The organism is Phenylobacterium sp. T106, from assembly GCF_057219735.1.
The window spans coordinates 57672-112179 of the sequence record NZ_JBXVWA010000011.1; the positions used below are offsets into that span (position 1 = coordinate 57672).

General features: G+C 72.3%; 41 protein-coding genes (1 of these 41 running past the window's edge). 11 read left to right on the plus strand and 30 right to left on the minus strand.

The window, feature by feature from the left end:
- From AC2D8W_RS19940 to AC2D8W_RS19955, 4 genes are all read right to left on the minus strand, one after another.
- On the minus strand, positions 1–299 hold the 5' portion of the coding sequence (locus AC2D8W_RS19940) for an EthD domain-containing protein (RefSeq protein ID WP_484672999.1). Its footprint begins 43 nt before the window's first position; 299 of the gene's 342 nt are visible here — the first part of the coding sequence; its start codon is at positions 297–299; its stop codon lies off the left edge, out of view.
- The gene (locus AC2D8W_RS19945; protein WP_484673000.1) at positions 296–1849 is read right to left on the minus strand and encodes a flavin-containing monooxygenase; all 1554 of its coding nucleotides are present in this window, start codon (positions 1847–1849) and stop codon (positions 296–298) included. Before AC2D8W_RS19945 ends, AC2D8W_RS19940 begins: the two co-directional genes overlap by 4 nt.
- A gap of 70 nt (positions 1850–1919) precedes the next feature.
- Positions 1920–2816 carry an SDR family NAD(P)-dependent oxidoreductase gene (locus tag AC2D8W_RS19950; RefSeq protein ID WP_484673001.1) on the minus strand — a complete coding sequence of 299 codons (897 nt, stop codon included), beginning with the start codon at positions 2814–2816 and terminating at the stop codon, positions 1920–1922.
- A 105-nt stretch (positions 2817–2921) separates the two neighbouring features.
- Positions 2922–3725, minus strand: a complete 804-nt coding sequence (locus AC2D8W_RS19955) for an SDR family NAD(P)-dependent oxidoreductase (RefSeq protein WP_484673002.1) — start codon at positions 3723–3725, stop codon at positions 2922–2924.
- 97 nt (positions 3726–3822) lie between these two features.
- On the opposite strand from AC2D8W_RS19955, the gene AC2D8W_RS19960 reads away from it, so the two are divergent.
- The 3 genes from AC2D8W_RS19960 (at position 3823) to AC2D8W_RS19970 (ending at position 8458) form a co-directional block, all read left to right on the plus strand.
- A complete protein-coding gene (locus AC2D8W_RS19960) occupies positions 3823–4836 on the plus strand; it encodes a helix-turn-helix domain-containing protein (RefSeq protein ID WP_484673003.1) in 1014 nt (337 codons plus the stop codon).
- Between the two features lie 134 nt (positions 4837–4970).
- A complete protein-coding gene (locus AC2D8W_RS19965) occupies positions 4971–7322 on the plus strand; it encodes a TonB-dependent receptor (protein WP_484673004.1) in 2352 nt (783 codons plus the stop codon).
- Entirely contained in the window at positions 7322–8458 is a 1137-nt protein-coding gene (locus AC2D8W_RS19970) for a serine hydrolase domain-containing protein (RefSeq protein ID WP_484673005.1), read from the plus strand. The genes AC2D8W_RS19965 and AC2D8W_RS19970 overlap by 1 nt, the downstream gene beginning before the upstream one ends.
- Here the strand turns inward: AC2D8W_RS19970 and AC2D8W_RS19975 are convergent.
- Complete coding sequence (locus AC2D8W_RS19975) at positions 8443–9183, minus strand: TetR/AcrR family transcriptional regulator (RefSeq protein WP_484673006.1); 741 nt, start codon at positions 9181–9183, stop codon at positions 8443–8445. The genes AC2D8W_RS19970 and AC2D8W_RS19975 overlap by 16 nt on opposite strands.
- Before the next feature lie 168 nt (positions 9184–9351).
- On the opposite strand from AC2D8W_RS19975, the gene AC2D8W_RS19980 reads away from it, so the two are divergent.
- The 3 genes from AC2D8W_RS19980 (at position 9352) to AC2D8W_RS19990 (ending at position 13395) form a co-directional block, all read left to right on the plus strand.
- Positions 9352–9660 carry a hypothetical protein gene (locus AC2D8W_RS19980; RefSeq protein ID WP_484673007.1) on the plus strand — a complete coding sequence of 103 codons (309 nt, stop codon included), beginning with the start codon at positions 9352–9354 and terminating at the stop codon, positions 9658–9660.
- A 173-nt stretch (positions 9661–9833) separates the two neighbouring features.
- Positions 9834–12422 (plus strand): ATP-dependent chaperone ClpB, encoded by a 2589-nt coding sequence (gene clpB, locus AC2D8W_RS19985; RefSeq protein WP_293483143.1) that lies wholly within the window; start codon positions 9834–9836, stop codon positions 12420–12422.
- Positions 12423–12621: 199 nt separating this feature from the next.
- A complete protein-coding gene (locus AC2D8W_RS19990; RefSeq protein WP_484673008.1) occupies positions 12622–13395 on the plus strand; it encodes a sulfite exporter TauE/SafE family protein in 774 nt (257 codons plus the stop codon).
- Positions 13396–13399: 4 nt separating this feature from the next.
- Here the strand turns inward: AC2D8W_RS19990 and AC2D8W_RS19995 are convergent, their stop codons facing one another.
- From AC2D8W_RS19995 to AC2D8W_RS20095, 21 genes are all read right to left on the minus strand, one after another.
- Positions 13400–13945, minus strand: a complete 546-nt coding sequence (locus tag AC2D8W_RS19995; RefSeq protein ID WP_484673009.1) for a hypothetical protein — start codon at positions 13943–13945, stop codon at positions 13400–13402.
- Positions 13946–14044: 99 nt separating this feature from the next.
- A complete protein-coding gene (locus AC2D8W_RS20000; protein WP_484673010.1) occupies positions 14045–14569 on the minus strand; it encodes a hypothetical protein in 525 nt (174 codons plus the stop codon).
- 14 nt (positions 14570–14583) lie between these two features.
- The gene (locus AC2D8W_RS20005) at positions 14584–17922 is read right to left on the minus strand and encodes a DUF6519 domain-containing protein (RefSeq protein WP_484673011.1); all 3339 of its coding nucleotides are present in this window, start codon (positions 17920–17922) and stop codon (positions 14584–14586) included.
- A gap of 15 nt (positions 17923–17937) precedes the next feature.
- On the minus strand, positions 17938–20106 hold the full coding sequence (locus AC2D8W_RS20010; protein WP_484673012.1) for a hypothetical protein: 2169 nt from the start codon (positions 20104–20106) through the stop codon (positions 17938–17940).
- A gap of 2 nt (positions 20107–20108) precedes the next feature.
- Positions 20109–22880, minus strand: a complete 2772-nt coding sequence (locus AC2D8W_RS20015; protein WP_484673013.1) for a baseplate J/gp47 family protein — start codon at positions 22878–22880, stop codon at positions 20109–20111.
- A complete protein-coding gene (locus AC2D8W_RS20020) occupies positions 22877–25405 on the minus strand; it encodes a putative baseplate assembly protein (RefSeq protein WP_484673014.1) in 2529 nt (842 codons plus the stop codon). The genes AC2D8W_RS20015 and AC2D8W_RS20020 overlap by 4 nt, the downstream gene beginning before the upstream one ends.
- The gene (locus AC2D8W_RS20025) at positions 25402–25764 is read right to left on the minus strand and encodes a GPW/gp25 family protein (RefSeq protein ID WP_484673015.1); all 363 of its coding nucleotides are present in this window, start codon (positions 25762–25764) and stop codon (positions 25402–25404) included. Before AC2D8W_RS20025 ends, AC2D8W_RS20020 begins: the two co-directional genes overlap by 4 nt.
- A 5-nt stretch (positions 25765–25769) precedes the next feature.
- Positions 25770–26090 (minus strand): hypothetical protein, encoded by a 321-nt coding sequence (locus AC2D8W_RS20030; protein ID WP_484673016.1) that lies wholly within the window; start codon positions 26088–26090, stop codon positions 25770–25772.
- 13 nt (positions 26091–26103) lie between these two features.
- Positions 26104–26619: a phage baseplate assembly protein V gene (locus AC2D8W_RS20035; RefSeq protein WP_484673017.1), complete on the minus strand. Its 516-nt coding sequence runs from the start codon at positions 26617–26619 to the stop codon at positions 26104–26106.
- Entirely contained in the window at positions 26616–27743 is a 1128-nt protein-coding gene (locus tag AC2D8W_RS20040) for a hypothetical protein (protein ID WP_484673018.1), read from the minus strand. Before AC2D8W_RS20040 ends, AC2D8W_RS20035 begins: the two co-directional genes overlap by 4 nt.
- Positions 27740–28102 (minus strand): hypothetical protein, encoded by a 363-nt coding sequence (locus AC2D8W_RS20045; protein WP_484673019.1) that lies wholly within the window; start codon positions 28100–28102, stop codon positions 27740–27742. The genes AC2D8W_RS20040 and AC2D8W_RS20045 overlap by 4 nt, the downstream gene beginning before the upstream one ends.
- Entirely contained in the window at positions 28099–28755 is a 657-nt protein-coding gene (locus AC2D8W_RS20050) for a hypothetical protein (RefSeq protein WP_484673020.1), read from the minus strand. Before AC2D8W_RS20050 ends, AC2D8W_RS20045 begins: the two co-directional genes overlap by 4 nt.
- Positions 28752–32288, minus strand: a complete 3537-nt coding sequence (locus AC2D8W_RS20055; protein ID WP_484673021.1) for an eCIS core domain-containing protein — start codon at positions 32286–32288, stop codon at positions 28752–28754. The genes AC2D8W_RS20050 and AC2D8W_RS20055 overlap by 4 nt, the downstream gene beginning before the upstream one ends.
- Entirely contained in the window at positions 32285–34177 is a 1893-nt protein-coding gene (locus AC2D8W_RS20060; RefSeq protein WP_484673022.1) for an eCIS core domain-containing protein, read from the minus strand. Before AC2D8W_RS20060 ends, AC2D8W_RS20055 begins: the two co-directional genes overlap by 4 nt.
- Positions 34174–34422 carry a hypothetical protein gene (locus AC2D8W_RS20065; RefSeq protein ID WP_484673023.1) on the minus strand — a complete coding sequence of 83 codons (249 nt, stop codon included), beginning with the start codon at positions 34420–34422 and terminating at the stop codon, positions 34174–34176. The genes AC2D8W_RS20060 and AC2D8W_RS20065 overlap by 4 nt, the downstream gene beginning before the upstream one ends.
- Positions 34419–36296: an ATP-binding protein gene (locus AC2D8W_RS20070; RefSeq protein ID WP_484673024.1), complete on the minus strand. Its 1878-nt coding sequence runs from the start codon at positions 36294–36296 to the stop codon at positions 34419–34421. The genes AC2D8W_RS20065 and AC2D8W_RS20070 overlap by 4 nt, the downstream gene beginning before the upstream one ends.
- Positions 36293–37630, minus strand: coding sequence for a Pvc16 family protein (locus tag AC2D8W_RS20075; protein WP_484673025.1), 1338 nt, complete (start codon positions 37628–37630; stop codon positions 36293–36295). The genes AC2D8W_RS20070 and AC2D8W_RS20075 overlap by 4 nt, the downstream gene beginning before the upstream one ends.
- Positions 37627–38358 (minus strand): hypothetical protein, encoded by a 732-nt coding sequence (locus tag AC2D8W_RS20080; protein WP_484673026.1) that lies wholly within the window; start codon positions 38356–38358, stop codon positions 37627–37629. Before AC2D8W_RS20080 ends, AC2D8W_RS20075 begins: the two co-directional genes overlap by 4 nt.
- Positions 38355–39086: a hypothetical protein gene (locus AC2D8W_RS20085; protein WP_484673027.1), complete on the minus strand. Its 732-nt coding sequence runs from the start codon at positions 39084–39086 to the stop codon at positions 38355–38357. The genes AC2D8W_RS20080 and AC2D8W_RS20085 overlap by 4 nt, the downstream gene beginning before the upstream one ends.
- Before the next feature lie 4 nt (positions 39087–39090).
- Positions 39091–39615: a phage tail protein gene (locus AC2D8W_RS20090; protein WP_484673028.1), complete on the minus strand. Its 525-nt coding sequence runs from the start codon at positions 39613–39615 to the stop codon at positions 39091–39093.
- Between the two features lie 15 nt (positions 39616–39630).
- Positions 39631–41958, minus strand: a complete 2328-nt coding sequence (locus AC2D8W_RS20095) for a phage tail sheath family protein (protein WP_484673029.1) — start codon at positions 41956–41958, stop codon at positions 39631–39633.
- 330 nt (positions 41959–42288) lie between these two features.
- Between AC2D8W_RS20095 and AC2D8W_RS20100 the strand changes: the two genes are divergently transcribed.
- A complete protein-coding gene (locus tag AC2D8W_RS20100; protein WP_484673030.1) occupies positions 42289–42465 on the plus strand; it encodes a YegP family protein in 177 nt (58 codons plus the stop codon).
- A gap of 424 nt (positions 42466–42889) precedes the next feature.
- Here AC2D8W_RS20100 and arfB read toward each other — a convergent pair whose 3' ends face one another.
- Entirely contained in the window at positions 42890–43315 is a 426-nt protein-coding gene (gene arfB, locus AC2D8W_RS20105) for an alternative ribosome rescue aminoacyl-tRNA hydrolase ArfB (protein ID WP_484673031.1), read from the minus strand.
- A 216-nt stretch (positions 43316–43531) separates the two neighbouring features.
- On the opposite strand from arfB, the gene AC2D8W_RS20110 reads away from it, so the two are divergent.
- Positions 43532–44035 carry a GNAT family N-acetyltransferase gene (locus AC2D8W_RS20110; RefSeq protein ID WP_484673032.1) on the plus strand — a complete coding sequence of 168 codons (504 nt, stop codon included), beginning with the start codon at positions 43532–43534 and terminating at the stop codon, positions 44033–44035.
- Positions 44036–44153: 118 nt separating this feature from the next.
- Complete coding sequence (gene ilvC / locus AC2D8W_RS20115; protein WP_293481649.1) at positions 44154–45173, plus strand: ketol-acid reductoisomerase; 1020 nt, start codon at positions 44154–44156, stop codon at positions 45171–45173.
- 544 nt (positions 45174–45717) lie between these two features.
- On the opposite strand, the gene AC2D8W_RS20120 is transcribed toward ilvC, so the two are convergent.
- The 3 genes from AC2D8W_RS20120 to AC2D8W_RS20130 form a co-directional block, all read right to left on the minus strand.
- On the minus strand, positions 45718–48177 hold the full coding sequence (locus AC2D8W_RS20120) for a TonB-dependent receptor (RefSeq protein ID WP_484673033.1): 2460 nt from the start codon (positions 48175–48177) through the stop codon (positions 45718–45720).
- Positions 48178–48824: 647 nt separating this feature from the next.
- A complete protein-coding gene (locus tag AC2D8W_RS20125) occupies positions 48825–50453 on the minus strand; it encodes an NAD(P)/FAD-dependent oxidoreductase (protein ID WP_484673034.1) in 1629 nt (542 codons plus the stop codon).
- A 333-nt stretch (positions 50454–50786) separates the two neighbouring features.
- Positions 50787–51845 (minus strand): phosphotransferase family protein, encoded by a 1059-nt coding sequence (locus tag AC2D8W_RS20130; protein WP_484673035.1) that lies wholly within the window; start codon positions 51843–51845, stop codon positions 50787–50789.
- 70 nt (positions 51846–51915) lie between these two features.
- Between AC2D8W_RS20130 and AC2D8W_RS20135 the strand changes: the two genes are divergently transcribed.
- Together AC2D8W_RS20135 and AC2D8W_RS20140 are read left to right on the plus strand one after the other, a co-directional pair.
- The gene (locus AC2D8W_RS20135; RefSeq protein ID WP_484673036.1) at positions 51916–53073 is read left to right on the plus strand and encodes an amidohydrolase family protein; all 1158 of its coding nucleotides are present in this window, start codon (positions 51916–51918) and stop codon (positions 53071–53073) included.
- A gap of 373 nt (positions 53074–53446) precedes the next feature.
- Complete coding sequence (locus AC2D8W_RS20140; RefSeq protein WP_293481655.1) at positions 53447–54241, plus strand: phytanoyl-CoA dioxygenase family protein; 795 nt, start codon at positions 53447–53449, stop codon at positions 54239–54241.
- Positions 54242–54508: the final 267 nt, after the last annotated feature.

Consider the following 54508-nt stretch of genomic DNA (forward strand, 5'->3'; position numbering starts at 1 on the left):
GAGGTGTCGAGGAAGCGGCCTTCGTCGGCGCGGATTTCGCGGGCGGCGCTGCGGCCCGCCGGGGTCAGGAGGCGGCGCTCCAGATCCTCACGCGACTCGAACTGCACGAGGGCCAGCCCGTCCCAGCGCTCCACATCGGCCGCATGCAGCTGGACGTAGCGCCGAATGCCGAGGTCGGCCGCCAGCCGGCGGACGAGGGGACCATGGACGTCCTGCCAGTGCGTGCGGAACGCGTCCGGATCCAGGTCGGCCCGACGCACCAACGTCAGGGTCATCACGGCTGAGGACGTGTCGATCATTCGGGGACGCTGGCGGCGCTCAGCCTCCGGCCGGCGGGGTCCGTGTAGCGGAACACCTCGTCGTCGAGGTCGACCGTCGGCAGGATGTCCTTCTCCCACATGTAGTCCTGGCTGTGGGCCCACTCCCGGGCGGCGCCGCTGCGGGGGAGAAGGTGCAGTCCGCGCATCAGGTAGCCCGGGTTGAAGACTTCGGCGTCGATCCAGGGCCGCAGCGGCATATCCCGCTCGCCTGGGCGCAGGGCCACGTCCACGCGGCCGGCGCCGATGGCGGCCATGTGGTTGAGCAGGCGGCAGACGAAGTCGCAGACGAGGTCCACCCGCAGGGTCCAGCTCGCGGCGCGGAAGTAGCCGAAGATCCAGGCCATGTTCGGCACGCCGGTGAACATCATTCCGCGCCAGGTGACCGTCTGCGCGAAGTCGAGCGGCTCGCCGTCGATCGCGAAGGCGATGTCGCCCAGGACCGAGATCTCGAAGCCCGTGGCTGTGACGATGATGTCGGCGTCGAGGCTCTTGCCGGAGGCCAGGCGCAGGCCCGTCTCCGTGAAGGCGTCGATCTCGTCGGTGACGACCGAGGCGAGCCCATCCCTCAGCGCCTGGAAGAGGTCTCCGTCCGGCGCCACGGCGATCCGTTGCTGCCAGGGCCGGTACTTGGGCGAGAAGTGCTCGTCCACGACCTCCTGGGGAAGGTAGGCGGCGATCGCCTTGAGGAGGTCGGCGCGGGCCCTTTCAGGGGTCTCCACCGCGCGGCGCAGGAAGCGATGCTGGTCCAGCACAATCTTCTTGCGGACGATGTCGTGGACGGTGGCCTCGTCCACGTCGAGCTCCCGCAGCGTTTCGGCCAGCGGGTGCTTGTTCTGGCCGGGCGCGAAATAGGTGGGCGAACGCTGCAGCATCGTCACGTGCGCGCAACGGCCGGCGAGGGCGGGCACCAGGGTCGCGGCCGTGGCGCCCGAGCCGATCACCACGATGCGCCGGCCGTCGGTCTCGATGTCGTCCGGCCACGTCTGGGGATGAACGATCGTCCCCTGGAAAGCGTCCATGCCGGGCCATTGCGGCGTGTAGCCCCGGGCGTGGCGATAGTAGCCCTGGCACATCCAGAGGAACCGGCAAGAGTACAGCTCAGGCGTTCCGTCCGGGCCGGCCGCCACGGACAATCGCCACAGCTGGGCGGCGCTGTCCCAGTCGGCGGCGATCACGCGGCGCTGGTACCGGATGTGGCGGCCGAGGTCGTTCTCCGAGATCGCCTCGCCCAGGTAGTCGAGGATCTGCTGCCGGCTGGCGATCGGATCGCCGCGCCAGGGCTTGAAGCGGAAGCCGAAGGTGAAGAGGTCGCTGTCGGAGCGGACCCCGGGATACCGGTGCCAGAGCCACGTGCCGCCGAAGCTCTCGAGCGCCTCGAGGACCAGGACGCTGCGATCCGGGCATTGCTGCGTCAGCTCATAGGCGGCGCCGATGCCGGAGATGCCGGCGCCGATCACCAGCACGTCCACATGCTCGGTTTGGGCAGCCGGGGCGGCGTCGGGGGAGGGGGAGGCGGCGTCTGGCGTCATGCGACGGTTTTCGGCGCACGCGCCCGCACGCGGGAGGGGCCCAGCGGACGCAGGCAGCGGACATTTCCGGTCAATCCAGCCGCCGCACCTCCCGCGGGCGGCCCGTCAGCCCATAGGTGATGCCGGCGTAGTCCGCCTTGGCCTTGGCGCCGGGGAGCGGATGGACGCGCAGCAGGCCGTTGGCCAGGTAGCCGCCATCGACGGCGAGCGCTTCCCCCGTGATGAAGGCGGCCTCGTCGCTGGCCAGGAAGGCGACCGCGTCGGCCACGTGCTCGGGCTCGCCCCGGTCCGGCCACGGCTGGATCTGGCGCACGACCCCTTCGGCGGCGTCCTCGCGGCCGTTGTGCATGAGCGGCGTGAAGATCACGCCCGGGCAGACCGCGTTCACCCGGATGCGGTGTTCGGCCAGCTCGTTGGCGGCGTTGCGGGTAAAGCTGATCACCGCCGCCTTGGCGGCGGAGTAGGGCGTCGGCAGCACGCCCCCGGCCACGCCCGCGATGGAGGCCGTGTTCACGATCACGCCGCCGCCGGTCCCGATCATTCGCCGGGCCGCATGCTTCACGCCCAGGAAGACACCCCGCGTCAGGACTGCGAAGGTGGCGTCCCAGTGGGCGACGTCAGTCTCCACGATCGGCCCGATCGCTCCGCCGATCCCGGCGTTGTTGAAGACCACGTCCAGCCGGCCGGTCAGCGCCTGACCTGCCTCCATCAGCGCTTCGACGTCGACCTCCTCCGCCACGTCGACACGTCGCCAGGTCACCCGTCCGCGGAAGCCCTCCGATTCCAGCCGGGCGACGGCCGCCTCGGCCGCCTCGGCGTTGTAGTCTCCGATCAGGACGTGCGCGCCCTCGGCCAGCAGGCGGCGCGCGGTCGCCAGGCCGATGCCGCTGGCCCCACCCGTGACGACGGCGCTGCGATCGGCGAAGCGGTCCCGTGGCGTGGTCGTGTGGGCGTTGGGGGACGACATGGGCGGACCTCTCGTGTCTCGAAGCGCCCAGGCTCACATCCTGCGCCTGCGCGCGCCAGGGGCGCGCCCGGTCACGCGCACCGGTCATTTTCCGCCACGGACCGCTCAGGCCCGACCGTCCGAGATCGACCAGCCGCCGTCGACCGGCATCGCGACGCCCGTGACGAAGGCGGCCTCGTCGCTCAGCAGCCACGCGACGGCGGCGGCCTGCTCGTCGACCGTGCCGAACCGGTTCATGAGCGTCCTCTGCGTGATCCGTCGGGTGGCGGCCTCATAGCCGGCCTGCCCCAGCTCGGCGCGCATCTGTTCGAAGATGGGGGTCTCCACCGGGCCCGGGCACAGGGCGTTCACCCGGATGTTATCGGCGGCGTAGTCCATGGCGGCGTGCTGGGTCAGGCTGATGATCGCCGCCTTCGTCATGCCGTAGAGCGCGTGGTTGCGGTTCGGCCGCAGGCCCGCCATCGACGCCACGTTCAGGATCGCGCCGCCGCCCCGGGCCGCCATCAGGGGGTGCGCCTTCGCGGTCGCGTACCAGACCGGCCGCAGGTTCACCGCCACCATCCGATCGAACTCGTCCGGCTCCAGGGTTTCGAAGCGCCGCATCGGGCCACCGATCCCCGCGTTGTTCAGCAGGCCGTCCAGCCCGCCATACGCCGCCTTCGCCGTATCGAGCGCAGCCTCCACCACCGCCAGGTCCGAGACGTCGCCGGCCCGGGTCTCGCAGCGGCGGCCGAGCGCGGCCACGGCCTTCGCCAGGTCCTCGAGTCCCGCCGCATCCAGGTCGATCGCCACGAGGTCGGCGCCTTCCGCCGCCAGCCGCAGGGCTGCGCCGCGCCCGATCCCGCTGGCGGCCCCGGTGATCAGCACCGCCTTGCCGGCGAACCGGCCCCCGGCCTCCATCCTGTCCATGTGCTTCCTTCCGCGGCGGCGCGGCTTGTCACGCCTGGCGTCGCTGTGTACGGTGTACACATTGCGATCGCAACGGCTTTCGAAGGCGGGAGGTCAAATGTCGGCGCAGGACGCCCAGGCGCTCACCCACGCGGATCCTGTGCCGGGCATGACGGTGCGGGATATCCGGCTTCTGCTGTCGGCCGACACCGACGCGGGATCCGACGCCTTTCTCGCGACGCATCTGGGACCGCGACCCGGCGACGACGTGATCGCTGCGGACGCGTGCTGGCGTCTTTTCTCCGAGCATGCGGCGCGCGTGGGCGACGAGACGCATAGGGTCTTCGCCGCGCCGCTTCGCCCTGGGGGCACAGCGCTGCTCGTCTCCCGGATGCTGCTCGCGGGCACGCTGGGCGAGGCCCTGCGCGCGTGCGCCGAGGCGCTGCCGATCATGATCCCCGACCTCAGCCTCACGGTCGCCGCGTCGCGTCGGGGCGTCTGCCTGCGCTGGCGCTGCGCCGGCCCGCCAAGCGCGGCGCGGCAGGTTTCGCTCGAAGCCACCGCCGTCGCCTACCATGCGATCTTCAGCTGGCTCGCCGGCGCGCCCATCCAGGCCCGACGGGTTCGGGCGCCCGGGGGCCGGGCTTCGAGCGGCTCGCCCCTGCTGCGCCTGCTGCGCGCGCCGGTGGCCCACGCGGGCGACGACCTGGAGATCGTCCTCCCGGCCGACATCCTCGCCGCGCCGGTGGCGCCGCGGCCGGTCGAGGCCTGGTACGAGGGCGCCTACCGGATGATCTGCGAGGCGCTGCTCCAGACGGGACGTTCCGAGGGCTTCGCCGACCTTGCGCGCTCGGCGGTGCTGAAGGGCGCCGACCAGCAGGCGCTCGCCGATCGTTGGGGCGTCTCCACGAAGACGGTGGCGCGGCGGCTCGAGCAGGAGGGCGCGTCCTTCCGCCGGATCCGCGATGCGGTGCGGCGCGAGAAGTCGGCCTCGCTCATCCATGCCGGCCTCACGCTGGAGGAGATCGGCGATCTCCTGGGGTACGAAGACCCGCGCAGCTTCCGTCGCGCGTTCCGCCGGTGGTTCGGCGTCAGTCCGTCAGCCTACCGCGCACGCCCAGCCGCCGCCTGATCCTGTCCGAAAGTGTCCGCTCGCTGTCGGGGCGTGCAGCCCTGGCGGGCGGGCGCGGCCGGATCGAACCTCTCCCCAACATCACCAGAGGACCCCCCGCGCGACGTCACGGAGGGGCTCGATAGGGGGAGACGATGAACCTGACACCACCACGGCGGACGATCGGCGGCTGGCGAGGCGCTCTCGCTGCGGGTGTGGCCCTCGCGCCGCTGGCCGTCCTGCCGGCGCAGGCCCAGACGACGGACGAGCCGGTGGCCCTGACCGAGATCGTCGTGACGGCGCAGAAGCGCGCCGAGACGGCCAACACGGTGCCGATGTCGATCACCGCGGTTTCGGGCGAGCAGTTGGCGGCTGCGGGCGTGACGCAGCCGCGCGATCTCGTGAAGATCGCGCCGTCCTTCAACTACACCGACAGCTACGTGGCCTCGCCGATCTACACGCTGCGCGGGGTCGGATTCAGCGACGTGAGCCTGGGCGGGCGCTCCACCGTCAGCATCTACCAGGACGAGGCGCCGATCCCGTTCGCCATCGAAACCCGGGGCGTGAACCTCGATCTGGAGCGGATCGAGGTCCTGAAGGGGCCGCAGGGGACGCTGTTCGGGCAGAATGCGACGGGCGGGGCCATCAACTACATCGCCGCCAAGCCCACCCGCCAGTTCGAGGCCGGGGCCGACGTCGGATATGGCCGGTTCGATGCGACGGAGCTGGGCGGCTTCGTCAGCGGGCCGCTGACCGAGACCCTCTCGGCGCGCCTCGCCGTGCAGAGCTCGCGGATGGACCCCTGGCAGACGAGCTACACGACCGTCGAACGAAACGGCCGGGTCGATCTCGTCAACGCCCGCCTGATCGTGGCCTGGACGCCGGGCGACGCGACCAAGGTCCTGTTGACGGTGGGCGGCTGGCGCGACCGCTCGGACGTGCAGGCGGGCCAACTGATCGGCTACAACCCCGCGATCCCCGCCGCGGCGCCCCTGGTGCCGGGCCTGTTGACCTATCCGCTGGCTCCGCCCCGGGCCCGCGCGGCCGACTTCACTCCGGGCCTGGACTATGCGCGCAGCAACCGCTTCTTTCAGTCCAACCTGCGCATCGACCAGGAACTGCCGCTCGGCCTCACGCTGACGTCGCTGACCAGCTACAGCCGCTTCCGCGAGCGGCAACTGCAGGACACGGACGGCACGACGCTGGCCAACCTCGACCTGCTCACGCGCGGCCACATCCAGTCGGTCTCGCAGGAGCTGCGGGTGGGCGGGCCGGCGGGCGAGCGCGTGACCTTCGTGGCAGGCGTGAACCTGGCGCGCGACACGGTCCTGGAAGACGGCCTGCTCACCAATCCGCAGAGCACGGTCGCCTTCACGTTCGTCCCGTTCGGACTGCCGCTGTTCACCAGCTTCCGCGACATCAACAATCAGCACTCGAGCAGCTGGGCCGCCTTCGTGAGCGGCGACGTGGCCCTGGCGGAGGGGCTCAAGGCCTACGGCGGGCTACGCTACACGCGTACGCTGATCCGCTACGACGGCTGCAGCGCCGACGCGGGCGACGGCGTCACGGCGCTGGACTTCGGCGCGTTGCTGAACGTGTTCCGGGCGGGCGCCGGGCTGCCGCCGAACCCGCCGATTCCGCGCGGCGGCTGCTACACGGCCGACGCGCAGTTCCGGCCCGGTCTGGTCCGCGACAAGCTGGACGAGGACAACGTCGCCTGGCGGGCGGGACTGGAGTGGACCCCGGCCGAGCGGACGCTGCTCTACGCCAACGTCTCCAAGGGCTACAAGGCCGGCAGCTTCCCGAGCCTCGGCGCCACGCTGGCGACCCAGCTGGGACCGGCGAAGCAGGAGTCCATCCTGGCCTACGAGGCCGGCTTCAAGGTGACGCTGCAGCAGCGGACGCTGCAGCTGAACGGGGCCGTGTTCCACTACGCCTACGACGACAAGCAGGTGCTGGGGAAGGTGCTGGACCCGGTGTTCGGCCCGCTGCTCAAGCTGGTGAACGTGCCGAAGTCGCGCCTGACGGGCGCCGAGCTCGAGGTGGCCTGGGCGCCGGTCCGAGGCCTGCGCGTGACCGGCGGGGGCTCGTGGATCGACAGCGAGATCCGGGGGCCGTTCCTCAACTTCGACCCGGCGGGCGCCCTTCGCGACTTCGGCGGCGAGTCGTTCCCGAACACGCCCAAGTGGCACCTCGTCGGCGACATCGACTACCGCTGGAACCTGAACGACGCGCTCCAGGGCTTCGTCGGGGCCAGCGCGACCCACCAGAGCGCGACCAACAGCCAGCTCGGCGAGCTGCCGATCCTGCGCGTGCGCGCCCATACCCTTGTGGACCTGCGGGCCGGCGTCGCGGCCGAGGACGGCGCCTGGAGGCTCACCGCCTGGGGCCGCAACGTCGGCGACGTCTACTACTGGACCTCGGCGAACAGGAACCTCGACACCACGGTGCGGTTCGCCGGCATGCCGGCCACCTACGGCGTCACGCTCAGCCTGAGGACCCGCTGATGTCCCGCGTCGAGATCCAGGGGCGCTGCGATCCGGCCTTCCAGGCCGTGGCCGACGCCTTCAGGCGAACGTTCGACCTTCCCGGGGAACTGGGCGGTTCGGTGAGCGTCGTGCGCGACGGCCGGCCGGTCGTCGACCTTTGGGCCGGCCATGCCGACGCTGGGCGCGCGCGTCCCTGGGCCGAGGACACGCTGGTGAACGTGTGGTCGACCACCAAGGGCGTCATGGCGCTCTGCATCGCCCGGCTCAACGACCAGGGGCTGCTGCGCAACGACCGGCCGGTCGCCGAGTACTGGCCCGAGTTTGCGGTTCACGGCAAAGGCGACGTGACCGTGGCCCAGCTCTTCTCCCACCAGGCCGGCGTGTGCGGTCCGGGCAGGCCGGTCAGCGAAGCCGAGCTGCTGGACACGGACGTCATGGCCGATCTGCTGGCGGCCGAGCCTCCGCACTGGCCGCCGGGCAGCCGGTCTGGCTACCACGCCCTCTCGATCGGACCGCTGGCGGACGGCCTCGTCCGCCGGGTCGCCGGCAAGACCGTCGGCGCGTACTTCCGCGACGAGATCGGCGGCCCCACCGGCGTGGACTTCCACATGGGCCTGCACCCCGGCGACAGCGCCCGTGTCGCCGAAATCGCCCATGACGGCAGGCCGCAGTCCGGCGGCGTCGAGACGTTCAACGCCTATCAGCGCCTGGCGCAGGTCAACATCCCGGTCGAGGCCCATCTTGCCAACCTGCCGGCCTGGCGCGCCCAGGGGACGCCCTCGGCGGCCGGCCAGGGGAACGCCCGCAGCATCGCCCGGCTGTACGGCGCGCTCGCCACCGGCCGCACGCTGGCGGGGCGCGAGCTGGTCAGCGCCGGGGCGCTTGGGGCCGCGACGACCCCGCAGATCGAGAACGAGGACCTGGTCCTGCGCTTTCCGATCCGCTGGGGCGTGGGCTTTGCGCTGAACCCCATGGGCGCCTATGGCCCGAACGCCGGAGCCTTCGGGCACCATGGATGGGGCGGCTCGTTCGGTTTCGCCGATCCGGCGGCGCGCCTCGGAGTCGGCTACGCCATGAACTTCATGCGCGAACCGGACGGCGCCCCGGATCCGCGGATGAGCAGCTTGGTGGAAGCGGTCTACGCCTGCGCCTGATCCGCGGCGAAGCGCGCCGCCAGGCCGGCGATGATCGTTTCGAGGCCGAACTCGAACTGCGCGTCGTCGAGCGGTCGGGCGAGCACCGCGGCGGCCTCTTCGCGGGTGGTCGCGGAGAGCCCGTCCACCTGCGCCAGGAAGCCTGAGATCTTGCGCATCCGGGCGACCGCTGGGCCCGGCGGCGTCGCGCCTCTCCGCCGCAGCGCCTGCGCCTCCAGGAGGGCGAAGCCGGTCGTGTAGCTGGAGAGGGTCCAATAGACCTGGGGCAGGAAGGGCGCCGGCACGCCCCCCGCCTGCAGCCGTTCGATGATGGCGGCGTTGACCCGCAGCGAAGTCTCGGAGCGCCTGAACTCGCGCCCGGCCACGTCGGCCAGCTCCGGGTGTCGCAGAAGGCTGGCGCGGACCCGGCGGCTGAGGTCTCGCGCTTCCTCGGGCCAGGGCCTCTGCGGGCCGGTCGGCGCATAGTCCGAGACGACCGCGTCCATGATCGCCTCGAGCAGTTCGGCCTTGCTGGCGAAGTGGCGGTAGACCGCCATGGTCGTCGCGCCGAGGGCCGCGCCGAGGTCGCGCATGCTGAGCGCGGCCAGCCCCCGCTCGTCGATCAGGGCGATGGCGACCTCCAGGATGCGGCCCCGCGACAGCTCGGGCCGCGGGCGTCGCCGAGGCGGTTCTGGAGGGACGGTGGCGGGGGTGGACGGCATGCAGGCCCGGAGGGTGCGCCGCATCGCCGGGTGCGGCAAGCCGATCACCCGCCGAGTTCCTGCCCGATGACGGTCTCGATGATGGGCCGCGACGGCTGCCGGCTCCCGGAAATGCTTGTTACCTCCCGATCGACGCCCATTCCGAGTAACGGTCCCTGTCTGCATGGCCGGTTGACCCGCCTAAATGAACGGATGAAGTTCGACGAACACAGGTTCGCGTCCGCCTCCGTTCACGGTGAGCATCTCGCGGCGGCGCGCGCCGCCCTGGACCTGTCCGTACAGCAGTTTGCCCAGCTCTGCGGTACGTCGCCGCTGACGTTGAAGCGGTGGGAAGACACCCGGGGGCCGATCCACGCGACGGTCACGGAGACGAACGACATCGTGCTCACGCTCTCGAAGGCAGGGATCGAACTGACCTCGGAGGGGGGGTGGGTCGGGATAAGATGCCGGTCGACGGATCCCGGCGCGCATCGCGCAATGTCTGCTGATGGCGCGCCCTGAATCCCTGCGACCTGGTCGAGGACGAAAGGGTGAGTGTCGGCCTGTTCCCCGGACGCGGTGACGGGGAGGGGCGGGGTCCCTTGTGTGGCGGTAATGCCACACTACATCGGGGTGGTCCGGAGGCTGCGCTTGATCAAGGCGGCGTCCGGCGTTCCGCCAGAGTTGGGGACACCATGAACATCGACATCTATTCCGACCGCGCCAAGCAGGCGATCCAGTCGGCGCAGAGCCTCGCGCTCGCCCGCCGCCACCAGCAGCTCGCCCCCGAGCACATCCTGAAGGTCCTGCTGGAAGAGCGGGACGGCCTGACCCGCGCGCTCGTGCAGAGCGCCGGCGGCCGCCCGGACGAGCTGGACAAGGCCGCCGAGGCCGCCATCGCCAAGCTGCCCCGCGTGGAGGGCGGCTCTGGCCAGCTGTACATGAAGCCCGAGACCGCGCGCGTGTTCGCCGAGGCCGAACAGGGCGCCAAGACCGCCGGCGACGCCTTCGTCACCACCGAGCGCCTGCTGATCGCGCTGGCCAAGGAAGGCGGCGAGGCGGCGAACGTGCTGAAGGCCGCCGGCGTCACGCCCAAGAGCCTGGAGGACGCGGCCGCGGCGGTCCGCAAGGGCCGCACGGCCGACAGCGCGTCGGCCGAGGAGGGCTACGACGCCCTGAAGCGCTACGCCCGCGACCTGACCCAGGTGGCCAAGGACGGCAAGCTCGACCCGGTGATCGGCCGCGACGAGGAGATCCGCCGCACCATCCAGGTCCTCTCGCGCCGCACCAAGAACAATCCCGTGCTGATCGGCGAGCCCGGCGTCGGCAAGACCGCCGTGGTCGAAGGCCTGGCCCAGCGCATCGTGAACGGCGACGTCCCCGAGGGCCTGAAGGACCGCAAGCTGCTGGCGCTCGACATGGGCGCGCTCATCGCGGGCGCGAAGTACCGCGGCGAGTTCGAGGAGCGGCTGAAGGCGGTGCTCAACGAGGTGACCGCGGCCGAGGGCTCGATCATCCTCTTCATCGACGAGATGCACACCCTGGTGGGCGCCGGGAAGTCGGACGGGGCGATGGACGCGTCCAACCTCCTGAAACCTGCGCTCGCCAGGGGCGAGCTGCACTGCGTGGGCGCCACCACGCTCGACGAGTACCGCAAGCACGTGGAGAAGGACGCCGCCCTGGCGCGGCGCTTCCAGCCCGTGATGGTGGACGAGCCCACGGTCGAGGACACCGTCTCGATCCTGCGCGGCCTGAAGGAGAAGTACGAGGTGCACCACCGCGTGCGCATCTCGGACTCGGCCATCGTGGCCGCGGCGACGCTGTCGAACCGCTACATCGCCGACCGCTTCCTGCCCGACAAGGCCATCGACCTCGTGGACGAGGCCGCCAGCCGCGTGCGCATGGCCGTCGACTCCAAGCCCGAGGAGCTGGACGAGATCGACCGGCGCGTCGTGCAGCTGAAGATCGAGCGCGAGGCCCTGGCCAAGGAGACGGACGCCGCCTCCAGGGCCCGGCTCGAGAAGCTCGAGGAGGAGCTGGACGATCTCGAGGGCCAGTCCGCCGAGATGACCGCGCGCTGGAAGGCCGAGAAGGAGAAAGTGAGCTCGGCCGCCCAGGCCCGCGAGGCCCTGGACCGGCTGCGCGCCGAGCTGTCGGCCGCCCAGCGCCGCGGCGACCTGCAGCGCGCCTCCGAGATCGCCTACGGCGAGATCCCCAAGCTGGAGAAGACGCTCGCCGAGGCCGAGGCCGCCGAGGACGACGCGGCCGAACAGATGACGCCCGACGTGGTCGACGCCGAGCAGATCGCCGCGGTGGTCAGCCGCTGGACCGGCGTGCCCGTCGAGAAGATGCTCGAGGGCGAGCGCGACAAGCTGCTGCGGATGGAGGACGGCCTGCGCCAGCGGGTCGTCGGCCAGGAGGAGGCGCTGGTCGCCGTCTCCGACGCCGTGCGGCGCGCCCGCGCGGGGCTGAAGGACCCGAACCGGCCGATCGGCTCGTTCCTGTTCCTGGGCCCCACGGGGGTCGGCAAGACCGAGCTCACCAAGGCGCTGGCCGAGTTCCTGTTCGACGACGAGTCCGCCGTGACCCGCCTCGACATGAGCGAGTACATGGAGAAGCACTCGGTGAGCCGGATGATCGGCGCGCCTCCCGGCTATGTCGGCTACGACGAGGGCGGGGCGCTGACCGAGAGCGTGCGGCGCCGGCCCTACCAGGTCGTGCTGTTCGACGAGGTCGAGAAGGCCCACCCGGACGTCTTCAACGTGCTGCTCCAGGTGCTGGACGACGGCCGCCTGACGGACGGCCAGGGCCGCACGGTCGACTTCCGCAACGTGCTGATCATCATGACCTCGAACCTCGGTTCGCAGTTCCTGGCCGAGCTGGCCGACGGCGAGGACGTGGAGAAGGCGCGGCCCGGCGTCATGGAGGTGGTCCGCCATCACTTCAGGCCCGAGTTCCTGAACCGGATCGACGAGATCATCCTCTTCAAGCGGCTGGGCCGCGGCGAGATGGACGACATCGTGCGCATCCAGCTCAAGCGCCTGGAGCGGCTGCTCGCCGACCGCCGCATGACCCTGGCGCTGGACAACGCGGCCCTGCACTGGCTGGGCGAGCGCGGCTACGACCCGGTCTACGGGGCCCGGCCGCTGAAGCGCGTGATCCAGAAGGACCTCATCGACCCGATCGCGCGCAAGCTGCTGGCGGGCGAGCTGGAGGACGGCGCGGTCATCGACGTCCACGCCGGCGACGAGGGCCTGCAGATCGCCCGCGCCAAGGTCCACTGACGCCTTCCCTTCCCGCCTTGCGGGAAGGGGGGACCGTCCGCCGAGCCCGCAGGGCGAAGAGCGCCCTTCCCACCGCTCGCTCTTCGGCGAGCGGTCCCCCTTCCCGTGCAGGGGAAGGGACAGGCGACCTTCAGCACCGCTGCGCCGCATATAAGTTTATCTCTATAGATGAGCTTGGAATTGGGGCTAGGCTCGCGTCATGCCCGATTTCCTCATCTTCGCCTTCGTGGGGTTCCTGGCCCAGATCGTGGACGGCGCCCTGGGCATGGCCTACGGCGTGATCTCGTCCACGGTGCTGCTGGCCTTCGGCGTGCCGCCGGCCAGCGCCTCGGCCAGCGTGCATGCGGCCGAGGTGTTCACCACCGCGGCGTCCGCCGGCTCGCATGCGGTGAACCGCAACGTGAACTGGAAGCTGTTCGCGCCGCTGGCCGCCGGCGGCTGCATCGGCGGGGCGGCCGGCGCCTTCGTGCTGACCTCGATCGACGGCGACGTGCTGAAGCCGTTCATCACCGCCTACCTGGCCCTGATGGGCGCCGTGATCCTCTACCGCGCCTGGCGCGCCCGCGAGCCGCGACCGTTCCCGCTGAAGTGGAGCGGCCCGCTGGGCGCGGGCGGGGGCTTCCTGGACGCCGTCGGCGGCGGCGGCTGGGGCCCGACGGTGACCACCGCCATGGTGGGGTCGGGCGCCGATCCGCGCCTGGCGATCGGCACGGCGAACACCGCGGAGTTCTTCGTCACCTCGACCATCTCGGCCGCCTTCCTGGCCGCGCTGCTCTCGGGCCACTGGGAAGAGGGCGGCCTGACCACCCACGCCGCGTCCGTCGCCGGGCTCATCGTGGGCGGCCTGCTGGCGGCCCCGCTGGCCGGCGTGGTGGTGCGGCGCGTGCCTGTGCGCGCGCTGACCTACGCGGTGGGCGTGATCGTCCTGTTGCTCGCCGGCTACCAGACGGCGCGCCAGCTCGGCTGGGTGTGAGCGCCTACAGCGCCAGCGGCGTCGTGCGGCCGCCGCGCAGCACCACCCGGCGCATCAGGGCCACCGTGCCGCCGTTCCCGGCCGCCGGCCGCGCCACGGTGATGGCGTACCAGACCCCGTCGGCCAGGCCGCCGAAGGCGAACTGGTCGGCGTCGTCGCAGGTGGTGCGCTTCACGTAGGGCCCGGCGTCTCCCGCGGGGGCGTTCGGCGTGCGGGCGCGAACCTCGTCGGCCGGCAGCGCGGCGCGGTCGCCCGAGCCGTAGAGGTAGGTCATCCGCCGCGCCGACCAGGGCGTTTCGGGCGTCAGCACCACCGTCGAACCCGCGCAGGTGTAGCGCAGGCCGCCGATCCGGTAGGTCACGCGCCCGGCGATCACGTTGCGGCCCGGCCGCTGGGACCAGGCGAAGTCGGCCGCATTGAAGGGCGGCGCGGGCCCGGCCGCCGGGCGCGGCGGCGCGGCGCCTCCGGGCGGGGGAGGGCCCAGCGTGGGCGCACAGGCCGAGACGAGGGCGGCGAGCCCGACGATGCCGATCAGGGGGGTCCGGAGCATGGCTGCACCTTATAGGGGATGGCGACCGGACATTTCCACTCGCATGGCCGCGCGGCCAAAGATTGGCGGCGCCTGGCGACGGATCGTGGCGCGCCCCTGCTAGCCCCGGCGAGCCGCCATGCGTTTGGTGTCGGCCTCGATGCGCTCCAGCGCGTCCAGCAGCAGTTCGGCGCGCCGGACCGCACGCTGGGTCTCGGCGGCGGAAGCCTCGGCCAGGGCGCCGAGGTCCTCGCGCAGCTTCGGGTGGGCGGCGGCGAAGGCCGTGGCGAAGGCGCGGTCCCTGACCAGCTTGCGCTGGGCCGCGGCGTCCGCGCTGGTTCCCTCCACGAGCTTCCGGGCCGCGGCGATCCGGGCTTCGCTGCGCAGGCCGGCCACCTCGGGCGGCAGGGTGATGCGCAGGCCGGCCCGCTCGACCTTGTCCGACGCGCGCAGGCCGGGCGCGTCCGGCACCAGCACCGTGGCCCCCGTCTTCAGCGCCCCCTCGGCCCGCAGGCCCGGATTGGCGCGAAGCAGGATCTCCTCGGCCCGCGCCTGCAGCTCAGGCTCGTTGCGGGTGTCGAACAGGGACTTGGCCAGGGAGGCGACGGTCCGCTGGCGGCCGACGGTGGCGATCTTGACGGGCATGGCGCGTGCTCTCCTCAGCCCAGGATATTCAACGGCGCCCAGGGCTGGCCGAGGCCCTGGTTGTTGAGTTCGATCTGGCCGAACGTGATGTTGCCGGTGACGGTGGCGGTCGGGTTGCGGCCGAACGCGCCGCAGGTCAGCCGCATCGCCGGCAGGTCGTTGTTCCAGCGCACGTGGTTGTTGGCCACCACGAGCCTCTGGGCCTGGATCGTCACGGGACTTTCGCCGGCCTCCGCCAGGCGCCGGCACTGGTTGCCCGAGAAGCTGCAGTCGGAGCCCTCGCCCAGGCGCACGAGCACGAGCGGCAGCTGGCTCCGGGGACGGGCGTCGATCGTCTGGTTCCCGCTCAGCCCCACCTGGGCCTCGCGCAGGCGGCCGAAGTCGGCGATCCGCCGGCGCGACACCGCCAGCATCCGTCCGTCCCCGGCGTCCACATAGGCGGGATAGGTGTTGACCGACGACGCGGTGGGCCCCCGCGCGGCGGGCGCCCCGGCGATCAGGCGGAAATCCTCGCCCGAGCGCGCGTCCAGGGCGATGGCGGTGAAGCTCGCGCCGTCCCCGTCGGCCGGGAGGCTGGCGCCGAAGACGCGGTTCGACGAGATGTCGGCCGTCACGATCGGCCCGATCAGCAGGATGCCGAACAGCTCGCCGCCGTTCACCGCGGGACCGATGTCCGAGACCGTGTTGTGCGAGACGTCCAGGGCGAGCGCGCCGCGCACCACGAGCCCCGCCGACCCGGCGTCCTGGAGATTCTCGCCCACCCGGCGGATGGTGTTGCCGATCACCTTGCCGTCGAGCACCGAGGCCAGGGCCACGCCGATCGCGCGGCGCTCGGGCGCGCCGTCGCCGACGCCCTCGACGATGTTGTTGTCGAACGCCAGCACGCCGATGCGGGCGTCGGGCAGCGTCTGCACGCCGCCGGAGCGGCAGTCGCGGATCACGTTCTGCTTGACGATCAGCGTCTGCTGCGCGGACTCGATGCTGATCCCGAAGCCCCGCACCCGGCCCATGCGGTTGCCGACGATCTGGGTGTCCGCCCGCGACCCGGGCGCGAAGCCCTCGACCAGGCGGATGCAGCAGGCGGTGGCGGGCGCGTCCGGGTTCTGCTGCAGGCCCACGATCTCGTTGTCGGCCACGTGCAGGTAGGGGACGCCGCCGACGATCCCGCTCGCCGAAGCCCCGGTGAAGATCGTGTTCTCCGTGATGGCGACGCCGCCGGCGCTCCAGGGCTCGGTGCGGCCGGCGTCGTCTTCCGGATCGAGATCGCCCGCGCCCGTGGCGACGACGCCGGCGTCGAACGCGGCGATGGCGTTGAGGACGATGCGGGTGACCGCGAGGTGCACCACCCGCTCGCGCAGGTCGACGCCGACCTGGCCGAAGAGCGTGTTGCCCGAGATCAGCGTCTCGTTGAGGCCGCAGTAGCCCAGTCCCTCCTGGCGTTCGGGATCGGCCAGCGCGCCGACGCCGATCGACGCCGCGATCAGGTTGTCGCCGATGTCGAGGCCGGCGTGGACGCCGTCCAGTGCGACGCCGAAGCCGCGCGCGCCCTCGGCGGTGGTCGAGAACAGGGTCGTGCGCTCGATGGCGGCGTTGTCGGTGTTGGTCAGGTGGATCGCGGCGCGCAGGCCGCCGCCGCCGACTTCAGGGGCGGAGACGAACACGGCGAGGTCCGAGATCGCGACCTGGTCGGACTCGATCACCTGGATCGCGCCACCGAGCCCGCCGTAGGCCAGCACGGTCGCGGCGCCCTGGCCGCGCAGGCGGACGTTGTCGCGATCCTGGATCAGGACGCGGTCGTCTCCCAGGATGTAGACCCCGGGGCTCAGGCACACCACACCGCCGGTGTCGGGGAGCTGGGCGATGGCCTGCTGTATGGTGAAGGCGCCCGAGTTGTGTTCCTCGACGCCGACGCAGACGGTGCACGCGCAGTCGTCGCCTCCGAATTCCGGCGGCCAGAAGACGCGGCAGTCCTGAACCGCGCCCGGGAAGGTCACCACGGCCAGGCGCGCGTAGTGGTGGTGGATCCCGGCCGGCGGGGCGCGCTCCAGGCGCTCGATCTGGGCCCCGGAGGTCCGGGCCGCGAAGCACCAGTGGTCCAGAGCCCTGGCCTCGCCGCCCGCGGGCTCGAAGTCGAACGCGACCGTGACGCCTGCCTCCAGCACCACGGCCTCGCCGGCCGGCGGCAGGGGGATGAGGCCGTCCGATCCCGCGGCGTCCAGGTCGACGAGCAGGTCGCCGTCCGCCGTGCGCACCTCGCCCGACTGATCCCAGCGGATCACCCGGCTGTGGCGGGCCAGGGCGGTGTCGGCGCCGCCGGCGGGGATCAGGTCGGCGCTGAGCGGGCTGTCGAGCCGCAGCTCGTTGGCGTCCTCGTCGACCTCCACCCGGCGCAGGTCCCCCGGCAGGCCCGCGAACTCCCGGCGGTCGTCGGTGATCTCCACCCAGTCGCCGGTTCGAAAGCGCAGGATGGAATCGCGCCCGATGCGGCGCACCTGCAGGCGGTCGGCGGCCGCGAACGCCTCGATGGTGGCGCCCACCGAGGCGTTGTCGCGCGACCACTTGAAGCGCGCCTCGCCCCGATCGCCGCCGGTGTGGATCTCGACCCGGTAGAGCTGGTTCTCGAGGCCGCGATAGCCGCCGCCGGGCGGCAGGAGGCAGGGTTCATCGGGGTCCTCGAACTCGATGGTGGCGGTCGTCAGGCGCGCAGCCGAGGGCGCGGTCAGGGCGTCCCAGGCGGCGAGGTCGGACGAGCAGGTGGTCCCGGCCCCGACGTCCGGCAGCACACGCACCTGCCAGACGGTCTGCAGGCGCGTCGCGGTGTCGATGCCGTTCAGCGCCGGCTCGAGCAGGCGCGGATCCTTCAGCGGCGTCACCTCGCGCTGCCATACGTCCAGGTAGACGACGTGCGGCCCGGCGCCGTCCGGAAGGGCGGGCGGGTCGGGCAGGTAGGGCTGCTGCGCATAGTCGATGAAGTCGCCGGCCGCCCGCGAGATCAGTTCGTCCAGCACGCCTTCGGCCTCGCCGGCCGGGTTCAGCCGCGCGCGGTCGAAGACGGCGGGGCTCGCCGCGTCGACGCGGCCGTGGTTCTCGGCCAGCAGGCCGTCCACGTACATGCGGCCGCGGCCGATGGTGAGCTGCGGGCCGGCCGCCGCGGCGATCTGGAAGCCCAGCGGCGTCTCGCGGGGGACCACGGCGCGCCCGACGATATCCACCGTCTCGGTCCGGAACCGCCGCTCGACGATCGAGACGAACTCGTTCCAGTCGGCGTCGAGGGTCGGGTGGCCCTGCTGCATCAGGACGCCGGCGAAGTGGCGCCGCGCGTCGAAGCTCTTGCGGCTGTAGTCGCCCGCCATGGGTTCGCCTCCCGCTCAGGTCTCGAAGAACGCCCCCGCCTCGAGGGAGAAGCGCAGGTACTCCTCCAGGCGGATGCGAAGGTTGGACTCGCGCTGCGGCGCGTAGACGAGGTGGAACCCGCCCATCTCGGACTCGTCGTCCGCGCCGGTGCGGATCTCGGCCGGGACGCCGGCGCGGAGCCGGGCGTAGGCGGGTCGTCCGTAGCGGCGCGACGTGAAGCTGGGGACTACGCGCCGCGCTTCCCGCTGGCTGATCGCGGCCCGCTGCGCGGCCGTAACGGGAGACCCCTGGCTCTGTTCGCGCGCCGCCACGCCCTGGTCGATGGCCAGCTGCGGCTGGCAGCGGAAGCGCCGGGGCGTGAGCGAGCCCTGCGGCACGTACGAGAAGCGCATGCAGCCCTGCTGGCGGCGCTGCGCGCGGACGGCCGGCGGATCGCCCGCGGCGGCGCGCGCCGCCAGCAGGCTGTTGGACACCAGGTCGAAGCGTGTCGCGGCCACCTGGCCGAAGACGGTGACCTGCAGCAGCGTCAGCGCCCCGCCGTAGCCGCCGCCGGGCGCGCCGTAGGCGGGCAGGCCGGGGCTGTCCAGCGGCTCGGCCGCCGCCGCGTCCACGAGGCTGTCCTCGATGTGGGCGGTGGCGTCGGGATGGACCTGCAGCGCGCCCGTGATGCAGGCCGACAGCGTGAGCTCGACCCCCGCGAGCCCGACCGTCAGCGACGCGGCGCCGGGCTGCACGGGATCGCCGGCCGCGTCCAGCGCGCGTCCGGGGACCAGGGTGCAGTGGCGCAGGGTCAGGGCGCGGAGGGCGTTGCCGGCGCCGTCCGGGACCACCACGCCGCCGACCGAGATCAACAGGCCGTTCAGGGTGACGGCGGCGTCGGCCTCGCCGCGCACCTCCAGGTCGGCCGGCAGGGCGAGGTGCGGGAAGCACTCGTCGGCGGCGCGGAGCTCGATCGCGGCGCCCGGCCCGGCCGAGATGACCAGCGCCTCCTCGTAGCGGCCGTTGTCGACGATCTCGACGATCCCGCCCGTGGCCGGAAGCGCGTCGAGCGCCGACTGCAGCGTCGGGTGGTCGGCGCTGGGCGTCCGCAGCAGCGGGTGGGCGGCGTCCGGCGTCGAGAACGTCTCGGCGCGGCCGTACTCGCCGCCGCCGATCTCGGCGCTGAAGCCCTGGTGGAAGGAGACGCTGAGCTCGCCCGTCCGGTCCGGCGGCAGCGCGACGCGGCCCAGCACGGGGTCGATGGCGATGCGGTCGCCGGGATTGGCCGGCACATGACGCCAGCCGCCGGCGTCGTCCGACAGGTCGCACGCCTCCACCTCGCCGGCGGGCACGAGCACGCCGTCCAGGAAGAGGGCGAGGCTCTGCAGGTCGCCCAGGCCGTCGGTGTCCGGGCCGTAGATCTGCGCGGGCCCCGGGCCGCCGTCTTCGGCCAGCAGGTCGGCGTGCAGCACGCGGCGGCTGATCGGGCCCGGAACGTTGAGCGACCCGGCCTTCTGGGTGATGCGGTCCTCGGCCCGCGGGGAGGTGAAGAGCGGCAGCGGCGCGCCCAGCGGGCTGAACAGGCGCCGGCGGTCGTCGAGGCGCGTGGCCGGCGCGGGGATCCGCCGGCCCCGCGCCTGGGCCTGCAGCCGCCAGAGGTGGACGCCCACGTTCGGCAGGCTCCAGCGGCCGTCGGCGCGCTCGATGGAGCGGACGTCGACCGTGCGGGTGAAGGGGTCGAACGCCGTGCCCAGCGCCTCCAGCCCCCGCCAGTCCCGCAGGTCCGGCGCGAAGTGATGGGTGGGGCGTATGTGGTTCATCCGCTGGGTGGTGGCGCACAGCAGGAAGTACTCGACCACGTGCGCGGGCCAGCCGGTCACGTCGCGGGCCAGCTGCTCCAGCACCGAGGCGGTCCCCAGGCGGCGGCGGTAGCCGATGGTGTTGGCGACCTCGGCCCGAGGGCTCGCGATGGCCGCGGTGCGGCCGTGCAGCGGCCGGTAGCCGATCAGGCCGCCGATGTAGGCCGCGACCCAGTCGGCGCAGGTCTCGATGAACTGGTCGTCGTAGAGCTGCTCGATGTTCTCCTCGATGACCGCTGCCTGCTCGGCGATCACGCCGATCAGCTCGCGCAGCGGATGACCCTCCTCGGCGTCGCGGATCCGGTAGATCGCGGGCAGGAGCGGATACAGGGTCTCGACGGACATCCTCATGACATCACCTGCAGGTCCAGCGGGCCGGGATCGAGCGTGAGGATCTCGGCGGCCAGAAGCTGCCCGCCGGGGGTGAGCTGCGCCGGCTGGGCCAGCAGCCGGTCGTGCAGGATGGGCAGCGCGCTGGGCGGCGTCGTGCGGTGCAGGCGGTCGATGTCGACGGCCGCCACGCCCGGGACTCCGTGGACGACCGCCGCCACCTCGCTCGATGCGACCAGGCGCGCGAACCCGCGCCGGTCGAAGCTGTAGCGGTCGCGAAGCGCCGCCTCGACGCCGGCCAGGACCTTGTCGGGCAGGTGGTCCTCGGCGACCAGCACCTTGAGGGCGGCCCTGAACGTCGCCGCCCGGTACGAGGCCACGGTGACGCGGACGAAGGGGTCGCCGAAGGTGCGGAGCGCCCGCACGAGGTTGTCGAACAGATCCCCCGTCGAGGCGTCGATCGCCGCGCCGCCCGGCCCCGCCACCGACACCAGGATGCGCCGTGACTCCCCGTCCCAGGCCCAGTCGGCCTTCGCCTTGGACACGCCGGCGAAGCCGCGGGCGAAGTCCTCGTAGTTGCGCAGCGACACCACGCGCCCCAGCGTCAGCGTGGTGATCGGCGCGTTCTCGCGGGCGCCGGCCTCGGTCTCGGGGTCCTCGCCGCCGGCGGCATCCAGCGGATTGAACACCTCGCGCAGGCCCAGCGGCCGGTCGAGGGCGGTGGTCAGGGCGCCGGCCTTCACCGAGCCGGCGCGGCCGATCCCCTTGCGATAGGTCGCGACGATGTTGTTGCGCCCGGACCGGGGACGGGCGCCGGCGAGCCCGTCGCCGAACTGCACGGTGACGGCGCCGTCGGCGGCCGTGCGCGTCTCGTACACGCGGGCCTGGCCGGGCTGGCCGTAGAGGGTCGCGGCCTCGGACCACAGCACGTCGTTCACCCTCAGCTCCAGCGACGAGGCCACGCCGCTCTCGGTGGGCGCCGAGACGTGGGTGAGCGGCGCCTGCTTCAGCGTGAAGGCCTGGAAGGGCCGTCCCGCGTCGCCATCGCCCAGGATCTCCTGCGTCGTCTCCCCGTGGGTGGCGGGCGCCACGTTGGCGTGGATCCGGGTGGTCGCGCGGTCGTAGGCGCGCGCCAGCGGGTCGGCCAGGTTCAGCTGCGAGTGGGTGGCGTCGGCCGCCGACACCGTGGCGACCACGGCGGTCTCGGCGGCGATCTCGGCCTCCGCCGCGGCCTCGACGAAGCGGAAGCCGGAGAGCGGCGCCGTCACCAGGCCCTCGAAGCCGCCGGGCGCGCGCAGGCGCCATTCGTACTGTGTCGAGCCGGGGCCGAGCCGGCGGGGCGCCGCCAGGAGGGTGACGCGCTCCCGCGCGGCCAGGGCGCGGGTCTCGCCGCCGGCCTCGAGGACCAGTCCCGGACCGGTGGCGAGCGCCTGGGCCAGGCGGCCGCGGACCACGACGGCGCGGGCGGGCGGCAGGTCGTCGGCCTGCCCGGCCAGTTCCAGGACGTCCCCCATCACCGGGTCGAGGATCGGCGCCTCGGCGAAGGCCAGCTCCTCTGTCCGGCCATAGGCCGACACCCGGCGATAGGCGTCCTCGAAGCGGCTGAGGTTCTCGTCGGTGTCGAGGGTGAGACGGGTCGCGCGCGCGCTGATCGCATAGGCGGCGACGCCGTCGTCGACGGCCTGCGCGATGCGGTAGAGCTCGGTGTAGCTGGGGCGGGTGAGGGCCACGAGCGTCCCCGGAACCCAGCCGTCCTGCACGCCGTCCAGCACCAGGGTGCGGCCGTTGATCGCGAACGGCCAGTCGTCGCCGTCCGCGAGGCGGTAGAGGGCGCGGGTGGCCCGCGCGAGCAGGTTCGGATGCGGCGCGTTCCAGCCGAACAGCGACGCCCGGGCGCGGAAGGCGAAGATGCGGTGGCCGCGCTGGGCGGCGAGGGCGGGCGGGTCGACCGAGCCCAGCGGATGGGTGAAGGCGATCCAGGTGCGGTCGGCGCCCGGGTCGGGCTCCACGGCGGTCAGCCGGCGGAAGTCCCAGCGCTCGGCCCCGCTGTCCTCCTCCAGCCGCTCGGCGCCGACGATCACGATGGCGTCGCCGACCTTCAGGTTGGCGCCGACCCCCGCCAGCCAGCACCCTGCGTCGCCGTTCCGGGGCGCGGTGAAGCGGGTCTGGCGCGGAACCAGCGCGTTCCAGGCGACGCGCGCGGCGATGGCGGCCGTGGTCTCGAAGGTCTGCGCCGTCTCGCCTGGGCCGGGGATGCTCTGGACGCGGCTGCGGGCGGGGATCTCCACCTCGACCGGCGGCGCGGTGGGGCTCGGGATGCGCCCACGGGCGGCGTTTCCCGCCTGGCCGGGCGGATCGTCGAGCAGGAAGACGAGGTCTGTGCCCGCGGCGACGCCGGGCCGCAGGCGATAGCCGATGAGCCGCCCGAGCTCCACGAACGAGAGGCGATCCGCGGCGGTGCCCAGGAACGCCTCGTTGGCGTTGCGTTCCTGGTAGAAGCTGAGCACGTCCAGGACGCAGGACCAGGCGTCGATCAGGGCGATGGAGAAGTCGTCGGTCTCGCGGCTGTGCAGCCGCCGCAGCGCCACGTTCTCCGCGGCCGAGAGCGACGAGAGCTGGCTGGCGCGGAAGTCGGCCCAGCGGCCGGCGCGGTAGGAGATCTGCGCCAGCCCCGGGCGGTTTTCGATGCCGGCGGGCGTGGCCGTGTCGACGCCTTCGCAGCACCCGCAGGGATCCTCCTCGACGACGCCGCGGTCGGTCAGTCCGGCGATCAGCGGGCCCAGGCTCATCGGCCGCCTCCCATCCGGATCTCGAGCTGCCCGTGTTCCGGGAAGCTGCGGTCGTTGGCGAGGCGGGCGATCTCCAGGCGGCCGATCGGCAGCACGCCCGAGGCGAGCGGCGCGGGGTCGGGAACGCCCTGGCGGCGGAACGTGAGCGGGGTCACGCTCTCGACGCCCTCGACGGCCTGGGCGCGCGCGATGATCGCCGACAGGTGGACGTCCTGGTCGAAGGTCAGGTTGTCCGGGTGGAAGAAGCCCAGCCCGCCGTCGGGCAAGGCGCCCGACCCCAGCGCCCGCAGAACGTCCTGCTTCACGTCGGCGCGGAAGAACGCGGCCTTGGCGCAGACCAGCAGCTTGATCTCGAGCGAGACATAGGCCGGCTCGTCGATCTCCAGGTCGTAGCCGGCCATCCGGAACGGCTCGAGGAAGGCGATCAGCTCCTCCTCGAACTCGGCGGTGACCGGCCGCCCCCCGAAGCGGTCGACGGTGACGAAGACGGTGTGGCCGTGTCCGTTCCAGCGGAAGGTCGCCGCGGCCCGCTGGACACCCGGGTGCCGAAGCGCGATGGCGGCGTAGTCCGCCGGCGTGACCGCCCGTTCCTGGACGCGGAAGGCCTGGGGCGCGGCGACCCGGACCTGCTCCACGCTTTCCGGCGCCCGGCCGCCGCGCGCCGCCAGGGGGTTGCGCACGCCCAGGACCTGTCCCAGCCCGGTGACCACATGGGCGATGGAGTCGGCGCCGACGTTGCCGGCGGGGCCGTTGCCGACGCGCAGCCTCGCCTGGAACGCCGTGCCCGCGGCGGGGCGCTTGCCCTGCCGGTCGTCGCCGAAGCGCAGGCGCGCCCGCCCGTCGGCTTCGACCTCCACGACGAAGTGCGCCTGGGTGGCGTCGCTGTTCAGCAGGTCGCCGCGCGCGATCCAGCGCTCGCCGCCGCCGCCGGGGAGGGCGCTGTCGAGCGAGATCTGCGGACGCGCCTCGGCGAGCGGCGGGACCAGGACCCGCGAGGCGGCCGCCAGCGGGTCGGGCGGATCGGCCGCCTGGGTGATCGGCCCCACAGGGACGACCGGCGCGAACCGGGGCGGGACGGCCGTTCGCTCAGCCGGGACGCAGCGTCCGGCGCGGGCGGCCAGGTGAAGATGCGGCTCGGGCACGGCGCCCAGGGCCAGGCCCTCGCGCGTGAGGCCGTGGTCGGCCAGCACGATGTTGCCCAGCACGCGGCTCACGGGTCCCACCACCTGCCCCCCGAAGTCACGGCCGGTGCGCGATGTGAGACAGACGGCGAAGGGCAGGGCGTCCTCCGCCGCCCAGCGGATCTCGGTGATCGGCGTCGGCGGATCGGTGATCGGATCCTCGAGGCCCGCGGCCACCTGCACCAGCCGCACCGCGCACCGCTTCTCCGGGTCGGCGTCGGCCGCGCGGCCCGTGTGCGGGCCCAGGATCTCCTCGAACACGAGCACGTCCCCTGGCGCGAGGTCCGGAAAGTCGCCGGCCAGGGTGGCGCGCGTGGCGCCCTTCGCCAGGCAGCACTCCCCTTCGCCCCAGTCATGGAAGAAGATCTCGTTGTGCGCAGCGAAGAGGCGCTTGTCCTCCAGCGGTTCGAACACCAGCGGCCGCTGCAGCAGCAGGCGCTCGAACAGCGGGTCGGCGGACGGCGGCGGAATCAGTGGCGGCGCGCCGGAGAGCCGGGTGAGGAACCGGGTCTCGCCGCGCTCGAGCAGCACATCGTCGGCGTCGACGCGCACCTGCACGAACGCGCGCGCGTTGGCGCCGTCGTGCATCGCATAGTCGACGAGCCGCGCATGCCGGCGGACCGACACGCGGCGGCGCGCTGTGCCCAGGTAGGCCTCGGTGGCCACCGCGTCCTGGGCGTACGACAGGCGGTCGCCCACGTAGGCCAGCACCTCCACCAGCGCCACGCCCAGGTCGGCCGCGCTGCGCTCGCGCCACTGCGGCAGGGTATGGGCCATGCGGTCCAGCATCAGCCGCCGGAAGCTGCGGTAGTCCTTGGCCAGGTAGTCGATCACCGGCGCCTCGACCTGCGGCGCGGCGCACGTCCCGTCCGGCGCGCAGTCGAAGTCGCTGGGGCATTCGACCTTGAACGAGAAGTCGACGCGCGCCAGCAGCGGGTCGGTGTCGGCGGGCGGCGCGATGGCGGCCGCCCCGGCCACCAGGTGCAGGGTGTAGGTCGAGAAGTCGCCGCTGGCGCTGGTGCGCAGCGCGATCACCTGGTCCGGCGCCGGCAGCGCCATCAGGTAGGCGCGCTCCGCGGCGGTGGTGACGGCGGGATCGGGCGCGTCGGCGCGCGTCGCCCATTCGATCCCGACGTCGCCGATCCGCTCCCCGCCGGTGATCTCGAAGTTCTCGCGCGCCAGCGCCGGAGCGCTCTTCACGAAGCGGACGAGCAGGGTGCGCTGGCGGGGCGACGCCAGGGGAACGGCCTCGAGGTCGAGCACCTCCAGGAAATCGATGCCGTTGAGCGTGGCGTGGGCGCGGACGGCCCGGCGGCGGCGCTCGTCGCAGCAGTGGTAGATCATGCGCCCACCTCGCGCTCGAAGGTGGCCGTTCCCGCCTTGCCGGTCGCCAGCACGACGTAGTCGATCTGGATCGCGAGGGTGGAGTCGAACGCCTCGGCCCTCACGCCCGAGACGGTCAGGCGATCGGCGAGCCACTGCTGCAGCGCGCCGCGGATCAGGAACTCGGCCGTCGCCGCGATCTCCGGCGAGTTGGCGGCGAACACCATCTGCATGACGCCCGAGCCGAAGTCGGGCCGGTTCACCCGCTCGCCCGCCTGGGTGAAGAGCAGCTGCTCGATCAGGTCGCGGACGTGGTCGTCGGGGTCGGTCTCGGCCGTCCGCTCGCGCGCATCGAAGTGGAAGGGGAAGTCGAGCTGCATGGCGGTCAGGTCCCCACCACGCGCGGCTGGACGACGGCGTTGATCGTAGGCGTGCCGGTGGGCGCGCAGACCGCCATGCTGTCCTGCAGCAGCACCGGCGCGCCGCCGGCCATCACGCGGGTGGCGGCGGTCACGAACTGCGCCGTGACGCAGGGGCCGTTGCCGCCCGGCGGAACGAAGGTGCAGCCGGCGACCACATAGGGGCTGGCGATCGTCACCACGGGCTGGCCGGACACCAGGACCCGCGGGAACGGCGACGTCGGCGTCGCCATCCCGGCATGCGAGCACAGCACGGTCGCCCCGAGGTGCATCACCGGTCCTGGCATGGCCGCGCCTCCCTCAGATGACGCTCAGGGCGCCGTTGTTGATGGTCACGGCGGGGCCGACCATGACGATCGAGGCGCCCTTGCCGTTCTGGATGTAGATGCCGGTGTCGTTGACGATCAGCGTGGCGCCAGTCGTGCTCTTGATGACGATGCCGCCCAGGGGGCCGGGCACGTCGTTGACGCTCACCCCGTTCTGCAGCGGCGTCTGGATCGTGATGCCCGGGATCACCGGCGGGACGGTGAGCGCCAGCGCCGGCACCTCGGCCGCCGAGCCGTAGAAGCAGCCGGTCCAGATGGGATAGTCCGGGTCGCCCTTCTCGAACTCGATCCAGACGCCCGAGCCGACGATGGGCACCGTGTAGACGCCGGTCTGGATCCCCGCGACCGGCAGGCAGGGCATGCACCAGCTGGTCAGGGCGATGCTGGAGACGTCCGGCACGATGGCCTGGATCCGCCCCATCATCATGGGGTCCAGGTTGTTGACCACGGTGCCGCGGTACTTGCCCCAGAATTTCGTGGAGGAGGTCATAAGGCCACGCTCTCGGCTGTGGGGAGCAGGCCGCTGCGGCTGAGCGAGAAGTCCTGCTTGAAGCCGCCCCGGTCGATGTTGCTGGTCACCCGCTCGACGAAGTGGACGCCGTCGAACGCGTAGCCGGCGCCGCGAACGCCCACCGTGCCGCCGGCCTTGAGCAGGCGGCCGTAGCGCAGCACGTCGAGCGAGCCCGAGCCCTGGACGGCCTGCGAGTGCCTCGCGGCGTGGGCGAAGCCGCGCACCAGGGCCCCGATCGGCGAGAGCTGGGCGGTGTCCTTCAGCAGCGTGATCTTCGGCGGCAGCGGCGGGACGAGCCCGAGCGGCGGCTGGAACGGGATCCGGCCCGGGATGGGGATCGGGATCGGCGCCTTGGTGAGCTGGTTCTGGATGAAGACGACCGGAAGCTCGGTCCCGTCCTTGTCGAACCGGAAGCTCAGGTTCTCGCAGTTGTCGGCGTGGCCGGAGTCCACGGTCAGGGCGGGCTGCGGCGCGCCCAGGCTGATCTGCGGACCCCAGTAGGCGAAGGAGGTCCCGGGCGCGGGGCCGGGCTCCATCTTGAAGATGTAGCCGGCCTCCTCCGCCAGCGCCTTCACGTACTCCAGGTCCGAGCCGGCGTGGCGCGGAATGCGGTCGGTGGGGATCGGCGGCTCGTCCAGCGACGGGATGACCTTCGGGATCACGCCCAGGAAGGCGTACTTGGCCAGGATCAGGGCCACGCGGGCCACGGGCGGCATGGCCGGATAGGGGAAGCCGTCGAACGGCAGGACGTCCATCGCGGCCGACAGGTCCTTGCCCTGGACCACCAGGGTGGCCTGCTGGCCGCCGGAGCCCGGGGAGATCTGGGTCTGGGTGGCGACGCCGTCGATCAGCGTCTCGGAACGGCCCGACAGGGTGGCGACCAGCAGCACGCGGAAGAGCGGAACGGCGCCGCCGCCGGACAGCATGAACAGGCTGATCAGGGGCGAGTTCTTCTCGATCCTGAAGCTGAGCTCGAAGCCGCTCTGGGCGTCGCCCGCCTCGGCCGTGACCTTCACGCCCTGCAGCGCGTCCAGCACGCCGCGCGGCGCCGGCAGCGGCACGCCCGGCCCCATCATCAGCGAGAGGTTGAGGCCCTTGATCACGAGCCCTCCTTCGGCGCGGGGACGTCGATGGGCAGGGTGACGCGCAGCCGCGTGTCTTCGGCCTCCAGCTCCTGCGGCCAGACGGCGCCGTTGACGTCGCAGAGCGCCCAGAACTGCTCGGGATCGCCGATCAGCCGGGCGGCCGCCTGGTCCAGCCGCTCGCCGGACGCCAGCCGGTGCACGGACAGGGTCGCGAACCGGGCGGGGTCGGGGCAGAAGCGCCGCGCGAGGAAGGCGATCTGCGCGCCGTCGGGCCCGGTCAGCGTCAGGACCGGCGTCCCATGGTAGCGGCTCTCGGGGGGGAAGTCGGTCCTGGGCAGGGCGCCCGCGCCGAACAGGGCTTCCAGCAGGTTGCTCATGGCAGGCTCCCGACGCCGAAGGAGGCGAGCGTGGCGGACGGCGCGCGCTGGGCGAGCTGCTCCTTCGCCGCCAGGTAGGCCATGAAGAGGCCGCCCCCGCGGTGCGCGAAGCCCAGGTCGTCCACCGAAAGCGAGCGCAGGCTCAGGCTGACGCGCGCGATGATCGGGTTCAGGTTCGGGTCGAACTGCTCCTCGGTGATCGATACCTGGGTGACCCGCACGGGCACGATCCGGTGGCGGCTCCAGATGAACAGCGCCAGCGGCGTCTCCAGGGGCGCGATCTCCAGCGTGCCGGCGGCGGCCAGCGAGTCCTGCCGGCGAAGCTGCGCGCTGGTCGGATAGACCAGCGTCTCCATCGCCGCGATCTGCGGGAACAGTCCGGCCGTGGCGGCCGCCGGGTTGGACTCCGGGAACTGCAGCTGGTCGGTGGCGTCGAGCACGGCCTCCAGCGTGAAGGTCTCGACGGCCGGCCCCTTGATCCGCAGCGCCTGGCTGCGATCGGCCTCGTCCCCCATGGCCTGCAGCTGCAGGCTGCGGGTCAGGTTCTCGGCGTTGTACTGCAGGCTGATGATCCGCACGATCGCGCCCGACTCCGGGTCGATCAGCACCAGGCCCGCCTTCACCAGCCTGGGGGACCGGGAGAAGCCGCTCACTTGGCATCCTCCGTCGGCTTGGTCGTGGCCGCGGGTGCGGCGTAGTAGGTTCCCGGCACGAGCTTGGTGACCGGCGCCACGAACTGCGGAACCCCCGCCACCTTGTGCGGCATGCGCACGGTCTTCGACAGCCGGTACCGGGCGCGCCGCTTGGCCACCCCCTTGATCGTCGCCTCTTCGAAGGACTCGACCGTGGCCGGAACGTCGGGCACCCGGGCCACCACCTTGCCGTCGACCTTGCCCACCATCGTGATGGTGACGCTCTGGCCGATCGCATGGCTGGGGTTCGCGTCGATGGCGCGATAGGTCGATCTCGCCACCGGCGAACCCTCGGGCGGCGCGTCGGTCTTGGCCTGGTCGTAGGGCGTGACGACCACGGGGCTTCCGCCGCCCGCGCCCTGGCCGTCGCCGTCGCCCGAGCCCTGGCCCGGCCCTTGGCCGCCGCCGCTCCCGCCGCCGCCGAGACCGCTCAGCTGCGCGATCGTCGCGTCGATGTCGACCACGCCGGCGGGCTTGCCGGCCTTCAGGTTGGCGATGGCGTCCTTCAGCTCTTCCTTGGTGACCTCGCCGTTCTCGACCTTCTCGAGCAGGCCGCCGAGGATCCTGACGTCCGCGATGGTCATCTCGCGGTTGTCCTTTAGGCCGGCCGCCTCGAGCAGCCGGATCATCTCCAGGATCTTCGCCTTGCCGTACCGGTCGAGGAGCTTGTTCATCTCCCGCTGCGCAGGCGTGATCGTCTTCTCGTCGCAATCCAGGTCGGCGGCGTTGACGTTGGTGCTCACCTTCGGTGCGGCGAAGGCCTTGTCGAGCACGCCCTCGCTCACCGGCAGCACGCTCGCGATCTTGCGGACCTGCTCGAGGATCAGGCCTGCGATCTTGCCCGGCAGGCTCGTGAAGATGTCGAACTTCGACAGCATCGGCTTGATGAAGTTCAGCGTGAACCAGCAGCTGGAGATGACGCGCGCCGCCAGGTCCTCGACCACGGCCTGCACCAGCAGCTTCAGGCAGCCCAGGCCGGGCGGCGTCAGGCAGTTGACGATGCGCAGGCCCCAGCGGACCGCGTTCACCAGCTTCATGATGTCGCTGATGCTCTTCTGGACGTCCGAGAACGTCTCGAAGATGTCCTCGTAGGGCTTCAGCAGCGCCTTGGCGTCTTCCACCTGGGCGTTCACCCGCGCCTCGATGTCGGCGACCACCGTCTCGAAGTCGGCCTGCGCCTCCTGCATCTGGGCGAGACGCTCTTCGCCGATCAGGTCCTCGATGATCACCCCGCCGGCCTTCTTCAGGCCGCGGACCAGCTCGTCGGTGACGCGGTGCAGCAGGACCTTGAAGAAGGTCACCGCCACCTTGAAGACGCCCTGGACGATCGCCTTGCCGATCGAGCCGCCCGAGCTCGGATCCTTGGCGCTGAAGGCGCCCTTGGCCCGGTCGAACCGCGCCTTACCCTTGTCGTAGAGGTCGGCGATCTTGACGAAGACGACGCCCAGCACCGAGCGCAGCCTTCCGATCGGCTGTCCCCAGCGGGCCCAGAACTGCAGGCGCTTCAGGGACCCGCCGCCGGCGCTGGCGAAGGTGGGCGCCATCTCGTTGATCTGCTGCGGCGCCTCGTCGGCGGGTATCCGTTCGCGCAGGTCCTTGAGGCCCTCGTAGACGCGCAGCGCCTGGATGTCCTCGCTCTCCTTGGACCCGACGGGCAGCTGGGGTTTCAGGCCCACCGCATCGGCGCCCAGCAGGGGCGTGGCGACCTTGTCCTGCCAGTCCTTGAACTCGCCGGGCCAGGTGTCCTTGTCGAACGCCTCCTTGCGCATGATGCGCGGCGGGGCCGGTCGCGGAGGCGGGCCGGGCAGCGGCTTCTTGGCGGCGGTGGGTGTCGCCACGGGCGGCGACTTGACCTTGTTGACCAGCGCGTTGAGCCGGGTGAGCGCCGCGACGATCTCGGGCGACTTCGCGCGGGACTTGATCTTCGCGGGGATCTTCTCGGGGATCCAGTCGTAGTGCCAGACACCCTCTTCCTTGCTCTGGTAGACGGCCAGGTGGCCGCGGAAGTCGTTGAGCGTCGGATCCGACTTGCGTCCGTTGTAGAGCCGCAAGGGCGCCTTGGTGACGTCGCGCGACTTGGGCTTGCGGCCCTTCGGCGTCTTCAGCGTCTTGATCTTGCCCGTGCCGGGCGACCACTGCCCGCCCTCGGGCCGCACCTGTTTCGGGTTGGCCTTGGCCCAGGCGTTGAGCTGGGACACCGTCGAGGCGAGGCCCTTCTCGTAGTAGCCGATCTGGATCTTGGCGCTCCAGTCGGTCTCGAGCGACGGCGGCGGCTTCAGGTCGCCCAGCAGGATGTTCTTGGGCGCCCGGTCATCCAGCTTGCAGACCTTGATCGGGGGCTCGCCGGCCGGGTTGGAGTCGCCGTCGCACGAGGTCTCCTTCTCGCGCAGGCCCCGGGGCGCGCCCTGGCCCAGGTGGTCGAACTTCGACCCGCCCTTCAGCAGGGTGGGATTGAGATCCGGCCGACGGCTCTTCATCCGGGCGTCGAAGAAGGACGGCAGGTAGGCGGGCTCGCCGTCCAGCATGATCACGGCGGGCGTCGTGCCGTTCTTGCGGGGCGATCCGCCCGCATCGGCGTCGATATAGAAGTCGGCGCGGCCGGCCTTGTCCCCCAGCCCGAGGCTGGTCGCGCCCGGGATCTTCACCTCGGTGAACAGGTGTTTGTTCTCGGCGCCGAACTCGCCAAGGATCTGGGCGTGCAGCTGCTCCCCGTCGGGCAGGTGCTCGGGCACGAAGCTGTCGTTCACCGCCCGCTGGACCTGCGGCTCCGCGGCGGCCGGCGCCGGGGCCGTCGCCACGCCGGACGGCAGGGACCGCACGGCCGTGCGCGACTGCTGGATCGTATGCGTCAGCTCGTGGGCGATCAGATGGCGCCCGCGCCGCGACGCAGGGTCGTAGTAGCCCGCGCCGAAGTAGACGTCGCGGCCCAGGGTGAAGGCCTCGGCGTGGATCGAGCGCGCCAGCTCCGCGGCCCGCGCGCCGCGGTGGACCCGCACGTCCCCCAGGTCCACGCCCAGGCGGGTCTCCATGTCGGCGCGCACGCCGTCGTCGAGCGGGCGGCCGCAGCCCTGCTCGGCGTCCAGGCCGCTCTGGAATTCCGGCGACAGTTCCGGCGGTCCGGCTCCCTGCGTCCGGCGCGTCTGGACAAGGTCGTCCTCCAGGCCGCCTTCCTCCTCCGCCGGCTGGCGCTGGATCCTGCGGTGGACCGCCGGGCCCGCCGCGCCGAGGTCTTCGCCCAGCCGCCCCGGGCCGGGCATGGCGACCACCGCGTCCGCCACGCGGTCGGCTTCCTGCTCGTAGACGTCGCCCGGCGCGCTGATCGCCAGCTTCGGCTGCAGGTTCGCGGCGCCGAAGCGGTCCTCGCTCTCGCAGCTCTCGCACTTGCCGGTCAGGCCCGCGGCGGCGCCGCACGACGCGCACGACCGCTGCAGGAGGCTGGGCGCGGGCGTGAAGCCCGCCGGCGCGGCCTGGCGGAGGGAGAGGGCGCCGCTCATGGCTTGGCGCCTCCAGCGGCGGCGGGCGGCGTGGTCTTGGGCAGGGTCCGGACGAAGAAGGCGTGGACGTTCGGCCGGATCGCCTTGAGCAGCGCCTCGTCCAGCACATAGATCGAGAAGCTCTCGGCGTAGGCCTCCATCAGGTCGGTGTCGCCGTAGGCGGTGACGGCGCCCTTCAGCGTGGCGACGTGCGGCTTGTTCTCGTCCTTCGGCGGCTTGTCCGGATTGGCCTCGTTGAACGCCTTGGCCGCGGCGTTGTCGGCGTCGGTCTTGCGGTTGGCCTTGCGCGCGTCCTTGACCGCGGAGACCCCGTCGGCCGCGAGCGCCTTGCCGAAGTCGGTCAGCAGCTGCTCGGAGTCCTTCGCCTCGCCCAGTTCGTCGCCCGCGATCGACTTGGCGGTCTTCATGGCGGCGTCCTGCGCGGCGATCTCCTTGTCGGCCGCCGCGATGGCGTCCTTCAGCCGCTTCTCCTCGGCGAGCTGCGCCTCGCTCTTCTGGTCGCTCAGGCCGGCGAGCGGGTCGTTCACGTCGATCTTCGGATGCTTCAGGTCGCGCTCCAGCTTCGCCTTCTGGTCGCGGGCCTTGTCGCGGGCGAGCTGGGCGGCGAACAGCGGGCGCAGGTCGATCGCGTGGCCCAGCTCGTGCACCAGGCTGTAGGCCGAGGTCTCCGCCGTCCCCACCCGGCGCGGTGTGGCGTCGTAGAGGTCGCTCCACACCTCGACCGTGTCCTTCAGGGAATCGTAGTGGGCCGCCTCGCCGTCCGGACCCTTGCCCGAGCCGGCGTAGTGGAAGGTCACGCCGTTGACCTTGGCCTGGATCGGGCCCGGCATCAGGCCGATGGCGTCGACGATCAGCTTGGCGCGGTCGTTCGAGAACCCCGCGCCGATCTCGACCTTGATCGAGCCGACGGTCTGGGAGCCCGTGAACACGGGCGCCTGCGCCTGGCCCCCCGGCGCGGCGGCGCTCGGCGGCGGCTGAGCGGCGGGACCGGTCCCCGCCGCGGCGCCCTGCGGCTGGGCGGCCGGCGCCGGCGCCAGCACGGCTGTGCGCTCGACCAGGATCTTGTTCGTCTTCGCGGCCGCGTCCGCATAGTGCGTGAAGCGGAACACCCCGTGCTCGCCGCCCTGGCTGCGCAGGTCGATGGCGATGTCCAGGATGGTTCCGACGGGCATCACGGTCGGCAACGCCTCCAGTTCGGCGGCGACCCCCTTGAACCCCTTCTGCATCCGGGCGTCCGAGATCTCGGCGCCGTACTCCACGTCGGCGCCGGGCGTCCGGCTCGTCCCCTTGGCCGGGTCGAAGTAGTCGCTGACCCAGGTGTCGATGGCCGCCTGCAGCGGCGTGTTCCGCGACACGGTCAGCGTCCTGCGCGTCGCCTCGGGCACATCGGTCAGCGTCTTGCGGCGAACCCGGGCGGGGCCTGGCTGCAGCGTGTGCGTGACCTCGTGCGCCAGCAGGCGCAGGCCGCGGTCCGTCGACGGCGCGTACTCGCCGGCGCCGAACCAGATGTCCGAGCCCAGCGTGAAGGCCCGGGCCCCCAGGCCGCTCGCCGCCTCTTCCGCGGCGGGGCCGGTATGCACGCGCACGTCCGAGAGGCTGCGGCCGAAGCGCGGCTCCAGGAAGCTGCGCGCCGGTCCGGCGAGCGGCGAGATGGTCCCGCCCAGGTCCATGGGGCGGGGCGAGGGTCGGGCCGCCGTCCCCGTGGCCTTGCGCGCGGCGCCCGGCGGCCGCGGCGCGAACGGCGTCACGTTGGCGGCGGGCGAGGTCATCACCGCGTCGGCGATGCGGTCGGCCTCGCGCTCGTGCGCGTCTGTCGGCGTGCTGACGTCCAGCCCGCGCGTGGGCTCGAGCGGCCACGGCCGCCGGGCGCGGGCGACGGCGCGCCTCATGAGCCGCCTCCCGTGAGCCGCGAGGCGATCCGCGCGCCCAGGGCGGCGCCGTCCGCGGGCCGGTCGATCCGGCCCCCTTCCACCGAGCGCGACGAGGCGAGGTCGTCGAGGCCGCCCTCCGCCGCCGACGACCGCAGCGCCCTGGCCAGGCTCTCGATCAGCTGGCGCTCGAAGGCGGCGCGGTCGCGCGGGGCCGCGCCGTCCAGCACGACCCTGTCGATGTGCAGGCGGATCCGGCGGCTCATCCCAGGCCTCCGAATTCCGCCGTCGTGATCGGCTTCTCCAGCTTCGCGTACTCGCGCCGCGCCGCGGCTGCGAGGTGCACGGCGCTGACCTCCTCGCCCGCTTCGGCGGCCAGGAACGCGGCGTTGATCGCGATGGTCCGGATCGTGCCGCCCGCCACCGCCAGCCGCGCCATCCGCGCGGGGTCCTCGGCCAGCGGCGTGCCGGCGGGGAAGATCCGCCGCCAGATCGCGGCGCGCATGGCCACGTCCGGGAACGGGAAGTCCACGACGAACCGCAGGCGGCGCATGAACGCGCTGTCGAGCGAGCTCTTCAGGTTGGTCGTCAGGATGGCCAGGCCCCGATAGGCCTCCATCCGCTGCAGCAGGTAGCTGACCTCGACATTGGCGTAGCGGTCGTGGCTGTCCTTCACCTCCGAGCGCTTGCCGAAAAGGGCGTCGGCCTCGTCGAACAGCAGGATCGCGCCGCTCTGCTCGGCCGCCTCGAAGATGCGGCGCAGGTTCTTCTCTGTCTCGCCGATGTACTTCGACACGATCTGGCTGAGGTCGATGCGATAGAGGTCGAGCCGCAGCTCGTTGGCCAGCACCTCGGCGGCCATGGTCTTGCCCGTGCCGCTGGGCCCGGCGAACAGCGCCGTCACCCCCAGGCCCCGCGCGCTCTTGTCGGCCCAGCCCCAGGCGCGATGGACCTGGTGCGCGCGCCGCACATGGACGGCGATGTCGCGCAGCTGCGCCAGCCGGTCGGCCGGCGCCACCAGGTCGTCCCACCCCACCGTGGACTCGATGCGGGCGGCCAGGTCGTCGAGCCGCCGGCGGGCCTGTCCCCGGGCGCCGTTCCACAGGCGGTCGAACAGCGCGTCCGGCGCGGCGCCGACCGCCTGCTCGGCCACGGTGCGCAGGTCGGCCCCGGACAGCGTGAACTGCTCGGCGAGCTGCTCCAGGCCGTCGCCGAGGCCCTCGGCGCGCCGCCCGAGCGCCCGGCGCCAGAGTTCGCGGCGTTCCTCGATCGTTGCGGCGGGCATGTCGGCGCGCAGCCGGTGCGGCCGCCGCAAGGTCAGCGGGTCGCGTCCGGCCACGATGGTGGGCCCCATCAGCAGGTCGACCAGCGCCGCGGCGGCCCGGTCCTCGTCCTCGGAGCCCTCGCCCTCCACCAGCAGCGCGCCGTCCGAAAGCGCCAGTTCGCGGTCGCAGAGCCGGGCCAGCGCCAGCCGCTCGAAGGCGCTGCGCGGAATGTCGGCGCGGTCGATCCGGAAGAGCTGCAGCGACTGGCGCGCGCAAAGGGCGCTGGCGACGCCTCGCCGGCCGTCGGCGTCGGGCCCGCAGAGCTGCAGAACGGGCCAGGCCCCCGCGGCGGCGGGGGTCCAGGCCGGGGCCAGCCGCTCGACCAGGGCCGCTTCGCCCTCCGAGAGCGGCTGCACCTGCGGCGCGCGCTCCACCAGGCCGTCCAGGCGCGGGTCCAGGTAGTCGACGCCCAGCAGGTGGTTGAGGATCCGCTCGTCGATCTTCAGCACGCGCTCGTTGAGCGACCCGCCGCCGTCCAGCTCCACCAGCCGCCAGCGGCGCAGGGCCGACTGCGGGCACAGCGCGGCGATCGCGGCCTCGCCGGCGAGCTCGCGGGCCAGCGCCACCGTCGGGCGGCGGCCGTGCAGCCGTTCGGGCGAGAGGTCCTGCGCCACGGCCAGCAGCAACGCGACGGTGTCGACGGGGCCCAGGTCGAACGTCTCGGCCAGGCTGTCCAGCCGGGCAGGCGGGCTGAGGTCGCCCGCAGGCGGCGGCGCGGCCGCCGCGCCGCCGATCGCCGCGCCCAGCGCGGCCAGCGCCGAGTCCAGGCGCTCGCGGTTGGCGGCAGGCCAGTCGTGAAGGGGCGCGTGATTCATGGCGGCGCCACCACCTGGGTGGGGTCGAACCGCGGCGGCCGCGACGACGGGTCCACCACCAGGCTGTCCACCCCCGCGACGCGCAGGCGGACGGGGAGGGGGACGCCGCTCGCCAGGCCCGGGAACACCGCCTCGACCTGGTCGGCGTCGGCGCCCAGCGGCGGCAGCGGCTGCTCGGCCTGTCCGGCCAGGATGGCGACCGACTGCGCCCGGCGGATCCGCGGCTCGCAGCCGACCGTGATGCGCACCCCGCCGGGATCGGCGGCGGCGGCGGGCGCCGCGCGCGGGGCCAGCGTCGCCGGCAGGCGGTTGGTGACGCGCTCGTCGTCGCCCCGCCGCAGGGCCACGTCCACGAGATAGGCGCCGATCCGCCAGGCGCCCGGGTCGACGCCCTGGCCGGCGCGGGCGTCGTTCGCGTCCAGCGGCGGGCCCAGCGGCAGCGCGACCGCCAGCCGCGTGGGCGACGGCGCGGCCTGGGGCGCGAGCTCGATGGCGCGGCCCGATTCCACCTCGGTGAAGCGAACCCGCGCGTCGCCGTGGTCGAGATGATGGCCGTGCAGCACCAGGACGTCGCCCAGGCGCATGGCGGGCCGATCGCCCGGCGGCGCGATGCGGGTGAGCACCGGCGAGGCGGGCGTCAGGTCGGGCTGGACGAAGACGCCGGCGTCGCGGCCGGTCGCCGGGTCGAAGGGGCCCCGCGACAGCACCGGCAGCGGCGTCCGCTTCGGCTGGTCGCGCTCGATCAGCACCACCGAGACCATGTAGCCCACCGTGGTGCGGTAGTGCGTCTGCATGGCCGTCCAGAGCTTGGACATGTCGTCCAGCGACAGGGTCTGCGGGGTGATCCGGATCAGCTCGAGCTGGTCGGCCAGGCGCGCAGGATCCGTGTTCTGGAACGCCGGCGGCAGGATCGCGCCGTTCACGCCCCCCTGCAGCGCCGCGCGCACCATGTCCCGCGGCAGGACCGCGGTCTCGTGGAACATCTCCAGCGCGTAGCCCAGCAGGATCTCGGCCTGCAGCGGCTGGGTGGCGTAGGCGGTGAGCAGGTAGTGCAGGTCCAGCGCCAGGCGCGGGCGCATCACCGTCTGTCCGCGGCCGTCGCGCGTGGGCAGGTCCGAATTGGCCAGCGCGCTGTTCGGCGTCACGCGGTGCAGGAACAGGTTGAGCTGGCTGGGCTGGTTCTCGCCCATCTGGTCCAGCACCCGGTCGGGCGGCAGGGCGCTCACGACCACGTCCGAGCCGACGTCGCCGCTGACGTCGCCGTTGACCATGGCGTCGTTCAGCAGGTCCATGAGGAGCCGCGTGACGGACGCGATGGCCAGGGCGTTGCTCACCGGCGCCGCCCCTTCGCGAGGTAGTCCTCCAGCGACATGAGCCGGCCCCCGCCGCGTGCGGCCGGCGGGGCGCGGCGGGGCTCGGGCGGGCCCCGCACCTCGATGCGGCCGATGGAGATGTGCAGGTCGGGCTCGGAGCGCCCGTCCGCGGGACCGGCCGCGGGCGCGGCCGCGGGCGCGCGCGGCGGCGGGCCGCCCCGGGCGGGCAGGAGCGGGCGGTAGGCCGGGGTGGTCGGCGCAGCTTCGCCGAAACCGGGAGGCGACGTCGGCGGAGCCTCCGGGCGGCGGGGTTCCGACCACGCGTCCGCCGGCGAGGCGGTCGGCGCGGCGGTCGCGGCGAGCGCCTCGGTCGACGCCGTGCGGGAAGGCTCGCCGGCGCGCTCGGCGGCGTCGCGGCCCCTCGCGGCGGTCCGTCCGGCCGGCCGGGCCGGGCCGGCGTCGGCCTCCGGCGCCTCACGTCGCGCCCCGGCGTCACGGGCGAGGACGGGACGAGGGTCGATCGGGGCGGGGCGGGACGCCGGCGTCTCGGTCCGGCCCGCCGGGGCGTCCAGGCCCAGGACGGGGATGGTCACCGCCAGCGGAGACGTCGTGGGCGAGGGGACCGCGCCCGCACCCGCCGCGTCGGGCGCCTCGGCGGCCGCGGACGCCTCGAACAGCCCGCCCAGCCGGGGCCGCACGGCGCTGGGCGCGCCCAGGGCCTTCAGGGCAAGGCGCGCCAGCACGCTCATGCGACGCCTGCCAGCTCGAGGTAGGCGCGGCGGCGCGCGGCCGGCATGGCCAGCAGCGACTCCTCGGACCAGCCGAAGCGGGCGGCCAGCGCGGCCACCTCGCCCAGCAGGCGGTGCGCGTCGGCCGTCACCTCGGCGAACACGTGCTGTCCGACGTCCAGGCTGCTGGTCCAGGCGGCGCCGCAGTCCGCGCAGGCCAGGTCCAGTGCGATCTCCTGCTCGGCCTCGCGGACGGCGACGCGGGCCTCGACCCACGGCCACAGGGCGTCGGGCAGCCGGTCGGCCGCCTGTCCGGCGGGATCCGTGGCGAAGGTCACCGCGCAGGCGGCCAGCCGCGCCTGCGCCCGCTCGGGCGAGCCTTCCGCGGACGCCGCCGCCAGGTCGGCGCTGGTCAGGGCCCGCAGCCCGACCCGCCAGCCTTCGGCCTCCACCTCCTCGTCGGCGGGCGGCGGGCCGAGTCCGTCCAGCACCTCGCCCACCGACAGCTCGAACTCCTGCGCCGCCCCGCAGCGGGGGCAGCTCACGAGGCAGGGCAGGGCGTCGCCGAACGTCGCCCGCCGGTGCGCAAGCAGGCGGCGGTCGCGTTCGCCCAGGGGGAGGGCGGCGAGGGCGTCCGCCGAGCCGGGCTCGGCCACGCGGAGCAGCAGGAGCGCCTGGTCGACGGGGTGCAGCCTGGCGCCCTGTTCCCGCGCCTCGAGCCTCGCCAGCGGGGAGAGAGGCTGGGCCATGGCGTCAGGCCGGTTCGGTGAAGGTCGGCTCCGACGGCTCGACGACGTCGACGTCGCGCTCCCAGCCCTCGTTCTCGAGCTTGAGGGACTCGATGGCGACCGCGTTGGCGTTTGCGTCCAGCTCGGGCAGGGCCTGGTACTCCGAGACCCAGCAGCGGAAGACCTTCCACGCCTTCGCGAGCTGGCCGGCCTCGTTGTAGAGCTCGATGATGATGTCCTTGCGGAAGTCCTTCAGCGAGGTCTCCGCGCCGAGGCCAGCGCCGAAGTTCCACACCTTGTTGGCCCACCGCTCGAACTCCAGGTCGTGCGTCACGCCGCGCTCCAGCGTCACCGCCTCGAACTTCACGCGGCCGGGCGACTTGCGGCTGGTCGACGGGTCGCCGCCCTCGCGGAACTCGATCATCTCGATGGACCGCTTCAGCGCGCCCACCTTCGAGACCCCGGCGACGTAGCGGCCGTCCCACTTCACCCGGAACTTGAAGTTCTTGTACGGGTCGAAGCGGCTCGGATTGACGCTGAACTGGGCCATGCGCGCGTCCTTTCGTCAGGCGCCGGCGCCGGCCTGGCCGGCCAGCTGCTGCAGCTTGATGATCACGAATTCGGCGGGTTTCAGCGGCGCGAAGCCGACGACGATGTTCACGATGCCCAGGTTGATGTCGTCCTGGGTGGTCGTGGTGGAGTCGCACTGCACCAGGTAGGCCTCGCGCGGGGTCCTGCCCTGGAAGGCGCCCTGCCGGAACAGGTTGTGCATGAAGGCGCCGACGTTCAGGCGGATCTGCGACCAGAGCGGCTCGTCGTTCGGCTCGAAGACCACCCATTGGGTCCCGCGGTAGAGGCTCTCCTCCAGGAACAGCGCCAGCCGGCGGACCGGCACGTACTTCCATTCCGACGCCAGGGCGTCCGAGCCGGCCAGCGTCCGCGCGCCCCACGAGACGGGGCCGAACGCCGGGAAGGCGCGGATGGAGTTGAGCCCGAGCGGGTTCAGCACCCCGTTCTCGGGATCGCTGAGCACATACTCCAGCCCCTGCGCGCCGCGGACCGCCACCTCGGTGCCGGCCGGCGCCTTCCAGACCCCCCGCTGGGCGTCGGTGCGGGCGTAGGTCCCCGCGATGGCGCCCGAGTTGGCGAAGCCCCGCACGCGGTTGTTCAGCAGGGGATCGGCGGCGCGGATCCGGGGGAAGTAGGCCGCCGCGTTCGGATGCCGCAGCGCCCCGTTGGCGGTCAGCCAGGCCCGCGCCTCCTCCACCGTGTCCACCGTGGCCGGCAGGTCCAGGAGCACGAAGCTGCGGCGCTCGGCGGCGTAGGCGATCGCGGCGGCCTGCAGCGCCGGGTCGGACTGGTTGGGCAGCGTCAGGATGTTGAAGAGATCCACGTCCTCCAGGGCGAACAGCCCGGTCTTGTCCGCGCGGCTGCCCAGCAGCTGCACCGGATTGGGCGGGGTTCCGTCCGCGCCGGGAACAGGGTCGCTCTGCGCCTCGAGCACGGCGCCGACGCCCAGCTGGTAGGCCGCCACGTTCGCCGAGGCTCCGGCGGTCAGGTCGGCCCCCGCGGCCTCCGGCCCGCTGTTGAACCTCAGGCGCACAGCCGGGTTCGCACCGCCTGGGACGACCACGATCTGGCCGTCGCCCACGCCCACCCGGGCGCCCGCGAGCTCGGGCCGGGTCGAGGCGGCGAAGGCGGCCTGAAGCTGGGTGCGCAGCCGGGCGAGATCCGGCGGCCGGCCCGCGTCGTCCGGCCAGAGCGCCAGCACCTCGTTGTGCATGACCCCGCCGGCCGCATCCAGCAGATCGACGTCCAGCGATGCGGGGCTGTCCAGGTCCCCGAAGTCCAGCGGCGGCGGATCCTGGCGCGCCCAGGCCGTGCCCGTCTGGGCCGGCCGCACGGCGGCGGCGCCGGTGGTCTCGCGGCCGCCGTTGGCCGCGCCCAGCCGCAGGACGCCGGCCGCGTTGCGCCGGCTCGCGCTGGCGTAGGCGACCGCGGATTCCTCTTCGCTCCCGGCCGGCGTGCCCGACGTGGAGACCAGGACCGCGCTGGCCCCGTCCACGTCGGCGGTGCAGGTGAAGCCGGCGTAGGCGTCGACGCCCGGATCGATGGCGCGGACGGCGGCCTGGATGCGGCCCGCCAGGTCGTCCATCTGCGCCTGGAAGTTCCCGACCAGCGCGTCGCCCTCGCCCAGGAAATCGAACTCCGCGACCCCGCCGCCGTCGAGCGCGATGGCCAGCCGACGGGCGTTGTCGCCCAGACGGTCCAGCTCGGCCTGGGTGATGACCCCGCTGATGGCCGTGGCCGCCGGGCCGAAGGGCAGGCCCCCAGGCCGCTCCAGGCGGATCAGGTTCGAGGCGGCGTTGACGGTGTCGACCGCGTAATTGGCCGCCGCGGCGTTCATGGAGAGGTTGCGGTAGGTCTCCGAGCGCGTGACGGCGGCGCGCCCGTTGCGCTCCTGCACCTCCGCGACGGTGAGGTTGAACAGGCTGGCGGGGTTCGACGTCTCGTAGTCGACGCTGAGACGCAGGTTGTTGCCCCACAGCCCGGCGGACCGCGCCGTGGCCGTCAGCACGACGTCGCCGCCGGGGTCGCTGCGCAGGTTGATGGCCGCCTCGGCCGCGCCGGCGGCCACCCGCACGATCCAGGCCTGCGTCCCGCCGTTCAGGAAGAACTGCGCCACCGCGTAGGAAAGGTCGCTGTCCAGGTCCAGACCTCCGAAACGCCGCTCGAAGTCGGCGAAACTGAAGATCTGTGTGGGTGTGTTCGTCGGTCCGCGAGATGTGAAGCCCACGAAGGCGGCGACTGACGTGGCTACGCCGGTAATCGCGCGGACGCCGCTCGGAACTTCCTCGATGTAGACACCAGGATACGAGACTGCAGTCGCCATAGACACCCCCATCGTCTGAATAGGGCCAGCAGAATGCGTTCTCGCGCGGATCTACGCGCGGGATATATTTCCCGACGTCTTGCGACGGAGGGCCATTGATCAGCTTAATGACATCTTAAGGGGAAGGCCATCGTACGGTAGAGTCAACAAGTTTCTGCGACGTCAGGATGTACGTCCTGATACCCAAGGTGTTAGGGGGGCTACCTCCGGTTGTCCTGAGACCCTGCCGGCTCCACTACACAGGATGGGTAGTCGGGTGCGAGAGACGCCTCCCCAACCCGGCGGAGCTTTGCCATAACGGAGCGGGGGCGCTCAGCAGTGGAGGCCGGAATGGCGCACAAGTTCGAGATCTACAAGGACAAGGCCGGCGAGTTCCGGGTCCGCTTCAAGTACAATTCCGAGACCATTTTCTCGACCGAAGGCTATGCGTCGAAGTCCGGCGCCAAGTCGGCCATCGAGAGCATCAAGAAGCACGTCGGCGACGCCGAGGTGGTCGAGGTCGAATAGGTCCCCCGCTCGCTCCGCCAGCTCCCCCAGAGAGGGGCGCTGGCGATCGGGCGGCCCCTCACGGCTGTCATCCCGGTTTCGCCCAAGGCGAAGACCGGGACCCATACGCACCCGATCCCGGGGAGGGCCCCCGGGCGACGCCGCCGCGCCTCCTCTTGCAGCCTTCGCCCCCGGGGGCCAAAGCCAGTGGTCCGATCCTCCCCCGCAGGGGGAGGGGGACCGCCGAAGGCGGTGGAGGGGGGCTACCCCCGACGCCCAAGACCCCTCCACCCTGCTGACGCAGGGTCCCCCTCCCCTTGCAGGGGAGGACCGTGCCAATGCCCCTGCAGGGGGAGCTCTGCCGAAGGCGGCGAGGGGTTCAGGCCCCTGGCGCTTCATACGCGATGGCCCCGCCCTGCGGGGGAGGGGCGCCCGCCGCAGCCGCTCAGTCGTCGCTGCGCACCTTGCCGCGCATGGCCTTGACGCCCGAGCGCTTGGACTTGCCCTCCAGCCGGCGCAGCTTGCTGGCATAGGTTGGCCTGGTCTTCTTCCGCGGCGGCGGCGGGGGTTCGGCGGCCTTGCGGATCAGCTCCAGCAGCCGCTCCAGCGCCTCCTGCCGGTTCATCTCCTGTGACCGCCGGGACTGGGCCACCAGCACCAGCACGCCCTCCAGCGTCAGCCGCGAACCCGACAGCTTCTCCAGCCGCGCCCGCACGCCCTCGGGCAGGGACGGCGACCCGCGCACGTCGAACCGCAGCTCGATCGCGGTCGAGACCTTGTTCACATGCTGGCCGCCGGGCCCGGAGGCGCGGACCGCGCGCACCTGCACCTCGTCGTCCTCCAGCGTGATGGCGGGGGTCACCTCGATCATGCGCGCGATTTTGCCATGCTTCGCCGTTGCGGCTATGGTCGCCGCGATGCGCGCGATGTTCGCCCTTTGCGTACTTCCCAACGCCACCGCCCCCGGCGGGCCGGTGAGGGATGTCCTGCGCTAGCGAACGAAGGCCGCGGACGAACCACCACCAGCCCCGCCGGGATCCGGACGGGGCTTTTTCATGCCCCCGTCCTCCGGCCCTCGGAGACGATCATGAGCGAGACGACCGACATCACCGTCCGCGCCGGCGAGCCGGCCGACATGGCGCAGGTGGCGCAGGTGCTGGGCCAGCCGCGCGCCGTCTGGGGGACGCTGCAGACGCCCTTCACGCCCGTGGCGCTCCGCGAGGCGCGCTTCGACGCCACGGACATCAACAACCGGATGCTGGTCGCCGAGATGGACGGGCGCGTGGTGGGCATGATCGGCCTGCACCGCGAGCCGCATCACCGCCGCCATCACGCCGCCGGCGTCGGCATGGCCGTTCACGACGCCTTCGCGGGCCGAGGCGTCGGGACGGCGCTCATGGCGGCCGTCGTCGACCTGGCCGACCGCTGGTGGAACGTCCGCCGGCTGGAGCTGAACGTCTATGCCGACAACGCCCGCGCCATCGCCCTCTACGAACGCTTCGGTTTCGCGCGCGAGGGGCTGCTGCGCGACTACGCCTGGCGCGACGGGGCCTATGTGGACTCCCTCGCCATGGCGCGCCTGCGCGCGTGAGCCGCCCGGAGCTCAGGGGCTATCTTGACCTGCCGGCAAAAAACCGCTTCACACCCCCGGCTTTTCCGCACCGCCGTTGCGCAGTTGCGACAGCTTTCTTTGTCCTAGGAGAACAATCATGCGCGTCTACTACGACCGCGACGCCGACATTTCCCGCATCCTGGACAAGAAGATCGCCATCGTAGGCTATGGCAGCCAGGGGCGCGCGCATGCGCTCAACCTGCACGACTCCGGCGTGAAGAACGTGGCGGTCGCGCTGAAGCCCGGCTCGGCCACCGCCAAGAAGGTCGAGGCCGACGGCCTGAAGGTGATGAGCGTGGCCGACGCGGCCAAGTGGGCCGACCTGCTGATGGTGCTGGCGCCCGACGAACTGCAGCGCGGCATCTACATCAACGAGATCGAGCCCAATATCCGCGACGGCGCGGCCCTGCTGTTCGCCCACGGCCTGAACGTCCATTTCGGCCTGATCGAGCCCAAGTCCACGGTCGACGTCTTCATGGTGGCGCCCAAGGGCCCCGGCCACACCGTGCGCGGCGAGTACCAGAAGGGCGGCGGCGTGCCCTGCCTGATCGCGGTGCACCAGAACGCGTCGGGCAACGCCATGGACCTGGGCCTGGCCTATGCGTCCGCCATCGGCGGCGGCCGCTCGGGCATCATCGAGACCAACTTCCGTGAGGAGTGCGAGACCGACCTGTTCGGCGAGCAGGCCGTGCTGTGCGGCGGCCTGGTGGAGCTCATCCGCGCCGGCTTCGAGACGCTGGTCGAGGCGGGCTACGCGCCCGAGATGGCCTACTTCGAGTGCCTGCACGAGGTGAAGCTGATCGTGGACCTGATCTACGAGGGCGGCATCGCGAACATGAACTACTCGATCTCGAACACGGCCGAGTACGGCGAGTACGTCACCGGTCCGCGCATCGTGACGCCCGAGACGAAGGCCGAGATGAAGAAGGTGCTGGAGGACATCCAGTCGGGCCGCTTCGTGCGCGACTTCATGGCCGAGAACGCCGTGGGCCAGCCCAGCTTCAAGGCCACCCGCCGCCGCAACGCCGAGCACCAGATCGAGGACGTCGGCCAGCGCCTGCGCGCCATGATGCCCTGGATCACCAAGAACAAGCTGGTGGACACCGCGCGGAACTAGACGGGCGCCGCCCTCCGCGGCGGCGGCCCTACCGACGTCGCTGAACCTGTACCGTCATCCCGCGGCTCGTCCGCGGGACCCATGCTTGCGCCAGCTGTGAGCCAGGACACATCGCAGGACCGACGTCGCGCCTGATCGGCGGGCCCCGGCGCAACCGCCGGCATGGGTCCCGCGGACACGCCGCGGGATGACGGCGCCGAGGGGATCCGGGACACCGGCAACGCTTCCCTGGCCCAGTCTCGCTGGCCGGAGGCGGTGCATCCGTGTCAGCGGCCAGCCGCCGCGACGAAGCCCGATCCACCGCCGAGACCGCGAGGTCGCCAGCGGCAGTCCTCCCCCGCAGGGGGAGGGGGACCGCCGAAGGCGGTGGAGGGGGCCGACCCACGGCGGCAGCGACCCCTCCACCCTGCTGACGCAGGGTTCCCCGCCCCTTGCAGGGGAGGACCGTGCAAATGCGCCCGCAGGGTGAGGACCGGAGCTTCCTCCCGGTGGCGCCAAAACCGCCGACCGCGGCGCCGGCGGTTCCCCGCCGGCGCCGTCCGCGTCAGTACGTGAAGCGGAGCGCCACGCCGTAGGTGCGCGGCTGGCCCAGGAAGGCGTCGTACGAGCCCGACTGCAGCACGGCGTTGAAGCCCACCTGGTAGTAGACGTCGTCGAACAGGTTCTGGGCGAAGGCCTCCACCGCCCAGCGCTTGTCGGCCGAGGCCAGCCCCACCCGCGCGTTGACCAGGGTGAACCCGGGCTGGTTCTTCACCGGGTCCAGGTCCGAGCCGGTGTTGTAGCTGGACACGCTCTTGGCGTTCACCGCGACGCGGCCGATCAGATCGTCGCTGAGGTTGCGCTCGTAGGTCACCCCCAGCGAGCCCGACCACAGCGGCGCCAGCGACAGGCGCGAGCCCGGCAGGTTGCCGCCCAGCTGCGCGGGCGTGCTCCGCGGATAGTAGGTCTCGGCGTAGGTGACGCCGCCGTTCAGGGTCAGGCCTTCCATCGGCGTGAACCAGATGAAGTCCAGGTCGACGCCCTTGGAGATCACCTTCGGCACCGAGGCCACGGTGAAGACCAGGCCGTTGAACGCGTTGAGCTGGAAGTCGTCGTAGCGCTGGTAGAAGCCGGTGACGTTCAGCAGGACCTTGCGGTTGAAGAGGGTGTTCTTCAGGCCGAGCTCGTAGGAGTCCACCGTTTCGGGCGCGAAGCTGGTGTCGAGCACCGGCTCGGTCGGCTGGCCGGGGACCGTCTGGTTCGTGGTCGCGATCCGGTCCAGGTTGAAGCCGCCCGCCTTGTAGCCGCGCGCGTAGGACGCATAGGCCATCACCTCGGGCGAGAAGCGATAGGCCAGCTTGGCGGTGCCGGTCAGCTTCTCCTCGTCCAGCGATTGGTCGTTGTTGCGGATCTGGCCGAAGCGGGGGCTGTTCGAGGCCGCGCAGAGCACCTGGTACGGGCCCGAGGCCAGGAGGCCGCCCGCCCGGATCAGGCTTCCGTTCGCCGGCAGGGGACCGCCGGCCGCCGCCGCGCGGGCCAGCGCCGTGGCGCAGCCGATCCCGCCGTCGGTGTTGCTCCAGAAGGTCTTGAGGTCCTTCTCCTCCCAGGTGTAGCGCAGCCCCACGGTCAGCTCGAGGCCCTCGGTGATCCGGAAGCTGTTGTTGGTGAAGAGCGAGAAGCCCTCTTCCGTCTGCCGGTAGAGGTCGTCCTGCCCCTGGCCCGCCACGAAGGTGGTCCCCAGCGGCCGGCCCGTGAACACCGGCGACAGCGTGCCGCCGAAGAGCGCGTTCACATACTGCTCGTACTGGGTCCCGTAGGTGACGGTGCGCACGTGCAGGCCCAGCTTCTCGCGCGAGTAGAAGGCGCCGACCAGCCAGTCCAGCCTGTCGGTCGCGCCGGCCAGGCGGACCTCCTGGGTGAAGGTCTGGAACTTGCTCGAGCCGGGGTTGGAGCTCAGGCGCAGGGTGGGGGCGTAGAGGATGTCGGCGCCCGTCCAGTCCACGTCCGAGCCGCCCGTCTGGCTCCAGTGGCGCAGGGCGGTGATCGAGGTGAGCTTGGCCCCGCCCAGCCACGGCGTCCGCCAGTTGGCTTCGGCCGCCCAGCCCTGGTCCTTCACCGTCTTCAGGAAGCTGCGGTTGCTGTAGTCGCGGAACGAGTCCGGGTCGGGCGGAATGGCGATGCCGCCGGGCGCCAGGGCATTGATGATCGCCTGCGTCGCGCCGTTCTGGATCTGCACCGCGCCGCAGCAGCGCTCGTCGCGCTTGGTGTAGTCCATCGACACGTTGAGGTCGAAGGTCTCGGTGGGCGCGAACAGGATCTGCGCCCGGCCGGTGTAGAAGCTCTGGTCGTTGTTGTCCTTCCCGGCGGTCTTGTAATAGCCGTCCCGCTCGCGGGCGGCGACGTAGACGCGGGCGGCCACGGTGTCGCCCACCAGCGGGCCGGTCAGCGAGATCGAGCCCCCGAAGCCGTCGTAGTTGGTGAACTGCGCCTCCGACGTGGCGCCCAGCTCGAACGACGGGCGGCGGGTGATGATGTTGATCACGCCGGCGGTGGTGTTCTTGCCGAACAGCGTCCCTTGCGGGCCCTTCAGCACCTCGATGCGCTCGGTCTCGCCCAGGTCGCTGAAGGCGACGCCGTTGCGCGGCCGGTAGACGCCGTCGATGACCACGCCGACCGAGGACTCCAGGCCGGGGTTGTCGCCCACCGTCCCGATGCCGCGGATGCGGGCCGTGGTGATGGCCGAGCTGCTGGTGGAGGTCACCGTCAGGCCCGGCGCGACGATGGTCAGGTCCTTGATGTCGCGGACGCCGGCGTCCTGCAGCTGCTGGGCGTTCACCGAGGTCACCACCACGGGCACGTCCTGCAGGCTCTGCTCGCGCATCTGGGCGGTGACGACGATCTCGTCGACCGTCGCGGTGGTGTCGTCGGCGGCGCCGGCGGTCTGCGCCAGCGCGCCTGTGGGCGCGGCGAGCAGGGCAAGGCCCGCCGCAAGCGGGCTCGCGGCGGCGAACAGGTTACGCTTCATACTTCAGCTCCTCCCAACGGGCTCAACGCGGCGCCGCTTACCCTGGAAAACCGTCGAGCCGCCCCGCCGGGCGCCCACCGACCGGCGATATCCGCAGAGTGCGTCCCTCCGGCCACAGGCCGCGGCTCGTCGTCGGCCGAACCCGTCATCCCGCGGCTTGTCCGCGGGACCCATGCTTCCTCGGGGCTGTGAGCCCGCCGACGTCGCAGGATCGCCGCCGCGGCTGTCCTTCGAACCCCTGCGCAGCCGCCGGCATGGATCCCGCGGACAGGCCGCGGGATGACGGCGTCGGGTATCCCGTGCGGGCCCATCGGTGGCGGGGTCCCTCGAAGACCATGCCCCACGACCGACGCCGAACCGTCATCGACTCCGCGCAACCTAATGGCGCCGCTGGTCGTTGTGGGCGGATCAGGAGGGCGCCATGCAGACGTTGCGGACCTTGTGGAAGTTCATGGGCCTGGGCGTCCTGGTCGGCCTCGACCTCCTGCGCCCGACCCGCCCGGAATACCGGCTGCCGGCCCGCTGGCAGGCGCGCTAGAGCGCGTTCCGAAAAGTGGGAACCGGTTTTCGGATCCGAACGCGCTCAAGCTATTGATCTAGAGACTCATTTTCCCGTTCAGACGGTTCCGTCTGAACGGGTGGGGCTCCTAGGCCGCCACGTCCGCCACGATCGAGCGGGCCACCGCCTCGGCGACCTTGATCCCGTCCACCCCGGCCGAGAGGATGCCGCCGGCGTAGCCCGCGCCCTCGCCGGCCGGGAACAGCCCGCGCACGTTCAGGCTCTGGAAGTCGGCCCCGCGGGTGATGCGGATCGGCGAGGACGTGCGCGTCTCCACGCCGGTCAGCACCGCCTCGTCGTCGTCGTAGCGCGGGATCTTCCGCCCGAACACCGGCAGCGCCTCGCGCATGGCCGCGATCACATAGTCCGGCATCAGGGGCGCCAGGTCGGTCGCCCGCACGCCCGGCCGGTAGCTCGGGACCACCTCGCCCAGCGCCGTGGACGCGCGCCCGGCCAGGAAGTCGCCCACCCGCTGGCCCGGGGCGAAGTAGTCCCCGCCGCCCGCCACGAACGCCCGGCTCTCCAGCTCGCGCTGCAGCGCGATCCCCGCCAGCGGATGGTCGCTGGGATAGTCGGCCGGGCCGATGCCCACCACGAAGCCCGAGTTCGCGTTGCGCTCGTTGCGCGAGTACTGGCTCATCCCGTTGGTGACGACGCGGCCCGGCTCGGACGTCGCGGCCACCACGGTCCCGCCCGGGCACATGCAGAAGCTGTAGACCGTGCGGCCGTTGGCGCAGTGGTGCGACAGGGAATAGGCCGCCGCGCCCAGGTCGGGGTGCCCCGCGCACGGGCCGAACAGCGCCCGGTCGATCCACGACTGCGGGTGCTCGATGCGGAAGCCGATCGAGAACGGCTTGGCCTCGATGTGGACGCCCCGGTCGTACAGCGCCTGGAAGGTGTCGCGCGACGAATGGCCTACGGCCAGCACCACCCGGTCGGCCTCCAGGAACTCGCCCGTGTGCAGGTGCAGGCCCCGCACGCGCCGCCCGCCGGCGCCGTCGGGACCGAGCTCGACGTCGGTGACGCGGGTCTGGAAGCGGTACTCGCCGCCCAGGGCCTCGATCTTGGCCCGCAGGCTCTCGACCATGGTCACCAGCCGGAAGGTGCCGATGTGCGGGTGCGCCTCGGTTAGGATCTCGGGTGGCGCCCCTGCGGCCACGAACTCGGTCAGCACCTTGCGGCCCAGGTGCCGCGGGTCCTTGATCTGGCTGTAGAGCTTGCCGTCCGAGAAGGTGCCGGCCCCGCCCTCGCCGAACTGCACGTTGGACTCCGGGTTCAGCTCGCTGCGCCGCCACAGGCCCCAGGTGTCCTTGGTCCGCTCGCGCACCACCTTGCCGCGGTCCAGGATGATCGGCCGGAACCCCATCTCCGCCAGGATCAGGCCCGCGAACAGGCCGCAGGGGCCTGCGCCGACCACCACCGGGCGCAGCGGCAGGCGGGCCGGGGCCGCAGCCACCGGCCGGTAGCTCGTGTCCGGCGTCGGCCGCACGTGCGGATCGCCCGCCAGCCGGCGCGCCACGGCGGCCTCGTCCTTCACGGCCACGTCGACGATGTAGACCTTCAGGATCGCGCTCTTGCGCCGCGCGTCGTGCGCCCGCTTCCACACCGACCACGACACCAGGTCGCCCTCGGCCACCCCCAGCCGCGCACAGATCGCCGCCGGCAGGGCCTCCGGCGGATGGTCGAGCGGCAGTTTCAGTTCGGCGACGCGCAACATGCCGCGCCTATGTAACCCCTCCCGCCACGCCGCGCATGCGCTGCCGGCCCGATCCTCCCCTGCAAGGGGGGCGATCGCATGGCGGTCGGGTGAGCGTTAGGGGCGGAAGAGCCGCCCGGCTTAACCGCAGAGATCGCGGAGGTGGCGCGGAGGGCGCGGAGGTCTCTGCGCGCTCTGCGTTCTTCTCTGCGTCCTCCGCGGTTCAATCGCGCGCCTGCGGCGTCCGCACAATAGGCCGGCGGCCCTATGCGATAGCCCTGCCCTCGGGCGCGAGGACGTCTCGTCCTCCGCTGCCAGGATGAGTGGGAAAGGGGCCCCCCGCGCCGGCCCCGCCTACCCGATCCAGCCCAGCGCGCGGCGGAACAGGCCCAGGGTCTGGTTGTGCAGGGCGTCGCCCGTGGCCTTCTCGGCCTTGCCGGCGGCGGCGCGCGCGTTCGTACCCTCCAGGATGATGCCCAGCTTGTAGCAGGCCAGCACGCCGTACCAGCGCATGTGGGTCAGGTCGCGGTCGGTCTGGCCGGCGTAGCGGTCCACCAGTTCATCGGCGGTGGGGAAGCCGTCCCAGGGCGTCACCGAGACCGCGCCCGTGGCGATGGCGTCCGGCTGCGGCCAGGTGGCGAGCAGCCAGCCCAGGTCGAGCAGTGGGTCGCCGATGGTGGTCAGCTCCCAGTCCACGATGGCCGCCAGCTCGGGTCCGTCGAACCGGAACAGCACGTTCGCCAGGTGGTAGTCGCCGTGGATGATCCCGGGCTTGAACGTCGGCGGCCGGTGCGCCTCCAGCCAGGCGCCGACGTCCTCCACGCCCTCGATCTCGCCCGGCCCGGCCCAGCCCTCGTACTGCCGGTAGCTGGCGAGCTGCTTCTTCCAGCGCCCCACCTGGCGCTCCAGGAACCCCTCGGCCCGGCCGAAGTCGCCCAGGCCCTTGGCCAAGTGGTCCACCCGCCCCAGCGCCGCGATGCCGTCCACCAGCGAAAGCCCCATGCCGCGCCGCACCTGCGCCGACCCGGCGTGCAGCGGCGGCAGGCCCACCGTGGCGTTGAAGCCCTCGATCGGCTCCATCAGGTAGAAGGCCGCGCCCAGCACGTCCTCGCCCGCCTCGGCGGCGATCAGGCGCGGATGGGGCACGTCGGTGTCGGCCAGCGCGCCCAGCACCCGGGCCTCGCGCCGCATCGTCTCGCTGCCGTTCATGTGCGCGGCCAGCGGCGGCCGGCGCAGCATGAACCAGCGCTCCCCCCGCCGGAACTTGAGCAGGATGTTCTGGGTGCCGCCGGGCGGCCGCGCCGCCTCCTCGATGGGCCCCGCCTCCAGGCCCCGGTCGTCCATCCAGGCCGCCAGCCGGTCCAGGTCGACCAGCGAGCGCCACGCGTCGAGCGACGGATTCTGTGCGGCCATGCCGGTCTCCCGATTGCCAAACCTTGATCGCGTTATAAGTTTGTCGAAACAACAGAACAGGGGAAGCGCCATGCCTGACGGCTTCATCCTCGAGATCGAGGAGCAGGTTGGCCAGCCGGTCGCTGCGGAACGCAAGCCGCAGGGCAGGACGCGCGACTGGCCGGCGGGCACGCGCATCGTCTCGGCCGACTCCCACATGCTGGAGGGCGACCTCTGGGTCGACCGCTTCCCGCCCGAGCTGAAGGACCAGGCCCCGCGCATGGTCTTCAAGGACGGCGGCTGGGACCTCTCCATCGGCGGCAAGTCGATGACCCCGCAGCCGATCGCCCAGCACCTCTGCCAGGCGCTGGAGTGCTACCCCGGCCTCACCGACGTGGACGCGCGCCTCCGCGACCTCGACGTCGAGGGCGTCGAGAAGGAGCTGATCTTCCCGCAGCGCCTGTTCGGCCTGATGATGTTCGGCGAGATCGAGAACAAGCCGCACGTCTTCGGCGCCTACAACGCCTTCATCGCCGAGATGTGCGCCAAGGCCCCGAAGCGCCTCTACTCGGTGATGGTGCCCAGCTACTGGGACCCGGAGGGCGCCGCCGAGAGCGTGGCCCGCTGCGTCGAGCTGGGCGCGCGCTGCCTGATGATCCCGCTGAAGCCCGGCAAGTTCGATGACGGCCGCACCATCCAGTACAACCACCCGCGGATGGACGGGCTCTGGGCCGCCGTCGAGGCCAGCGGCCTGCCGCTCGCCTTCCACATCGGCGAGGCGATCCCCACGGCCGAGCCGGGCGCCGTCGGCGTCTCGGTGCTCACCCAGATGCAGGGCTTCCGCCAGCAGTGGGCGGCGCTGACCTTCGGCGGCGTCTTCGACCGCTTCCCGGGCCTGAAGGTGGTCTTCGTCGAAGCCGGGCTCTCCTGGATCCCGGGCATGCTCCACGACGCGGACATGATCTACAATTCCTTCCCCACCTCGGTGAACCCGAAGCTGGCCCATCCGCCCAGCTGGTACTGGCGGGCGCACTGCTATGCGACCTTCATGACCGACCCGGTGGGCCTCTCGCTCATGGACCGCATCGGCGTCGAGACGGCGCTCTGGTCGTCGGACTACCCGCACCAGGAAAGCACCTTCGGCTACACCCGCGGCGCCATCGAGGCCGTCTTCCGCGCCCTGCCGGTCGAGGACGCCCAGAAGGTCGTCGGCCTCACCGCCCTGAAGCTCTTCCGGATGGACGACTGATGCCGCCGCTCCCAGCGGGCGACCCCAGTCCTCCCCTGCAAGGGGAGGGGGACCCTGCGCAGCAGGGTGGAGGGGTCTTCAGCGCCGAGCTCCGCCCCCCTCCACCGCCTGCGGCGGTCCCCCTCCCCCTGCGGGGGAGGACTGGCGACGGATTGGTCCTCCCCTGCAAGGGGAGGGGGACCATGCGCAGCATGGTGGAGGGGTCTTGAGCGCCGAGCCCCGACCCCCTCCACCGCCTCCGGCGGTCCCCCACCCCCTGTGGGGGAGGACTGGCGACGGATTGGTCCTCCCCTGCGCAGCAGGGTGGAGGGGTCTTCAGCGCCGCGTCCTCCGGCGACCTGGGCGGCAGACCCGAACGCGATGACAGGCCCGCATGACCGACCTCAGTGAAACCTACGCCCGCGACGGCGTCGTCCACCTGCCGGGCGCGCTGGACGCCCCGGCGCTCGCGGCCGCCGAGGCCGCCTGGGCGTGGAGCGTGGCCAATCCCGGGCCGCTCGCCTCCAACATCCCCACGAAGGGCTCCACGGCCACCTTCTACCAGGACCTCTACAATCCGCGGGTCCTTAGCGGCTACCGCGAGATGCTGGAGGCGTCCCCGATCCCGCGCATCGTGGCCGACCTCTGGGGCGGCGGGCCCGTCTGGTTCATGTACGAGCAGGTCTTCCTCAAGGAAGGCGGCGAGGCGCGGCGGACGCCGTGGCACCAGGACTCATCCTACCTCGCCGTCGCCGGGGATCAGCTGGCCGTGGCCTGGATCACCTTCGACCGCGTCTCCGCGGCGGACTCGCTGGAGTTCGTGAAGGGCTCGCACCGCGGCCGGCTCTACAACGGCTCCCGCTTCGACGTGGACGACGACACCCTGCCCACGCACCCGAAGTCGTCCCTGCCGATCCTGCCCGACATCGAGGCCGACCGAGCCGCCTGGGACATCGTCGCCTGGCCGGTCGAGCCGGGCGACCTGATCGTCTTCCACCCCAAGATGCTGCACGGCGGCGCGCCCACGCACCCGGGCGGCCGCCGCCGCACGCTCACCCTGCGCTTCTTCGGCGAGGACGCCGTCTACGACCCCCGAGAAGGCGGCGCCGGCCCCCGCGTCGAGGGCTTCCACCAGCGCATGACCCCCGGCGCCCCCTTCCGCGACCCGGCCTTCCTCCAGCTGGCGTAACCCTTCCCCCCATCACTCGACCTGTCATCCCGGCCGAAGCGAAGCGGAGAGCCGGGACCCATAGACTCCGCGCCTCAGGCACACCCCGGAAGGCGCCGCCGCCAAGCTTGACTTTGGTGGATAGATGTTCTACCTTTGTTCTCAATGGCCGAAGCCCTCACCCCTGAGCGCATGGACGCCGCCCTGGCGCGCGTCCTCGACGCCTGCGTGGAAGGCGTGGAGCTCGCGAGGGGCCTCATGGCCCATGCCGCCGAGGGCCAGGACATC

Excerpts from the sequence above, each read along its gene's own strand:
- AC2D8W_RS19980 (WP_484673007.1), top strand. The coding sequence starts at position 9,352 with ATGAAGTTCGACGAACACAGGTTCGCGTCCGCCTCCGTTCACGGTGAG.
- clpB (WP_293483143.1), top strand. The coding sequence starts at position 9,834 with ATGAACATCGACATCTATTCCGACCGCGCCAAGCAGGCGATCCAGTCG.
- AC2D8W_RS19975 (WP_484673006.1), bottom strand. The coding sequence starts at position 9,183 with ATGCGGCGCACCCTCCGGGCCTGCATGCCGTCCACCCCCGCCACCGTC.
- AC2D8W_RS19990 (WP_484673008.1), top strand. The coding sequence starts at position 12,622 with ATGCCCGATTTCCTCATCTTCGCCTTCGTGGGGTTCCTGGCCCAGATC.
- AC2D8W_RS20130 (WP_484673035.1), bottom strand. The coding sequence starts at position 51,845 with ATGGCCGCACAGAATCCGTCGCTCGACGCGTGGCGCTCGCTGGTCGAC.
- AC2D8W_RS20015 (WP_484673013.1), bottom strand. The coding sequence starts at position 22,880 with ATGAGCCTGGGCCCGCTGATCGCCGGACTGACCGACCGCGGCGTCGTC.
- AC2D8W_RS19970 (WP_484673005.1), top strand. The coding sequence starts at position 7,322 with ATGTCCCGCGTCGAGATCCAGGGGCGCTGCGATCCGGCCTTCCAGGCC.
- AC2D8W_RS19945 (WP_484673000.1), bottom strand. The coding sequence starts at position 1,849 with ATGACGCCAGACGCCGCCTCCCCCTCCCCCGACGCCGCCCCGGCTGCC.
- AC2D8W_RS20135 (WP_484673036.1), top strand. The coding sequence starts at position 51,916 with ATGCCTGACGGCTTCATCCTCGAGATCGAGGAGCAGGTTGGCCAGCCG.
- AC2D8W_RS19955 (WP_484673002.1), bottom strand. The coding sequence starts at position 3,725 with ATGGACAGGATGGAGGCCGGGGGCCGGTTCGCCGGCAAGGCGGTGCTG.
- AC2D8W_RS20060 (WP_484673022.1), bottom strand. The coding sequence starts at position 34,177 with ATGAGGCGCGCCGTCGCCCGCGCCCGGCGGCCGTGGCCGCTCGAGCCC.
- AC2D8W_RS19950 (WP_484673001.1), bottom strand. The coding sequence starts at position 2,816 with ATGTCGTCCCCCAACGCCCACACGACCACGCCACGGGACCGCTTCGCC.
- AC2D8W_RS20090 (WP_484673028.1), bottom strand. The coding sequence starts at position 39,615 with ATGGCCCAGTTCAGCGTCAATCCGAGCCGCTTCGACCCGTACAAGAAC.
- AC2D8W_RS19995 (WP_484673009.1), bottom strand. The coding sequence starts at position 13,945 with ATGCTCCGGACCCCCCTGATCGGCATCGTCGGGCTCGCCGCCCTCGTC.
- AC2D8W_RS20035 (WP_484673017.1), bottom strand. The coding sequence starts at position 26,619 with ATGACCTCCTCCACGAAATTCTGGGGCAAGTACCGCGGCACCGTGGTC.
- AC2D8W_RS20045 (WP_484673019.1), bottom strand. The coding sequence starts at position 28,102 with ATGAGCAACCTGCTGGAAGCCCTGTTCGGCGCGGGCGCCCTGCCCAGG.
- AC2D8W_RS20095 (WP_484673029.1), bottom strand. The coding sequence starts at position 41,958 with ATGGCGACTGCAGTCTCGTATCCTGGTGTCTACATCGAGGAAGTTCCG.
- AC2D8W_RS20120 (WP_484673033.1), bottom strand. The coding sequence starts at position 48,177 with ATGAAGCGTAACCTGTTCGCCGCCGCGAGCCCGCTTGCGGCGGGCCTT.
- AC2D8W_RS20000 (WP_484673010.1), bottom strand. The coding sequence starts at position 14,569 with ATGCCCGTCAAGATCGCCACCGTCGGCCGCCAGCGGACCGTCGCCTCC.
- AC2D8W_RS20110 (WP_484673032.1), top strand. The coding sequence starts at position 43,532 with ATGAGCGAGACGACCGACATCACCGTCCGCGCCGGCGAGCCGGCCGAC.
- AC2D8W_RS20055 (WP_484673021.1), bottom strand. The coding sequence starts at position 32,288 with ATGAGCGGCGCCCTCTCCCTCCGCCAGGCCGCGCCGGCGGGCTTCACG.
- AC2D8W_RS20100 (WP_484673030.1), top strand. The coding sequence starts at position 42,289 with ATGGCGCACAAGTTCGAGATCTACAAGGACAAGGCCGGCGAGTTCCGG.
- AC2D8W_RS20025 (WP_484673015.1), bottom strand. The coding sequence starts at position 25,764 with ATGCAGCTCGACTTCCCCTTCCACTTCGATGCGCGCGAGCGGACGGCC.
- AC2D8W_RS20020 (WP_484673014.1), bottom strand. The coding sequence starts at position 25,405 with ATGATCTACCACTGCTGCGACGAGCGCCGCCGCCGGGCCGTCCGCGCC.
- AC2D8W_RS20140 (WP_293481655.1), top strand. The coding sequence starts at position 53,447 with ATGACCGACCTCAGTGAAACCTACGCCCGCGACGGCGTCGTCCACCTG.
- AC2D8W_RS20080 (WP_484673026.1), bottom strand. The coding sequence starts at position 38,358 with ATGAGCGTGCTGGCGCGCCTTGCCCTGAAGGCCCTGGGCGCGCCCAGC.
- AC2D8W_RS19965 (WP_484673004.1), top strand. The coding sequence starts at position 4,971 with ATGAACCTGACACCACCACGGCGGACGATCGGCGGCTGGCGAGGCGCT.
- AC2D8W_RS20005 (WP_484673011.1), bottom strand. The coding sequence starts at position 17,922 with ATGGCGGGCGACTACAGCCGCAAGAGCTTCGACGCGCGGCGCCACTTC.
- AC2D8W_RS20085 (WP_484673027.1), bottom strand. The coding sequence starts at position 39,086 with ATGGCCCAGCCTCTCTCCCCGCTGGCGAGGCTCGAGGCGCGGGAACAG.
- ilvC (WP_293481649.1), top strand. The coding sequence starts at position 44,154 with ATGCGCGTCTACTACGACCGCGACGCCGACATTTCCCGCATCCTGGAC.
- arfB (WP_484673031.1), bottom strand. The coding sequence starts at position 43,315 with ATGATCGAGGTGACCCCCGCCATCACGCTGGAGGACGACGAGGTGCAG.
- AC2D8W_RS20070 (WP_484673024.1), bottom strand. The coding sequence starts at position 36,296 with ATGAATCACGCGCCCCTTCACGACTGGCCTGCCGCCAACCGCGAGCGC.
- AC2D8W_RS20125 (WP_484673034.1), bottom strand. The coding sequence starts at position 50,453 with ATGTTGCGCGTCGCCGAACTGAAACTGCCGCTCGACCATCCGCCGGAG.
- AC2D8W_RS20010 (WP_484673012.1), bottom strand. The coding sequence starts at position 20,106 with ATGTCCGTCGAGACCCTGTATCCGCTCCTGCCCGCGATCTACCGGATC.
- AC2D8W_RS20030 (WP_484673016.1), bottom strand. The coding sequence starts at position 26,090 with ATGCCAGGACCGGTGATGCACCTCGGGGCGACCGTGCTGTGCTCGCAT.
- AC2D8W_RS19960 (WP_484673003.1), top strand. The coding sequence starts at position 3,823 with ATGTCGGCGCAGGACGCCCAGGCGCTCACCCACGCGGATCCTGTGCCG.
- AC2D8W_RS20065 (WP_484673023.1), bottom strand. The coding sequence starts at position 34,422 with ATGAGCCGCCGGATCCGCCTGCACATCGACAGGGTCGTGCTGGACGGC.